Source organism: Achromobacter denitrificans NBRC 15125 (genome assembly GCF_001571365.1).
In the GTDB taxonomy this organism is placed as follows: domain Bacteria; phylum Pseudomonadota; class Gammaproteobacteria; order Burkholderiales; family Burkholderiaceae_B; genus Achromobacter; species Achromobacter denitrificans.
Genome location: NZ_BCTQ01000043.1, coordinates 1 through 48,823 on the forward strand (window position 1 = coordinate 1; position 48,823 = coordinate 48,823).

Annotated in this window: 50 protein-coding genes; 13 read left to right on the forward strand and 37 right to left on the reverse strand. The window is 66.8% G+C overall.

Annotation, left to right across the window (positions count from 1 at the left end):
- From ADE01S_RS26210 to mltG, 5 genes are all read right to left on the reverse strand, one after another.
- Positions 1-718, reverse strand: a 718-nt coding sequence (locus ADE01S_RS26210) for an ankyrin repeat domain-containing protein (protein WP_062684747.1), incomplete at its 3' end; no start/stop codon positions are given.
- A 38-nt stretch (positions 719-756) separates the two neighbouring features.
- A complete protein-coding gene (locus ADE01S_RS26215) occupies positions 757-1,527 on the reverse strand; it encodes a TatD family hydrolase (RefSeq protein WP_062684691.1) in 771 nt (256 codons plus the stop codon).
- Positions 1,528-1,593: 66 nt separating this feature from the next.
- Positions 1,594-2,691 carry a DNA polymerase III subunit delta' gene (holB, locus tag ADE01S_RS26220; protein ID WP_062684693.1) on the reverse strand — a complete coding sequence of 366 codons (1,098 nt, stop codon included), beginning with the start codon at positions 2,689-2,691 and terminating at the stop codon, positions 1,594-1,596.
- Positions 2,688-3,311: a dTMP kinase gene (gene tmk / locus ADE01S_RS26225; RefSeq protein ID WP_062684695.1), complete on the reverse strand. Its 624-nt coding sequence runs from the start codon at positions 3,309-3,311 to the stop codon at positions 2,688-2,690. The genes holB and tmk overlap by 4 nt, the downstream gene beginning before the upstream one ends.
- The gene (gene mltG, locus ADE01S_RS26230) at positions 3,308-4,444 is read right to left on the reverse strand and encodes an endolytic transglycosylase MltG (RefSeq protein ID WP_062684697.1); all 1,137 of its coding nucleotides are present in this window, start codon (positions 4,442-4,444) and stop codon (positions 3,308-3,310) included. Before mltG ends, tmk begins: the two co-directional genes overlap by 4 nt.
- A 153-nt stretch (positions 4,445-4,597) precedes the next feature.
- On the opposite strand from mltG, the gene ygfZ reads away from it, so the two are divergent.
- A complete protein-coding gene (gene ygfZ, locus ADE01S_RS26235; RefSeq protein ID WP_062684699.1) occupies positions 4,598-5,599 on the forward strand; it encodes a CAF17-like 4Fe-4S cluster assembly/insertion protein YgfZ in 1,002 nt (333 codons plus the stop codon).
- 6 nt (positions 5,600-5,605) lie between these two features.
- Here the strand turns inward: ygfZ and ADE01S_RS26240 are convergent, their stop codons facing one another.
- The 7 genes from ADE01S_RS26240 to ADE01S_RS26270 all read right to left on the reverse strand — a co-directional run bounded on the left by ADE01S_RS26240 (position 5,606) and on the right by ADE01S_RS26270 (position 11,076).
- Positions 5,606-6,295, reverse strand: coding sequence for a VIT1/CCC1 transporter family protein (locus tag ADE01S_RS26240; protein WP_062684701.1), 690 nt, complete (start codon positions 6,293-6,295; stop codon positions 5,606-5,608).
- Positions 6,296-6,372: 77 nt separating this feature from the next.
- The gene (locus ADE01S_RS26245; protein ID WP_062684703.1) at positions 6,373-6,810 is read right to left on the reverse strand and encodes a PaaI family thioesterase; all 438 of its coding nucleotides are present in this window, start codon (positions 6,808-6,810) and stop codon (positions 6,373-6,375) included.
- Between the two features lies 1 nt (position 6,811).
- On the reverse strand, positions 6,812-7,702 hold the full coding sequence (mmsB, locus tag ADE01S_RS26250) for a 3-hydroxyisobutyrate dehydrogenase (RefSeq protein ID WP_062684705.1): 891 nt from the start codon (positions 7,700-7,702) through the stop codon (positions 6,812-6,814).
- 84 nt (positions 7,703-7,786) lie between these two features.
- Positions 7,787-8,962: an enoyl-CoA hydratase/isomerase family protein gene (locus ADE01S_RS26255; protein ID WP_062684707.1), complete on the reverse strand. Its 1,176-nt coding sequence runs from the start codon at positions 8,960-8,962 to the stop codon at positions 7,787-7,789.
- A complete protein-coding gene (locus ADE01S_RS26260) occupies positions 8,959-10,113 on the reverse strand; it encodes an acyl-CoA dehydrogenase family protein (protein ID WP_062684709.1) in 1,155 nt (384 codons plus the stop codon). Before ADE01S_RS26260 ends, ADE01S_RS26255 begins: the two co-directional genes overlap by 4 nt.
- Positions 10,114-10,304: 191 nt before the next feature.
- The gene (locus ADE01S_RS26265; protein ID WP_062684711.1) at positions 10,305-10,652 is read right to left on the reverse strand and encodes an RnfH family protein; all 348 of its coding nucleotides are present in this window, start codon (positions 10,650-10,652) and stop codon (positions 10,305-10,307) included.
- A complete protein-coding gene (locus tag ADE01S_RS26270) occupies positions 10,642-11,076 on the reverse strand; it encodes a type II toxin-antitoxin system RatA family toxin (RefSeq protein ID WP_062684713.1) in 435 nt (144 codons plus the stop codon). The genes ADE01S_RS26265 and ADE01S_RS26270 overlap by 11 nt, the downstream gene beginning before the upstream one ends.
- A 289-nt stretch (positions 11,077-11,365) precedes the next feature.
- On the opposite strand from ADE01S_RS26270, the gene smpB reads away from it, so the two are divergent.
- The gene (gene smpB, locus ADE01S_RS26275; RefSeq protein ID WP_042793334.1) at positions 11,366-11,839 is read left to right on the forward strand and encodes an SsrA-binding protein SmpB; all 474 of its coding nucleotides are present in this window, start codon (positions 11,366-11,368) and stop codon (positions 11,837-11,839) included.
- Between the two features lies 1 nt (position 11,840).
- On the opposite strand, the gene ADE01S_RS26280 is transcribed toward smpB, so the two are convergent.
- From ADE01S_RS26280 to ADE01S_RS26290, 3 genes are all read right to left on the reverse strand, one after another.
- Positions 11,841-13,034 (reverse strand): GGDEF domain-containing protein, encoded by a 1,194-nt coding sequence (locus tag ADE01S_RS26280; protein ID WP_062684715.1) that lies wholly within the window; start codon positions 13,032-13,034, stop codon positions 11,841-11,843.
- A 26-nt stretch (positions 13,035-13,060) separates the two neighbouring features.
- Complete coding sequence (locus ADE01S_RS26285) at positions 13,061-13,987, reverse strand: SPFH domain-containing protein (protein WP_062684716.1); 927 nt, start codon at positions 13,985-13,987, stop codon at positions 13,061-13,063.
- A 94-nt stretch (positions 13,988-14,081) separates the two neighbouring features.
- A complete protein-coding gene (locus ADE01S_RS26290; RefSeq protein ID WP_062684717.1) occupies positions 14,082-14,516 on the reverse strand; it encodes an NfeD family protein in 435 nt (144 codons plus the stop codon).
- Positions 14,517-14,684: 168 nt separating this feature from the next.
- Between ADE01S_RS26290 and ADE01S_RS26295 the strand changes: the two genes are divergently transcribed.
- Positions 14,685-15,422 (forward strand): glutamine amidotransferase, encoded by a 738-nt coding sequence (locus ADE01S_RS26295; RefSeq protein WP_062684718.1) that lies wholly within the window; start codon positions 14,685-14,687, stop codon positions 15,420-15,422.
- A gap of 103 nt (positions 15,423-15,525) precedes the next feature.
- On the forward strand, positions 15,526-16,371 hold the full coding sequence (locus tag ADE01S_RS26300; protein WP_062684719.1) for a bifunctional transcriptional activator/DNA repair enzyme AdaA: 846 nt from the start codon (positions 15,526-15,528) through the stop codon (positions 16,369-16,371).
- Between the two features lie 33 nt (positions 16,372-16,404).
- Here the strand turns inward: ADE01S_RS26300 and ADE01S_RS26305 are convergent, their stop codons facing one another.
- Both ADE01S_RS26305 and ppsA read right to left on the reverse strand, forming a co-directional pair.
- Positions 16,405-17,466 carry a hypothetical protein gene (locus ADE01S_RS26305; protein ID WP_062684720.1) on the reverse strand — a complete coding sequence of 354 codons (1,062 nt, stop codon included), beginning with the start codon at positions 17,464-17,466 and terminating at the stop codon, positions 16,405-16,407.
- Positions 17,467-17,658: 192 nt separating this feature from the next.
- Entirely contained in the window at positions 17,659-20,025 is a 2,367-nt protein-coding gene (gene ppsA, locus ADE01S_RS26310) for a phosphoenolpyruvate synthase (protein ID WP_062684721.1), read from the reverse strand.
- A 182-nt stretch (positions 20,026-20,207) separates the two neighbouring features.
- On the opposite strand from ppsA, the gene ppsR reads away from it, so the two are divergent.
- Positions 20,208-21,035, forward strand: a complete 828-nt coding sequence (gene ppsR / locus ADE01S_RS26315) for a posphoenolpyruvate synthetase regulatory kinase/phosphorylase PpsR (RefSeq protein WP_062684722.1) — start codon at positions 20,208-20,210, stop codon at positions 21,033-21,035.
- A gap of 7 nt (positions 21,036-21,042) precedes the next feature.
- Here the strand turns inward: ppsR and ADE01S_RS26320 are convergent, their stop codons facing one another.
- The 17 genes from ADE01S_RS26320 to rpsB form a co-directional block, all read right to left on the reverse strand.
- Entirely contained in the window at positions 21,043-21,426 is a 384-nt protein-coding gene (locus tag ADE01S_RS26320; protein WP_075873418.1) for a hypothetical protein, read from the reverse strand.
- Between the two features lie 5 nt (positions 21,427-21,431).
- Positions 21,432-22,214, reverse strand: coding sequence for a TrmH family RNA methyltransferase (locus ADE01S_RS26325; protein WP_062684724.1), 783 nt, complete (start codon positions 22,212-22,214; stop codon positions 21,432-21,434).
- Positions 22,211-22,813, reverse strand: coding sequence for a ribonuclease HII (rnhB, locus tag ADE01S_RS26330; protein WP_062684725.1), 603 nt, complete (start codon positions 22,811-22,813; stop codon positions 22,211-22,213). Before rnhB ends, ADE01S_RS26325 begins: the two co-directional genes overlap by 4 nt.
- Positions 22,800-23,996, reverse strand: a complete 1,197-nt coding sequence (gene lpxB, locus ADE01S_RS26335; protein ID WP_062684726.1) for a lipid-A-disaccharide synthase — start codon at positions 23,994-23,996, stop codon at positions 22,800-22,802. Before lpxB ends, rnhB begins: the two co-directional genes overlap by 14 nt.
- Positions 23,993-24,787 (reverse strand): acyl-ACP--UDP-N-acetylglucosamine O-acyltransferase, encoded by a 795-nt coding sequence (gene lpxA, locus ADE01S_RS26340; protein WP_062684727.1) that lies wholly within the window; start codon positions 24,785-24,787, stop codon positions 23,993-23,995. The genes lpxB and lpxA overlap by 4 nt, the downstream gene beginning before the upstream one ends.
- Positions 24,788-25,243 (reverse strand): 3-hydroxyacyl-ACP dehydratase FabZ, encoded by a 456-nt coding sequence (gene fabZ / locus ADE01S_RS26345; RefSeq protein ID WP_008167730.1) that lies wholly within the window; start codon positions 25,241-25,243, stop codon positions 24,788-24,790.
- A gap of 67 nt (positions 25,244-25,310) precedes the next feature.
- Positions 25,311-26,405 (reverse strand): UDP-3-O-(3-hydroxymyristoyl)glucosamine N-acyltransferase, encoded by a 1,095-nt coding sequence (lpxD, locus tag ADE01S_RS26350; RefSeq protein WP_062684728.1) that lies wholly within the window; start codon positions 26,403-26,405, stop codon positions 25,311-25,313.
- A gap of 17 nt (positions 26,406-26,422) precedes the next feature.
- The gene (locus tag ADE01S_RS26355) at positions 26,423-26,983 is read right to left on the reverse strand and encodes an OmpH/Skp family outer membrane protein (protein ID WP_062684729.1); all 561 of its coding nucleotides are present in this window, start codon (positions 26,981-26,983) and stop codon (positions 26,423-26,425) included.
- Positions 26,984-27,090: 107 nt separating this feature from the next.
- Complete coding sequence (gene bamA / locus ADE01S_RS26360) at positions 27,091-29,427, reverse strand: outer membrane protein assembly factor BamA (protein ID WP_062684730.1); 2,337 nt, start codon at positions 29,425-29,427, stop codon at positions 27,091-27,093.
- A 53-nt stretch (positions 29,428-29,480) separates the two neighbouring features.
- Positions 29,481-30,812 (reverse strand): RIP metalloprotease RseP, encoded by a 1,332-nt coding sequence (gene rseP / locus ADE01S_RS26365; protein WP_062684731.1) that lies wholly within the window; start codon positions 30,810-30,812, stop codon positions 29,481-29,483.
- Positions 30,813-30,866: 54 nt separating this feature from the next.
- Positions 30,867-32,066, reverse strand: coding sequence for a 1-deoxy-D-xylulose-5-phosphate reductoisomerase (locus ADE01S_RS26370; protein WP_062684732.1), 1,200 nt, complete (start codon positions 32,064-32,066; stop codon positions 30,867-30,869).
- Positions 32,063-32,920 carry a phosphatidate cytidylyltransferase gene (locus tag ADE01S_RS26375; protein ID WP_062684733.1) on the reverse strand — a complete coding sequence of 286 codons (858 nt, stop codon included), beginning with the start codon at positions 32,918-32,920 and terminating at the stop codon, positions 32,063-32,065. The genes ADE01S_RS26370 and ADE01S_RS26375 overlap by 4 nt, the downstream gene beginning before the upstream one ends.
- A gap of 56 nt (positions 32,921-32,976) precedes the next feature.
- Positions 32,977-33,741: a polyprenyl diphosphate synthase gene (gene uppS, locus ADE01S_RS26380; protein ID WP_062684734.1), complete on the reverse strand. Its 765-nt coding sequence runs from the start codon at positions 33,739-33,741 to the stop codon at positions 32,977-32,979.
- A 171-nt stretch (positions 33,742-33,912) separates the two neighbouring features.
- On the reverse strand, positions 33,913-34,473 hold the full coding sequence (gene frr, locus ADE01S_RS26385) for a ribosome recycling factor (RefSeq protein WP_062684735.1): 561 nt from the start codon (positions 34,471-34,473) through the stop codon (positions 33,913-33,915).
- Positions 34,474-34,488: 15 nt separating this feature from the next.
- Positions 34,489-35,205: a UMP kinase gene (gene pyrH, locus ADE01S_RS26390; protein WP_043542852.1), complete on the reverse strand. Its 717-nt coding sequence runs from the start codon at positions 35,203-35,205 to the stop codon at positions 34,489-34,491.
- 94 nt (positions 35,206-35,299) lie between these two features.
- A complete protein-coding gene (gene tsf, locus ADE01S_RS26395; RefSeq protein ID WP_062684736.1) occupies positions 35,300-36,178 on the reverse strand; it encodes a translation elongation factor Ts in 879 nt (292 codons plus the stop codon).
- Between the two features lie 181 nt (positions 36,179-36,359).
- A complete protein-coding gene (gene rpsB / locus ADE01S_RS26400) occupies positions 36,360-37,109 on the reverse strand; it encodes a 30S ribosomal protein S2 (RefSeq protein WP_062684737.1) in 750 nt (249 codons plus the stop codon).
- An 885-nt stretch (positions 37,110-37,994) separates the two neighbouring features.
- Between rpsB and map the strand changes: the two genes are divergently transcribed.
- From map to ADE01S_RS26440, 8 genes are all read left to right on the forward strand, one after another.
- Complete coding sequence (gene map / locus ADE01S_RS26405; RefSeq protein WP_062684738.1) at positions 37,995-38,816, forward strand: type I methionyl aminopeptidase; 822 nt, start codon at positions 37,995-37,997, stop codon at positions 38,814-38,816.
- Between the two features lie 19 nt (positions 38,817-38,835).
- Positions 38,836-41,439 carry a [protein-PII] uridylyltransferase gene (locus tag ADE01S_RS26410; protein ID WP_062684739.1) on the forward strand — a complete coding sequence of 868 codons (2,604 nt, stop codon included), beginning with the start codon at positions 38,836-38,838 and terminating at the stop codon, positions 41,437-41,439.
- Positions 41,440-41,518: 79 nt separating this feature from the next.
- A complete protein-coding gene (locus ADE01S_RS26415; RefSeq protein WP_062684740.1) occupies positions 41,519-42,232 on the forward strand; it encodes a MarC family protein in 714 nt (237 codons plus the stop codon).
- 66 nt (positions 42,233-42,298) lie between these two features.
- Entirely contained in the window at positions 42,299-42,784 is a 486-nt protein-coding gene (locus ADE01S_RS26420) for a disulfide bond formation protein B (RefSeq protein WP_062684741.1), read from the forward strand.
- Positions 42,785-42,789: 5 nt separating this feature from the next.
- A complete protein-coding gene (locus tag ADE01S_RS26425; protein WP_232482008.1) occupies positions 42,790-43,404 on the forward strand; it encodes a nucleotidyltransferase family protein in 615 nt (204 codons plus the stop codon).
- A complete protein-coding gene (locus tag ADE01S_RS26430) occupies positions 43,392-43,955 on the forward strand; it encodes a M48 metallopeptidase family protein (protein ID WP_062684742.1) in 564 nt (187 codons plus the stop codon). The genes ADE01S_RS26425 and ADE01S_RS26430 overlap by 13 nt, the downstream gene beginning before the upstream one ends.
- A 343-nt stretch (positions 43,956-44,298) precedes the next feature.
- On the forward strand, positions 44,299-44,721 hold the full coding sequence (locus tag ADE01S_RS26435) for a tripartite tricarboxylate transporter TctB family protein (RefSeq protein WP_062684743.1): 423 nt from the start codon (positions 44,299-44,301) through the stop codon (positions 44,719-44,721).
- 12 nt (positions 44,722-44,733) lie between these two features.
- Positions 44,734-46,242, forward strand: coding sequence for a tripartite tricarboxylate transporter permease (locus ADE01S_RS26440; RefSeq protein WP_062684744.1), 1,509 nt, complete (start codon positions 44,734-44,736; stop codon positions 46,240-46,242).
- A gap of 109 nt (positions 46,243-46,351) precedes the next feature.
- Here the strand turns inward: ADE01S_RS26440 and purF are convergent, their stop codons facing one another.
- The 3 genes from purF to ADE01S_RS26455 all read right to left on the reverse strand — a co-directional run.
- Entirely contained in the window at positions 46,352-47,872 is a 1,521-nt protein-coding gene (purF, locus tag ADE01S_RS26445) for an amidophosphoribosyltransferase (RefSeq protein ID WP_062684745.1), read from the reverse strand.
- 30 nt (positions 47,873-47,902) lie between these two features.
- Positions 47,903-48,391, reverse strand: a complete 489-nt coding sequence (locus tag ADE01S_RS26450; RefSeq protein WP_062684746.1) for a CvpA family protein — start codon at positions 48,389-48,391, stop codon at positions 47,903-47,905.
- Positions 48,391-48,823, reverse strand: a 433-nt coding sequence (locus tag ADE01S_RS26455) for an SPOR domain-containing protein (protein WP_174544500.1), incomplete at its 5' end; no start/stop codon positions are given. The genes ADE01S_RS26455 and ADE01S_RS26450, both read right to left, overlap by 1 nt.

A 48,823-nucleotide genomic window follows, 5' to 3' on the forward strand; every position in this document is an offset into this window, starting at 1 on the left:
CATCGACGGGGCCGCCGGCGCGGCGCTTGCGGCGCGCCTCGTCCTGCTGCGCGATCAGCGTGTCGAGTTGCGTTGCCAGCGCGGTCGACTTGCCGGTGCGCGCCCAATCGGCGGCGGTCTGGCCCTTCGTATCGCGCGTGCCCACGTCCGCGCCGGATTTCAGCAGCAGGTCCACCATGGGCTTGCGGCCCGACAGCGCCGCCATCATCAGGGGCGTTTCGCCGTTGGGCGCGGGCGCGTTAGGCATGGCGTGCTGCGCCAGCAGCAGGCGCGCCATCTCCATCTGCCCTTTCGAGGCCGCGTAGTGCAGCGGCGTCCAGCCCAGCCGGTTGACCTGCGCGCCGCGCGCGATCAGCTTTTTCGCCCTTTCGGTCTGCCCCGCGATCGCCAGGTACATCAGCGGCGTCTCGCCAGCGGGATTCTCCGCGTTCACGTCGGTGCGCTTGTCGGCCGCGATCACGTCGAACACGTTCCAGGCGCCGTCGACCACCGCCCGCATCAGCGCCGGCTGGCCGTTCTTGTAGCGCACATTGGGATCCGCGCCCTGCTTGAGCAGGTCCCGGATGTCGTCCGGGTAGTCGTTGGCGACGTACACCCACCAATCGGCGGGATTGGCGGCCTGGGCCGCCGGCACGGCCATCCCGAGCGCCAGCGCCAGCAGCGCCCCCCGGCAGCCTGACAGCAGGGCCCGATGGGCGGAAGCGACATTGATAGGCATGGGCATCCTAGAATTTACTTTAACTAAAATGGATTGGATTATTTCTTTATCTTATTGAAAAGACGGAAGAAATTGTCCGTGGAGGCACGCGCCACCTCCGCCACCGGGATCCCGCGCAGGTCGGCGATCTTCTCCGCCACGTGTATCACCTTGGACGGGTCGTTCAGCTTGCCGCGGTACGGCACCGGCGCCAGGTAAGGCGAATCGGTTTCGATCAGCAGCCGGTCCAGCGGCACCTTCGCGGCCACTTGATGCACCAGCTGCGCGTTCTTGAACGTGACGATGCCGGACAGCGAAATGTAGAAATTCTGGTCCAGTGCCGCCTGCGCGACCTCCCAGCTCTCGGTGAAGCAGTGCATCACGCCGCCCACCTCGGCCGCCTTCTCTTCGCGCAGCATGCGCACCGTGTCTTCGGCGGAGGCGCGCGTATGCACGATCAGCGGCAGGCCAGTATCGCGGGCCACGCGGATATGGCGGCGGAAGCGCTCGCGCTGCCAATCCAGCGGCTCCGACAGCCGGTAGTAGTCCAGGCCGGTCTCGCCGATGGCCACGACCTTCGGATGCGCGGACAGGCGCGCCAGTTCTTCCACCGAGGGATCGGGGGTGTCTTCGTAGTCGGGATGCACGCCCACCGAGGCCCACAGGTTGCCCTGCGGCTCGACCAGCGACATAAGGCCGGGCCATTCCGGCATATTGACGCTGACGACCAGCGCGTGCGTCACCTGGTTGGCGGCCATCCGTTCGAGGATGGCGGGCAGGTCGGCGGCAAGCTCCGGGAAATTCAAATGGCAGTGGGAATCGACGTACATGGTGAATCGGGATGAAAGTGCCGGCGCCCCGCCCCAGGCCGGGCAAAGCGCCGTCGGATCAAGGGCTTACGCCTGGCAGGATAGCACCACGCGCTGAAGGGTGGCGTGGGCGAACAGCTTGGCGTTGAGGGGGTGCGTGGCCAGCGCGCGCTGCCGCGTGAGCCAGCGGGCGGATTCGGCCACCCGGGCCGGATTCATGCGCGCCGCGACCTGCGCCACGCTGCCCGCCAGGGCGGGGAAATAGCGCGCGGGCGCGCCCGCGCCGGCCAGCATCAGGTCGGTATAGAGCCGTTGCAAGGCGTCGATCCATTCGCTGGCGGCCACCTTCTCCAGGGCCTCGGCCAGGGTGCCGACGTCGGGCGCCTGCCCATTGGCCAGCGGCCCCACCAGTTGCGTCAGCCAGGGCGGGCACGCGGCCTCGCCCGACTGCGCCAGGCGCAGCGCGGCCAACGGAGCGCCGCCGGCGGCGGCCAGCCATTCGCGCGCGGGCTCGACGTTCTGCTCCCGCAGCCACCGCAGCGCGGTCTCCGGGTCGGGCGCCGGCAGCGGCAGGCGCCGGCACCGCGACACCAAGGTCGGCAACAGGCGGTCCGGCGCGTCCGCCACCAGCAGGAAAACGGTGTGCGGCGGCGGCTCCTCCAGCACCTTGAGCAGGGCGTTGGACGACACCACGTTCAGCGCGTGGGCGGGATACAGCAGCGCCACCCGCCAGCCGCCGCGGTGCGTGGCGGTGTTGAACCAGGACTCCAGCGAGCGGATCTGGTCGATGCGGATTTCCTTGGACGGAGCGCGTTTGCTCGCGCCGGTGGCCGGTTCGGCATCCTCCGCGGGCTCGGCGGCGTCGGCCCCCTCTTCCAGCGCCACGGCCTCGGGCCGGATGCGGCGCAGGTCGGGATGGTTGCCGCTGGCGAACCAGCCGCAGGCGGCGCAGCGCCCGCAGGCCAGGCCGTTCTCCGGCGTTTCGCACAGCAGGCTGGCCGCCGCGGCGACCGCGAAGTCCAGCTTGCCGATGCCGGCCAGGCCATGCACCAGCCAGGCGTGCGCGAAGCGGTCGCGGTTGCCCAGCCAGGCGCGCGCGGTTTCCATCTGCCACGGCAGGAATTGCGGCGCGCCGGGGGAACCGCCGTCGGCAGGCGCTGCGGTGGAGGAACGGGCCGCGCTCATGCGGCCTGCCCCAGGAGTTCGCGCAGCCCCGCCTCCAGCCCGGCGCGGACCTCGGCGATGGTGCGCGTGGAATCGACGATGCGGATGCGGCCCGGGTCGGCGGCGGCGCGCGCATGGTAGGCCGCGCGGGTGCGCTCGAAGAAAGCCGCGCCTTCGCGCTCGAAGCGGTCGGGCTCGCGGGCGTCGGCCAGCCGCGCCCTGGCCACTTCCAGCGGCACGTCGAAGAGCCAGGTGCGGTCGGGCTGGCCCGCCCGCATCCAGTCCTCCAGGACCGCCACGCGCTCGGCGCCCAGGCCGCGCCCCCCGCCCTGGTAGGCGTAGGTGGCGTCCGTGTAGCGGTCGCACACGACCCAGGCGCCGCGCGCCAGCGCCGGTTCGATCACTTGCCGGACGTGCTCGCAGCGGGCGGCGAACATCAGCAGGGTTTCGGTATCCAGGCCCATCGGGTCGGCCAGCAGCAAGGCGCGCAGCTTTTCGCCCAGCGGCGTGCCGCCGGGCTCTCGGGTGGACACCACGTCCAGCCCCTGCGCGCGCAGGAAATCGGCGATCCAGTCGGTGTGCGTGCTCTTGCCCGCGCCGTCGACGCCCTCCAGCGTAATGAAGCGTCCACGCGAGGTCATTGGTCTTGTCCTTGTTGTACTTGCGGCGAGTCGGGTTCGTCGGCCGGCTCCGGGCTGGCCGGCGAGACCGGGGCTGCGGCGGGCGCCGGACTCGGCGCGGCGTTGCGGCTCGGAGCCGTGTTCTGCCCCTGTCCCAGGATGTAGCGGGACACGTTGCGATTGTGCTCGGACAGGTTGACCGAGAATTCGCTGGTGCCGTTGCCGCGCGAAACGAAGAAGAGAAATTTGTGCTGCTCGGGCTGCACCGCCGCGAGCAGCGACGCCCGGCCTGCCGCCGCGATCGGCGTGGGCGGCAGGCCCGGCCGCGTGTAGGTGTTCCAGGGCGTGTCCGTCTGCAGGTCGCGCTTGCGGATCCGCCCCTGGTAGGCCTCGCCCATGCCGTAGATCACGGTGGGGTCGGTCTGCAGCAGCATGCCGATCTTCAGGCGGTTGGTGAACACGCCGGACACGCGCCGGCGGTCGGGGCCGTGGCCCGTTTCCTTTTCGATGATGGAGGCCAGCACCAGGGCTTCGTACGGCGTGCTGACGGGCAGGTCGGACTGGCGCTGGTCCCAGGTGCTTTGCAGGATGCGCTGGCCTTCCTGGTAGGCGCGGCGCAGCAGGTCGAAATCGGTGCTGCCCGGCGTGAAGATATAGGTGTCCGGAAAGAACATCCCTTCGGGATGCTTGATGTCGGACCCCAGGCGTTCCATCAGGGCTTCGTCCGACACGTCGCCCAGCGTCTGCTTGACGTCCGGATGCGAACGCAGCGCCTGGCGGATCTGCCGGAAAGTCCAGCCTTCCAGGAAGGTGATCTGCCGCTGCGTCATGTCGCCGCGGGCCAGCCGTTCGAGCAGCAGCCACGGCGTATCGCCGTTGATCGCCTGGTAGCCGCCGGCCTTCATCTGCTTGTCGAGCTCGGACAGGCGCGCCATCCAGACGAAACCGGGCTCCCACATCGGGACGCCGGCCTCGTTCAGCACGCGCGCAACCGTGCGCGGGCTGCTGCCCGGGTCCACCACGAAATCGATCTTGTCGGCCGACAGCTGCATGGGCCTGTGCATCCAATGCCAGGCGGCGCCCACCGCGGCGGCGGCGGCCAGCACGAGGAGCAGGAAAGACCACAAGACGTAAAAACGGAGTCGCTTCTTCATAAGTCCCGGAAGTTTAATTGATCGCGCGGGCCTGTCGGGCCAAAAGAGGGGCCGGAGCGCGCCGTCCGCCCCTTTGCCCGGCGGGGACATGGCCCTGCCGAGCGGGGAACGCGGCTATCATCTGCGTTTTGATGTCGCGATACCCCCGCCGCCATGCATGCTTTCCATTCTTCGATTCCCGCCAGCGCCGAAGGTTGCGCGCAATGCGCGCCGCTCGATGATTTCCTGGTCTTCTCCGCCGCCGGCGCCGACGCCCTGACCTTCCTGCACGGCCAGCTGACGCAGGACGTCACCGGCCTGCCCGCCGACGCCGCCCGCCTGGCCGGCTACTGCACCGCCAAGGGCCGCCTGCTGGCCACGCTGGTGATGTGGCGCGCGCCCGCCTCGGACGCGGATGACGCGCCCCGGCTCTACGGCCTGGTGCGCCAGGATCTCGCCCAGGCCCTGATCAAGCGCCTGTCGATGTTCGTGCTGCGCGCCAAGGCCAGGCTGGCGGCCACGCCGCTGCGCGTGGCGGGCGTGCTGGCCACGGAAGAACAGGCCGCCAGGCTGGAAGCCGCCGCGGGCGCCCTGCCGCGCGCGCCCTGGCAGCGCGCCGACCTGCCCTCGGGCACCTGGATCGCCGCGCCGTCCGCCGACGCGCGCCTGCGCTGGTGGTGGATCGCCTCGGACGAGCAGCTCGCCCAGGCGTCCGCCCTGGCCGGCGCGCTCCAACGGATTCCCGCCGCGCAGTGGCATGCCGCCGACCTCGCCGCCGGCATCCCCTGGATCACGGCCGCCACCCAGGACGTCTTCATCCCGCAAACCGTCAACCTGGACCTGATCCAGGGCGTCAGCTTCACCAAGGGCTGTTATCCGGGCCAGGAAGTGGTGGCGCGCAGCCACTATCGCGGCACGGTCAAGCGCCGCATGGCCTACGGCACCATCGCCGGCGCCGAGGCGCAAGGCGCGGCGCTGGCCGGCGTGGACGTCTACGACGCCGCCCAGCCCGGCGAGCCCACCGGCCGCATCGTGGATGCCGCCAGCGAGGACGGCGTGGTGTCGGTGCTGTTCGAGACCGCGCTGGCCGCGCTGCCCGACGGCGACCTGCGCCTGGGCGCGGCCGACGGCCCGCGCATCGCGGCCGCTCCGCTGCCCTACTCCATCGCGCCCTGAGGCCCGCTAGACCGCCACGCCGAACAGCGCGCCCACGGCGGCGGTCGCGGCCATCGCCAGGGCGCCCAGGATCGTCACCCGCAGCGCGGCCGGTCCCTTGGGCGCGCCCCCGGCCCGAGCGGCCAGGGCGCCCAGCCCCGCCAGACAGGCCACCGACGCGCCAATGACCCAGCCGATCAGCTGCGGCATCGGCGCCAGCGTCGCCACCAGCAACGGCAAGGCCGCGCCACCGGCGAACGACGCCGCCGACGCCACCGCGGCCTGCACCGGCCGGGCCCGGTTATGCACCGAAATGCCCAGTTCGTCGCGCGCGTGCGCATCGAGCGCGTCGTGGCTGGTCAGCTGGCGCGCCACCTGCGTGGCCAGGTCCCGGGTAAGCCCTCGTCCGACGTAGATATCGATGAGTTCGGCCAGCTCCTCGCTGGAGTTGCGCTTGAGCGAACGCTGTTCCAGGCGCAGGTCCGCGGCCTCGGTATCCGCCTGCGACCGCACCGAGACGTATTCGCCCGCGGCCATCGACAGGGCCCCGGCGACCAGCCCGGCCAGGCCCGACGTGAGGATGGCGCCATGCGTGGCCTGCGCGGCCGCGACGCCGGTAATCAGGCTGGCCGTGGACACGATGCCGTCGTTCGCGCCCAGCACGGCGGCGCGCAGCCAGTTGCTGCGAAAAATCCGATGATGTTCTCTAGGAGGCATTGCCAGCTACCCATGCTACGCGCGACAAGCCGCGGGGCGGCCCCGCCTTCGTGGCCGGGACCGCCCCGCGCGGGAGTTCAGCGCGGCGTCACGCGCACCGCGGTTAGCAAGCCTATCACGCAAAGCGTGGCTTGCTCGCCCTCGTACGCATGGACTTCGACCTGGCAGATCGAGAGCCGCTTGCCGGGCTTGACCACCCGGCCGCTGGCGACGTAGCGGTCGCCCTTGGCGGGGGCCAGGAAGTTCATCTTGAACTCCGAGGTCAGCACGTCCTCGCCCGGCTCGAACAGCGTGTAGGCGGCATAGCCGCCAGCGCTGTCCGCGATCGTGGTGGAGATTCCGGCATGCAGGAAGCCGTTCTGCTGGCAGAGGTCGGCCCGGTAGGGCAGGACGATGTCCACCCGCCCGGGTTCCACCACGTCCAGCCCCGCGCCCAGCAGCGCCATGATGCTCTGCCGGTCGAAGCTGGACCGGACCCGGGAGGCCGGGTCCGAGGATGCCTGGAGCTGCGCCATTTCAGTCCTGCTCGCGCTTGACCAGATTGACGATGCTGGAGAAGTCGAGCCTGCCCGACCCGCCCGCGCTGTGCAGGGAATACAGATTGCGCGCCAGTTCGCCCAGGGGGATGGAGGCCCGCGCCGACAGGGCCGCCTCTGCCGCCAGGCCCAGGTCCTTGAGCATCAAATCCACGCCGAAACCGCCCGCGTAGCCCTTGGAGGCCGGCGCATGCTCCATCACGCCGGGCCATGGGTTGTAGAGTTCGGTCGCCCAGTTGCGGCCGGAGCTCTTGGCGATGATGTCGGACAGCACCTTGGGGTCCAGCCCGTTGGCCACGCCCAGCGCCAGCGCCTCGGAGGTGCCCGCCATCAGGATGCCGAGCAGCATGTTGTTGCAGATCTTGGCCACCTGGCCGGCGCCCGCGGGGCCGGCATGGAAGATGTTCTTGCCCATTTTCTCCAGCACCGGGCGCGCGCGATCCAGGGCCGCGGCCTGCCCGCCGACGATGAACGTCAGCGTGCCCGCCACCGCTCCCCCCGTGCCGCCCGAGACCGGGGCGTCGATCATGGCGATGCCGCGCACGTCGGCGGCCCTGGCCACCTTGCGGGCCGAGTCCGGCGCGATGGTGCTGCATTCGATGACCAGCGCGGAGGACGGGATCTTGCCCAGCAGGTCCTCGTCCAGGTACAGCCCCTCCACGTGCTTGCTGGCCGGGAGCATCGAGATCACCACCTCGGCGCCCTTGACGGCCTCGGCGGCCGAGGCGGCCGCCTTGGCGCCTGCGTCGGTCAGCCCTTTCACGGCCGCCGGCACCAGGTCGAAGACCGTGAGGCTATGGCCGGCCTTGACCAGGTTCAATGCCATGGGCGCGCCCATGTTGCCCAATCCGATAAACGCGATACTGCTCATGATGTCTTGTCTCCTGTTGCCATTGCTGTAGGTATGGAATCATCGTGTACTGCGTAAGGGGAACCGGCCCGGCCGCCGGATGGGCTAGCGTCCTTCCTTGCCCAGGTCCGCGAGCGGATGGGGCTCGCCTTCGGGCCAGGGTTCGTCGAAGAACTTCTGCACCCAGGCGTCGGTCGCCATGTCCATGACCGCCGGATTCCAGCGCGGCGTCTTGTCCTTGTCGATCAGCAGCGCGCGGATGCCTTCGGCGAAATCGCCATGCGCGGTGCAGGCCAGCGCCGCGATGTACTCGGCGCGGAACACGTCGTCCAGCGAGCGCAGGCGCATGCGCTGCTGCAACGCGAACGACAGGCGCACCGAACCCGGCGAGCCCGCCAGCATGGTCGACGCGGCGCGCGCCAGCCAGGGGTCTTCGTGGTCCTTCAGGGCCGCCAGTTCTTCGTAGATGTCGTCCAGACGGTTGCCGCTGCACAGGCTGTTGATCAGGAACGAGTGCTGGCGCAGATTGCCGCCTTCCAGCGGCGTCTTCGGCTCCAGCGCCGTGAGGGCGCGGCGCAGCAGGCCGTCGTTGATCGAACGCGGGGGAATGGCGTCGTCCGCCGCCCCCGCGGCCTGGCCGGCCCACGGTTGCTCCTGCAGCGAGGCCAGCAGCTTGGGCCAGTCCGCGTGGTTCAGGCGGAAATCCGCCAGGCCGGCGAAAAATGCGTCGGCCGTATTCATGTGCGCGCCGGTCAGCGCCAGGAACAGGCCGATGCGGCCCGGCATGCGGTTGAGCAGCCAGCTGCCGCCCACGTCCGGGAACAGGCCGATCGTGACTTCCGGCATCGCCAGCCGCGAGGTTTCGCTCACCACCCGGTGGCTGGCGCCCATCATCAGGCCGATGCCGCCGCCCATGACGATGCCGTGGCCCCAGCACAGCACTGGCTTGGGATAGCTGTGGATGCGGTAGTCCAGCCGGTACTCGTGCTCGAAGAAGCGCCGCGCGTACGCATTGCTCCAGCCGGACTTGCCCTCGTTCTCGCGCATGCTGCGGTAGAGCCCGTGCAGGTCTCCCCCGGCGCAGAACGCCTTCTCGCCCGCGCCCTGCAGCACCACCAGGGCCACCCCCGGATCGCTTGCCCAGACGTCGAGCTGCGCGGCCAGCAGGTCCACCATCTCCAGCGACAGGCCGTTCAGGGTCTGCGGCGAATTCAGCGTCGCGATCCCGAAGCGCATTCCATTGGCAGCGGCTTTTTCTTCGAACAGCACCGGTGCGTTCATCTTATGTCGGCTCCTTTTTCCAACAATTGGCGGGAAATGATCACACGCATGATCTCGTTGGTTCCCTCCAGAATCTGATGAACGCGAGTATCGCGCACCAGACGCTCCAAGGGATAGTCCCGCAAGTATCCATAGCCGCCGTGGATCTGCTGCGCGTCCAGGCAGATCTGGAACCCCATGTCGGTGGCGAAGCGCTTGGCCATCGCGCAGTAGGTCGCGGCGTCGGGCGCGCCGGCATCGAGCTTGCACGCCGCCAGGCGCACCATCTGGCGGGCCGCCACCAGGTGCGTGGCCATGTCGGCCAGCTTGAATTGCAGCGCCTGGAACTCGGCCAGGCGCCGGTTGAACTGCCTGCGCTCGTCCATGTAGCGCCGGGCCGCGTCCAGCGCTCCTTGCGCGGCGCCCACCGAGCAGGTGCCGATATTGATGCGCCCGCCGTCCAGGCCCTTCATGGCGATCTTGAAGCCTTCGCCCTCCTGGCCGAGCATATTGGCGGCCGGCACGCGGACGTTCTCGAACGTGATGGGGCGGGTGGACTGGCTGTTCCAGCCCATTTTCTCTTCCTTGCGCCCGTAGCCGATGCCCTCGCTATCGGCGGGGATGGCGAAGGCGCTGATGCCGGCGGCGCCCTCGCCCCCGGTGCGGGCCATGACCACCAGCAGGTCCGTGTCGCCGCCGCCAGAGATGAAGGCCTTGGCGCCGTTGACGATGTAGTGATCGCCGTCGCGCTGGGCGCGGGTGGACAGGGAGGCGGCGTCGGAGCCCGCTCCGGGCTCGGTCAGGCAATACGACGCCAGCTTCTGGCCGCTGGCCAGCAAGGGACCCCAGGCTTCGCGCAGCCCCGGCTGCCCCCACTTGCCCACCATCCAGGTGGCCATGTTGTGGATCGTGAGGAACGCCGTGGTGGACGGGTCGACCGCCGCCATTTCCTCGAATACCAGGGTGGCGTCCAGGCGCGGCAGCCCCAGGCCGCCGATGTCCTCGCTGGCGTAGATGGCGCAGAAGCCCATCTCGCCCGCCCGGGCGAAGGCCTCGCGCGGGAATATGCCTTCGGCGTCCCAGCGCGCGGCGTTGGGGGCCAGCTCGCCCTCCGCGTAGTCGCGCGCGGCTTGCGCGAAAGCCCGCTGCTCGTCGGTCAGTTCCAAGTCCACAGCCTGTCTCCTGTTGTAGTCGGTATTGTCTGTTGGCGTTGCTGCCGTCTCGTGAACGCCAGCACGTCGATTTTGACATGACGTTGACGTAAACGTAAGGGCGTACCGACGTTTATGTTACGCCTGAAGCGGCGGCGTGATTTGTCTCACCCGCGACAATGTGTTGCCCGGCCCCTTCGCCGGGTCCGGGACTACAGCAGGCCGGCCGGGCGCACGCGCCCGTTCCGGGCGGTCTTGGCGCGGCGGTGCTCCGCGCGACGCCGGCGCGATTCCATGGGATCGAAGCTCAGGCCGCGGTAGATCTCCACGCGGTCGCCGTCGGCCAGCGGGGCTTGCGGTTCGGTGGCTCGGCCGAAAATGCCCACGCCCCGCTCCCAGGGCCTTACCACCGGGAACGCGTCGCCGAAGCCGCTGGCCGCCAGCGCGTCCGCCACCGTGGCGCCCTCGGGCAGGCGCAGCTCCTTCATCCAGACGTGGCCCGGCAAGGCGTAGCAGACGCTGACGCTCAGAGGCCGCGCCCCGGACGGCTCATTCGCCATACTTGGCCTGCGCGCGCTTGGTGAAGGAATCGATGAAGCTGGTGGCAATGCGGTTGAACACCGGCCCCACCACCATTTCCAGCGCCCGGTTGGAGAACGCGTATTCCATGGTGAACAGCACCTTGCAGGCGTCTTCGGCCAGGGGCTGAAACTCCCAGTGTCCGACCAGGCTGGAGAACGGGCCGTCCACCAGCTCCAGGTCGATCCGGTCGGGATAGGCGTGCTTGTTGCGCGTGGTGAAGCGCTGCTTCATGCCCGCGAAACTGATCAGGATGGACGCCTGCATGCCGTGCTCGTCGCGGCTCTGCACCTCGGCGCCGCCGCACCACGGCATGAACTCGGGGTACTTCTCCACATCGGCGACCAGGTCGAACATCTGGGCGGCGCTGTAGGGCACCAAGACGGATCGTTGTACTTTGTGCATCGACTATCGCAAATGGCTAGAATGGCAGGATTTTACCAATAGGCATCGGCGGGCATGATGTAGGCATGGCCCACGGCCGAAGGTACCCCCCCGAAGCGCTGCGCGCTTTCCCCTCAAAGGGCGCCGCTGGCGGACCGGCCAAGCCGGATCCGCGCGGGGAGTTCACGCCGGGGCCCGCGCGGGGGCTCAATGTGGGGGAACCCTCTGCAAGCGACCGCGAGCCATGAACTGGAGCCCTTCCGATAACCTATCGGCGGCAGGCTCCGACGACACGTACAGAACAGGCTTTATGAGCATTATCGACAACCGCAAGGCCACGCACGACTACTTCATCGAAGACCGCTACGAAGCCGGCCTGGTGCTGCAAGGCTGGGAAGTCAAGGCGATCCGCGACGGCCGCGTGCAGCTCAAGGAAAGCTACGTCATCGTGCGCGATGGCGAACTCTATCTGCTGGGCATGCACGTCAGCCCTCTGCCCACGGCCTCCACGCACATCCACCCCGACGCCATGCGCACGCGCAAGCTGCTGCTCAAGGCCGAGGAAATCAGCAAGCTCATCGGCAAGGTCGAGCAGCGCGGCTACACGCTGGTGCCGCTGAACCTGCACTACAAGAACGGGCGCATTAAGCTGGACTTCGCGCTGGGCCGCGGCAAGAAGCTGTTCGACAAGCGCGACACCGCGCGCGAAAAGGACTGGCAGCGCGAGAAAGAGCGCATCATGAAGCACGACACCCGCGCTCCGCGCCGCGGCAAGGACGACTGAGTCACACGGCGGCGACCGCGGGCATGGGCTGGCGCTCGGCGTCGGCCGACGGCCCCACGATGCGGTTGCGCCCCGCCGCCTTGGCGGCATAGAGCTTGCGGTCCGCCCGCTCGAAGAACGATTGCAGGCTCTCTCCCGGCACCCAATTCGCCACCCCGGCGCTGAACGTATACGAGATGGTGCTGCCGCCGTGCGCGCAAGGCGTGCGCCGCACCGAATCCAGCAGCCGCCCCGCCACCTCCATCACCGCGTCGCCGCGCAGGTCCGGAAACAGCACGGCGAACTCCTCTCCCCCGACGCGCCCCACGTGGTCGCCGGTGCGCAGCGTGGCGGTGGCCAGCAGCCCGAAATGACGCAGCACGGCATCGCCGGCGGCATGGCCGTGGGTATCGTTGATGCGCTTGAAGTGATCGATGTCCAGCAGCAGCATCGCCAGCGGCCGGCGCGTGCGCAAGGCCTGCGCGCAAAAGCGCTCGGCCTGCAGCCACCACGCCTTGCGCGACATCAGGCCGGTCAGGAAATCGGTATTGGCTTCCTGCTCGCGGTCCGCCAGCATGCGGTCGTGGATGATCATGATGGTGCCCAGCGTCAGACAGGGCATGGTCAGCACGCCCAGCGTCATGAACGCGATGTTCCAGGCGGTCGGGAGCAAGAGCGCCTGCGGCTCCGCGATCTGGAGCAGGTAGACCACCGCGCGCGCCGCGCACACCACGGCCGAGATGATCGCCACCACGCGGACGAAATGGTAGCTGTAGCGCGACCGGTTCATGGGCATGCCGTGCCCCACGGTGACGGCCACGGCCACCATAAAGCCCGTCATCAGCACCGACATCGCCACCATGCGGGCCCCGACCTGCGGCTCGATATAGGTGTAGGCGGCCAGCACCAGCAGCGTGATGCCGGAGGCCAGCCCCATGAGATGCCTGGGCACCGGGCGGCCGACCAGCCGGCACAGACCCGCGTAGTAGGCGCAGAGCGCCAGGGCGACGGCGGTATTGGCCAGGATCACCGACAGGAACAGCGGCGCGTCGGTGGCCTGGAACGCGAACGCGCCGAAGGCCGCCAGTGTCAACAGATTGGCGCGTATCGCTTCCTTGATGCCCGCCATGCCGCTGCGGGCCAGGGACCCGAGCACGCACAGCGCAAGCACCCCCGCCAGCGCTGCTACCAAAAGCAAGTTAACGGGAGCGATCATCGTCCGTGCGCCCGCGGGCGCGGTTGTCAGGTGTTCCGGGTGGACTTCACGATGGTCATGGCGGAGGCGATCATCCCGCCCACGTCCGACAGGTTCGCCGGCAGGATCAGCGTATTGCCTTCCTTGGCCACGTTGCCGAACGCCTCGACGTAGCGCTCGGCCACCTTGAGGTTCACGGCTTCCATGCCACCCGGCTGGCGCACCGCGTCGGCCACCTGCGTGATGGCCTTGGCCGTGGCTTCGGCGATGGCCAGCACGGCGGCGGCCTCGCCCTGCGCCTGGTTGATCTGCGCCTGCTTTTCGCCTTCGGAGCGGGCGATCGCGGCTTCGCGCTCGCCGGTGGCGATATTGATCTGCTCCTGGCGGCGGCCTTCGGAGGCGGCGATCAGGGCGCGCTTCTCGCGCTCGGCCGTGATCTGCGCCTGCATCGAACGCAGGATCTCGTTGGGCGGCGTCAAATCCTTGATCTCGTAGCGCAGGACCTTCACGCCCCAATTCAACGCGGCCTCGTCCAGGGACGAAACGATGTTGCTGTTGATGGAGTCGCGCTCTTCGAAGGTGCGGTCGAGTTCCATCTTGCCGATGACGGAACGCAGCGTCGTCTGCGCGAGCTGCGTGATGGCCGAGATGTAGTTCGACGAACCGTAGGATGCGCGCATCGGGTCCGTGACCTGGAAGTACAGCACGCCGTCCACCTGCAGCTGCGTGTTGTCGCGCGTGATGCAGACCTGGCTGGGCACGTCCAGCGGGATTTCCTTGAGCGAGTGCTTGTACGACACGCGCTCGATGAACGGGATGACGAAGCCCGCGCCCGGCGACAGGACGCGGTCGAACTTGCCCAGGCGCTCGACCACCCAGGCATGCTGCTGGGGAACGATGGCGATCGCCTTGACGACGATCAGGATCGCCAACGCGACGACGACGAGCAGGACGATAGTGGAAGGATCGATCATGCGGAACCTCTTCTTCTGATAAATCTGTTCACAGGGCCCGCCGGATCGGCTCGGGCCTGCTGCCGGCCCCGCTCTCGGCGGGCCGGCGCTCTGCTCAGGCCGGGCCGGGCGTGCCCTTGGGGGTCAGCACCAGGATCGAGCCGCGCATTTCGGTAATGGTCTGTTCACCCGCCTGCGGCGCTTGCCCCGGAGCCAGCTCGGCCTGCCAATGCGCGCCGCGATACCAGACGCGCGCCGTGCCATTATCAGACCAAGCCTCGACCGAAACCGTCTGGCCGATGTCCAGGTTGACGTCGGCATTGCTGGCGGAATCGACCTCGCGCTTCTTCAGCACGCGGGTCTTGCGCAGGACCAGGAGGCCCAGCAGCAGCACCACGCCGCAAGCCACGAGCTGCCATTCGAGCCCGGCGCCGAACCAGGCGGCCACGCCGCCCGAAGCCAGTCCCAGCGCCACCAGCAGCAAATAGAAGGTACCCGTCGCCAGTTCGCCGATCAGGGCCAGCGCAGCCAGTCCCAGCCATATCCACATAGTCTTCGTTCGCCCGAAAGGATGAGTGCTTGTGCCGGATTGTACGTATTTCCGGGACGGAGCGGTGAAGGCGCCGCGCCTCAAGGACAATGGCCCTGGATTATGATGTGCGCTGGCGGTGGCGGTCCATCAGGATCCGGCGCCCGCACCCATTACGCAAAGTCCCCAATGACCGCAGCAATTCCTTCCGCCCTTCCCGTCCTGATCCTGCATACCGGCGATCCGGACGACACGCTCAAAAGCCAGTTCGGCGGCTATGCCGACCAACTCGCGCAGGCCGCGGGCCTGACCCCCGACGCCATGGAGATCGTGGCCGTGCACGAGGGCCGCAAGCCGCGCCCGCCCGCCAGCTATCGCGCCGCCCTGATTACCGGCTCGCCCGCCATGGTGACCGACAAGGAACCCTGGAGCGAAGACACCGCCGCCTGGCTGCGCGAAGCCGCCGCCGCCGGCCTGCCCATGTTCGGCGTCTGCTACGGCCACCAGCTGCTGGCCCATGCCCTGGGCGGCAAGGTGGGTTACAACCCGGCGGGCCGCGAAGTCGGCACCCAGACGGTGGAATTGCTGCCACCCGCCGCCGGCGACAAGCTGCTGGCCGGGCTGCCGCCCACGTTCCCGGCCCAGATGCTGCACGCCCAGACCGTGCTGCAGCCGCCGCCCGGCGCCGCCGTGCTGGCGCGCTCCGACCTGGACGAGCACCAGATGATCCGGATCGGCCGCAACGTGTTCTCCACCCAGTTCCACCCCGAATTCGGCCCCGACTTCATCCGCGCCCACCTGGAGCGTTTCGGCCGCCGCTACGCCGCCGAAAACCTGGACGTGCCCGGCCTGTCGGCCAATGTGCGCGCCACGCCCGTGGCGGGCGGCCTGCTGCGCCGCTTCCTGGACGCCTACGCCCCCGCCTAGGGCCCGGGCGCTGCGTCCGCGCAACAACCGGAGTGCGGCGGACGGCGTGGGTTGAGACGATATGGTCAAGCGCAGCCCTCTGCGCAACCCTCAGGAGTCCCTTATGAGCCACGCCGCAGCCTCGTTGAGCAAACAGCACGCCGCCGCCGTCGAGCGCGCCTGCCGCGCGCTGGAATCCGAGCAGCCGCCCGACCTGGCCACGCTGGCCGAGCAGGCCGGCATGAGCCGCTTCCATTTCCATCGCGTGTTCAAGGCGGCCACCGGCATCACGCCCAAGGCCTACGCCACCGCCCTGCGCGCCAACCGCGCCCGCGCCCGCCTCGAACAGAGCGCCAGCGTCACCGACGCCATGTACGACGCCGGCTTCAATTCCAGCGGGCGCTTCTACGAGGCCGCGCCCGCCATCCTGGGCATGACGCCCACCGCCTTTCGCAGGAACGGCGCCGGCGTGGACATCCGCTTCGCCGTCGCCCAATGCTCGCTGGGCGCCCTGCTGGTGGCCGCCAGCGACACCGGCATCTGCGAGATCGCCCTGCACGAAGACCCGGAGCAACTCGTGCGCGACCTGCAGGACCGCTTCAAGGCGGCGCGCCTGATCGGCGCCGACGCGCAGTTCGAGAACTGGGTGGCGGCCGTCGTGGGCTTCGTGGAAGACCCTTCCCGAGGCCTGGACCTGCCGCTGGACGTGCGCGGCACCGCCTTCCAGCGCCGGGTCTGGGAGGCGCTGCGCGAGATCCCCGTGGGCGCAACCGCCACCTACACCGACATCGCCGAACGCATCGGCTCGCCGCGGGCGGTGCGCGCCGTCGCCCGCGCCTGCGCCACCAACCACATCGCGCTGGCCATCCCCTGCCACCGCGTGGTGCGCACCGACGGCTCGCTCGCCGGCTACCGCTGGGGCATAGACCGCAAGCGCCAGTTGATCGCCCGGGAAGCCCTGGCAGCCTGAGATCCTTGCGTCCGGCCGCCTGAGCCTGGCGGATCAGAACCTGAAGGCCGACGCCGCCCGGATGTCGTTGAACTCCCGTATCGCGGATTCGAATTGGCCGTTCTCGGTCGATGTCAGCAAAACGGAGTCCGCCGTGTCCTGGCGCTTGAGGATTGCCGCCAGGTTGGGGGCCGGGATGCCTTGCTCCTTGGAAAAGGCGAGCGCGCTCTTTCCTTCAACCGACAGGCGCTCCAGCGTGTCCTTGGCTGAGGCCCACGATTTCCAGGGATCGGTGCTGGCAATGACCCGCACGATAATGTGATTGTTCTTGACGCGATTGCCGTCGTAAGTCAGGCCGACGATGTCGTCATAGACCAGGCTTTTGCCATTCAGTTTCTCCAGGGGCACCACGCCCGGCTCCTGGGCCTTGCCCGCGATCAGGATGGCATGAACGCCCGGCCTCTCCGTGTAGGCGGCCGCCCTGCCACCTTGCAGGAAGCGCAGGCCGAAACTCGCGAACGGCACTGTGTCCGCCCCCTCATTGATCGCCCGCTCGACGACCTGGCTGAACGAATCGCCGAAGACCGAGGCGTACTCCGCATAGGGATTGACGGGAATGGGGATCTTCCGACTGACTTCGATGACGGTTTCCAACGTCTTCGTGAATTCAGTCTTCTCTTTTCTCTTGCTGAGAAAAAGATCCATCACGATGCTGGTCACCAGATAGTCTTCTCCGCTCAGATTGAACGTGTCCAGCAAGGGTAAGCTCTTGATGGGAATCTCGACGCGGCCGTCGTCGTAGGTCTTAACGTCGAATTTGTAGACCCGGCTGATGGTGAGTGTCGTGGATGAACTGTTCCGCTTGCGTGAATTGATGCTCATCTTCGCCGTGATGGCCACCTCCTTGTCCTTGGTGAACCATCCGTTCTCCTTGAACAGGACGGCTCGCTCCAGGAAAATCGAGGCCGCATCGGTCTTGATATCGAACGTTCCCGACGGAAGATCGTTGGCGATCGGCACGATGGTCGCACCTCCCGAAACCTCGGACGCGCTGGCAGCGCCCCCCAGCAGCGAGGTGCCCAGGCACAGCGCTGCGATCACAGATGCCGTTTTCATGCTTTCCCCTTTCGTGGCGTTGCCACGGACGCTCTCGGCATTTACGGATCCGGCGGACTGCGCGAGCCGGCAATGGCACAGATTGTCCTACCGCGCCCTGGGGCTTGCCAAGCAATATGTGCGTTGTCGGCAATCCGACAAAAAAAAACCGCGCCCATCCGGGCGCGGCATTTTTTCAGACCGGCGGACCGATCAGTTCTTGGCCAGGCGCTGCCAGGTATCGACAACGGTGTCCGGGTTGAGCGACATCGACAGGATGCCCTCGTCCTTCAGCCATTGCGCGAAGTCCGGGTGGTCGCTGGGGCCTTGGCCGCAGATGCCCACGTACTTGTTGGCGGCCAGGCAAGCCTTGATCGCGCGGCGCAGCATGAACTTCACGGCCTCGTCGCGCTCGTCGAAGTCGGCGGCCAGCAACTCCATGCCGGAATCGCGGTCCAGGCCCAGCGTCAGCTGGGTCATGTCGTTCGAGCCGATGGAGAAGCCGTCGAAGTACTGCAGGAACTCGTCGGCCAGGATGGCGTTGGACGGCACTTCGCACATCATGATGAGCTTCAGGCCGTTCTCGCCGCGGGCGAGGCCGTGCTTGGCCAGCAGGTTCACCACCTTCTCGGCCTGGCCGAGGGTGCGCACGAAGGGCACCATGATCTCGACGTTGGTCAGGCCCATGTCGTCGCGCACCTTCTTCAGCGCCTCGCACTCCATGCGGAAGCACTCGGCGAAGTCGTCGGCGATGTAGCGCGACGCGCCGCGGAAGCCCAGCATGGGGTTCTCTTCCTCGGGCTCGTAGCGCGAACCGCCGACCAGCTTGCGGTACTCGTTGGACTTGAAGTCCGACATGCGCACGATGACGGGCTTGGGATAGAAGGCGGCGGCGATGGTGGCCACGCCTTCGGCCATCTTCTCGACGAAGAATGCGCGCGGGCTGGCGTGCCCGCGGGCCGCCGATTCCACGGCCTTCTTCAACTCGCCGTCCACGTTCGGATAATCCAGCACCGCCTTCGGGTGGATGCCGATGTTGTTGTTGATGATGAATTCCAGGCGCGCGAGGCCGACGCCGCCGTTGGGGATCTGGGCGAAGTCGAACGCCAGCTGGGGGTTGCCCACGTTCATCATGATCTTCAGATCGATGGCGGGCATCTCGCCGCGGCGCACTTCCTCGACCTCGGTTTCGATCAGGCCGTCATAGATGCGGCCTTCGTCGCCTTCGGCGCAGGACACGGTCACGGCCTGGCCTTCCTTCAGCACGTCGGTGGCGTTGCCGCAACCCACGACCGCCGGAATGCCCAGCTCGCGCGCGATGATGGCCGCGTGGCAGGTACGGCCGCCGCGGTTCGTCACGATCGCGGAAGCGCGCTTCATCACGGGCTCCCAGTTGGGGTCCGTCATGTCGGTGACCAGCACGTCGCCCGGCTGGACCTTGTCCATGTCGGAGATGTCGCCGACCACGCGCACCGGGCCCGAGCCGATCTTCTGGCCGATCGCGCGGCCGGTGATCAGGACCTGGCCGGTGGCCTTCAGGCGGTAGCGCTGCTGGACGTCGTTGGCGCCCTGCTGCGACTTCACCGTTTCGGGACGCGCCTGCAGGATGTAGATCTTGCCGTCGACGCCGTCGCGGCCCCACTCGATGTCCATCGGGCGGCCGTAGTGCTTTTCGATGATGACGGCGTAGCGGGCCAGTTCATTGACCTCGTCGTCGGTCAGCGAGTAGCGGTTGCGCTCGGACACGGGCACGTCCACCGTGCGCACGGCGCGGCCTTCCGGACGTTCCGGATCGAATTCCATCTTGATCAGCTTGGAGCCGATGCGGCGGCCGACGATCGGGTAGTGGCCCTGGGCCAGCGTGGGCTTGAAGACGTAGAACTCGTCGGGGTTGACCGCGCCCTGCACCACGGTTTCGCCCAGGCCGTAGGACGAGGTGATGAACACCACGTCCTGGAAGCCGGATTCGGTATCGATGGTGAACATGACGCCGGCGCTGCCCTTGTCGGAACGCACCATGCGCTGGATGCCGGCCGACAAGGCGACGTCGGCGTGGGCATAGCCCTTGTGCACGCGGTAGGAGATCGCGCGGTCGTTGTACAGGGAGGCGAACACGTGGCGGATCTTGTCCAGCACGTCGTCGATGCCGACCACGTTCAGGAAGGTTTCCTGCTGGCCGGCGAAGGAAGCGTCGGGCAAGTCTTCGGCCGTGGCGGACGAGCGCACGGCGAACGAGCCCTTGCCGTCGGCGTCGAGCTTGGCGAAGGCGTCGCGGATCTGCTTTTCGAAGTCGGCCGAGAACGGCTCGTCCACGATCCATTGGCGGATCTGCGCGCCGGCGTTGGCCAGCTCGCGGACGTCTTCGGGGTTCAGCGTGCTCAAGCGATCAGCGATGCGCTTGTCCAGGCCGGAGGCCTTGAGGAAGTCGCGGAAGGCTTCCGCGGTCGTGGCGAAGCCGCCCGGCACGCGGACACCCGCGCCAGACAGCTGGCTGATCATTTCGCCTAGTGATGCGTTCTTGCCTCCTACCGAGTCCACGTCCGTCATGCGGAGCTGCTCGAACAAAACAACATACGACATTGAAGTCACCTTTTACAATGGAATGAAAGCGAGTTTGGTCAATGCGTCAGGTGGCTGGATCACAGCCCCAACTCTACGCGCTGACCAAACTGGCCTTGGACCGCCCTTGGGGTGACTTATAGGGGCCTGATTGTACTCGGTGGAGTACGTCCGGCCATCCGCCTGGTTGGAATTTTTTACACATGACATCTACCCCGATCGTACGCACGGTATACATCGTTTCCGACAGCACCGGCATCACCGCAGAAACCTTCAGCCAGTCGGTGCTTTCCCAGTTCGAAGGCGTCGAATTCAAGCCGGTGCGGCTGCCTTTCGTCGACACCCTGGAAAAAGCCGCGGAAGTGGCCATGCGGATCGACCGGAGCGCCCTGGAAGCGGGCGTGCCCCCCATCGTGTTCAGCACCCTGGTCAATCCCGACATGCTGGCGCGTGTTCGCCAGGCGAACGGCGTGTTCCTCGACCTCTTCGGCACTTTCGTGAGCCACATCGAGCAGGCGCTGGGGCTGAAGTCCAGCCATTCCATCGGCCGCTCGCACATGCAGGCCAATTCGGAAAAGTACCGCAACCGGATCGATGCGATCAACTTCAGCCTGGCGCACGACGACGGCCAGTTCGTGAACCAGCTGGACCAGGCGGACGTGATCCTGGTGGGCGTTTCCCGCTGCGGCAAGACCCCGACCAGCCTGTACCTGGCCATGCAATACGCCATCAAGGCGGCCAATTTCCCCCTCACGCCCGACGATTTCGAGCGCGGCACCCTGCCCTCGACCATCGCCCCGCACCGCGGCAAGCTCTTCGGCCTGTCGATCCAGCCCGAGCGCCTGGCCGAGGTCCGCAACGAACGCCGGCCCAACAGCCGCTACGCCAAGCTGGAACAATGCCGCTACGAAGTGGCCGAGGCCGAGCGCATGATGCGCCGGGAAGGCATTTCCTGGCTCTCCAGCACCACGAAATCGATCGAGGAGATCGCGACCACGGTGCTGCAGGAAGTGGGCCTGGACCGGGGCTGATCGCCGCTCACTGCCGCTGCGAGAACGGCAGCGGCACCGGCTTGGAGAGGGGTTTGAACAGGCTGCCCGCGGGCAGGTAGAACCCCTGCAGCCGGCCCGAGGACACCACCAGGTAGGCCTCGGAGCCGCCGCCCCTGCCCGTTCGCAGCGGCTCGCCCAGCGGACGGTACACGTCTCCCTGCACCAGGGCGCCCACGCGGCGCCACCGCGAGCCTGCCGGCAGGGTATGGCTCTCTCCGTCCGAGAATGCCACCGTCACGTCGCGGGACAACTGCGAAAGGCCTTCGGCGTCCCCCGCGACCACGGGCACGTAGGTGGCCCGCTGCGGCGATTCGGAAGCGCAGCCGCCCAGGCCCGCGGCGACGCAGGCCAAGGCCGCCAGCGAGCGCATCGCCTTCACGGCGCGTCCGCCCTCGCCTGGCGCCGTTGCTCGAACAGGCAGATCGCGGCGGCCGCGCCCACGTTCAGGGATTCCACGGCGCCGGCCTCGTGCGGGATCCGCACCTTCATGCCGGCCGCCAGCAAGGCTGGCGCCACCCCCTGGCCTTCGTGCCCGAAAACCCAGGCGCAGCGCGCGGGCAGGCGCGCTTCGTAGAGGTCCCGGGCCCCTTCCAGGGCGGTAGCCACCAGCGGCACCCTGAGGCGGGGCAGCAAGGCTTCCAGATCGACGTGTTCATGGATGGCCAGCGCGAAATGGGCGCCCTGGCCGCTGCGCAGCACCTTGGGCGACCAGGCCGCCGCGGTGCCGGTGGCCAGGAAGACGCGCTTCACGCCGGCCGCCGCGCAGGTGCGCAGCAGCGTGCCAACGTTGCCCGGATCCTGGATGCGGTCGAACAGCACGCAGTTCTCGTCCACCTCGCGGGGCAGGTCGATCGCCGGCGGCGTGACCAGGAAGGCCACGCCCTGCCCGCTTTCCACGCTGGCCAGCGACTGCATCAGGCGCGCGTCCAGGGCCAGGCTGCGCGCGTCGGGCACGGCCGCGGCCAGGGCGGCGATGTCGGGTTGCGACAGGCGTTCCACGTCGAACACCGCCTGGTCCGGGGCGCCATGATGCTGCAGCCATGCCTGGCACAGGTGCACGCCGTCCAGCAGCACGGGCGCGCCGCGCTTGCCCGCCGTGCCGGCCAGCTTGGCCAGCGCCTTGACGGCGGGATTGTCGCGGGAGCTGATGTGTTTCATGGCAGCAGGGTCTTGATGGGCGCGAAGCTGCGGCGATGCTCGACGCAAGGGCCGTGCTCGCGCAGCATCTGCAGGTGCAGCGCCGTGCCATAGCCCTTGTGCTGGTCGAAAGCGTATTGCGGGTACACGGCATGCAGCCGCAGCAGGTCCGCGTCGCGGGCGGTCTTGGCCAGGATGGAGGCCGCGGAGATCGCGGGCACCAGCGCATCGCCCTTGATGACGGTCTGGACCGCGCAGCCGAGCTTGGGCGCCTGGTTGCCGTCCACCAGCGCCAACTGCGGCAGGACGGAAAGGCCCTGCACCGCGCGGCGCATGGCCAGCATGGTGGCCCGCAGGATGTTCAGGCTGTCGATTTCGGCCACGCTGGCGCTGGCGATGAACCAGGCGAGCGCGCGCTCCTGGATCTCCAGCGCCAGGGCCTCGCGCGTGGCGGCCTTGAGCACCTTGGAGTCCGCCAGCCCACCGATGGGCCGGGCCGGATCCAGGATCACGGCGGCCGCGTAGACCGCGCCCGCGAGCGGGCCGCGGCCGGCCTCGTCGACGCCGGCGGTAATCAGGGGGGGCTGCTCGGGCGCGGCGAAAAGTTCAGGCTGCTCCACCCGCCACCTCCAGGATCGCCTGGGCCGCCAGCGCCGGCGTATCGCGCAGCAATTCCTGGTGCAAGGCGGTGAAGCGGGCCTCGACGCGCGCGGTCAGCGCTTCGTCGGTCAGCGCGGCCCAGGTGGCCTCGGCCAGTTTCTCGGGGGTGGCGTCGTCCTGCAGCAGTTCCGGCACGGCGAAATCGCGCAGCAGCACGTTCGGCAGGCCGACCCACGGCAGGTAGGGCCGCTGCTGGCCCGACTTCCAGGCCATGATGCGGCGCATCCAGGGCGAGAGCACGTAGGAAATCACCATGGGCCGCTTGTACAGCGCCGTTTCCAGCGTGGCCGTGCCGCTGGCCACCAGGACGGCCGTGGCCGCCTCCATGACGGACCAGGCCACCGGCGCCTGGCGCTCGCCGCCCTCGCCGTGCAGGTCCTGCGCGGTCACACAGCGCAGCCCGGGCACGGGGTGCTGCGCCAGGATGGCCTGGAACTCGGCGCGCCGCTGGTCGTTGACCATGGGCACCACGCATTGGAGCGCCGGATCCTTCTTCTGGAGCAATTGCGCGGCCTGCAGGAAGCGAGGCGCCAGCAGGCGGATCTCGGACGAACGGCTACCCGGCAGGATCGCCAGCACGCGCGCGTCCTGGTCGATGCCCAGGCGGGCGCGCGCGGCCGCGCGGTCCGGCTGCATCGGCACCGCCCCGGCCAGCGGATGGCCCACGTAGGTGACGGGGATGCCTTCCTTGCGGTAGATCTCTTCCTCGAACGGGAACAGCACCAGCATGTGCGACACCGATTCGCGGATCTTGTGGATGCGCTCGTAGCGCCAGGCCCAGATCGAGGGGCCGACGAAATGCACGGTGGGCGTGCCGGCCTGCCGCAGCTGGTGCTCCAGCCGCAGGTTGAAATCCGGCGCGTCGATGCCGACGAAGACCGCGGGCGGCTCGGCCAGCCAGCGGCGCTTGACGTCGCGGTAGGTGCCCAGCAAGCTGGGCAGCCGCTTGAGCGCGTCGACGTAGCCGAACACGGTCAGGGCATGCATGGGATGCCAGGCGTCGAACTCGCGGGCCTGCATTTGCGGCCCGCCTATGCCTTCGCAGCGGACGCCGGCGTCGCGCGCTTGCAGACCGGCAATGATGCGCCCGGCCAGCAGGTCGCCCGAGGGCTCGCCGGCCACCATGCCGATCCGCGTGCTCATGGACGGATGATGCCGCGGCTGGCGACGTCGAGGAAATCGAGCAAGGTCTGCAGGCGGTCGGCCACGGCCGGCTCCTCCTGCTGGCGGGCGCGCAGTTCGGCCCGCGCCTCGTCCAGCGACAATCCGCGGCGATAGATGATCTTGTAGGCGTCGCGCAGCGCCGAAATCTCGGCCGGTGTGAATCCGCGCCGCTTCAGGCCTTCGACGTTGACGCCGACCGGACGGCAGGGGTTGCCCGCGGCCAGCACGTACGGCGGCGAGTCCTGCATCAGCGAGCTGTTGCCGCCCGTCATGGAGTGCGCGCCGATGCGCGCGAACTGGTGCACGCCGGTCAGGCCGCCGACGATGGCCCAATCGCCAACGTGGACGTGGCCGCCCAGCTGCACGGAATTGGCCAGGATCGTGTTGCTGCCGATGTGGCAGTCATGGGCGACGTGCACGTACGCCATGATCCAGTTGTCGTCGCCCAGCGTGGTGACGCCGCCGTCCTGCACGGTGCCCGTGTTCAGCGTGACGAACTCGCGCACGGTGTTGCGGTCGCCGATTTCGAGGCGCGTGGCTTCACCCTTGTACTTCTTGTCCTGCGGCATGCCGCCGATCGAGCAGTAGCGGTAGAAGCGGTTGTCGCGCCCGATGGTCGTCACCCCGTCCACCATGCAGTACGGGCCGATCTCGGTGCCCGCGCCGATGGTCACATTGGGACCGATGGTCGCGAAGGCGCCGACGACCACGGACGGGTCGAGTCTTGCCGCCGGATCGACGACAGCGGTGGGGTGAATGTTTCCTGCCATTTACTCTTCCAGGCTGCGGATCGCGCACATCAGCTTGGCCGAGGCGACTTCCTGGCCGTCCACCGTCGCGCGCGCTTGGTACTTACAGATGCTGCGGCTCAGACGCTCGGCTTCGACTTCGATGCGCAGCTGGTCGCCCGGGACCACGGGGCGGCGGAAGCGCGCGCCGTCGATGCCGACCAGATAGTAGGCCGTCTTGGAACCCTCGCACTTCAGCCCGCCATTCTCGTCGGTGAACGAGAACAGGGCCGAGGCCTGCGCCATGGCTTCCACGATGAGCACGCCAGGCATCACCGGGTGATGCGGAAAGTGGCCGTTGAAAAACGGTTCGTTGATCGAGACGTTCTTGATGGCCACGATGGACTTGCCGGGCACCATTTCGACGACGCGGTCGATCAGCAGCATCGGATAACGATGCGGCAACCTCTCCATGATCCCCTTGATGTCGAGTTCCATTTTTCTATGCTTTCCTGCAAAGTGAAATAATTTCGCGGCGCGGACGCGCCGGGGCGGCAACCGCGCCCTACTCTTTTTCCAGCGTCCGCACGCGGCGGCGCAATTGCGCCAACTGCTGTATCACGGCGGCGTTGCGCTGCCATTCGCCATGCTCGGCATACGGGAACACGCCCGTATAGCGGCCTGGCTTCGAAATATTGGACGTCACCGCGGTGCCGCCGGAGATGTGCACGTCGTCGCCGAGCGTCAGGTGGCCCGACAGCATGGCGGCGCCGCCGATGGTGCAGCGTTCGCCGATGGTGGTCGAACCGGCCACGCCGACGCAGGCCGCCATCGCGGTGTGCGCGCCGATGCGGCAGTTGTGGCCCACCATGATCTGGTTGTCCAGCTTCACGCCGTCGGACACGATGGTGTCTTCGAGCGCGCCGCGGTCGATCGTGGTGTTCGCGCCGATCTCGACGTCGTCGCCGATGGTCACGCCGCCCAGCTGGGGAATCTTGCCCCAGGCGCCCTTGCCCAGCGAGGGATCCGGCGCGAAGCCGAAGCCGTCCGCGCCCAGCACGGCGCCGCTATGGATGATGGCGCGGGCGCCCACGGTGACGCCTTCGTACAGCGTGACGTGCGCGTGCAGGCGGCTGCCCGGCCCCACCGAGGAACCTGCGCCGATCACGCAACCCGGCCCGAGCACGGTGCCGCGGCCGATCCGGGCGCCGGACTCCACCACGCACTGCGGGCCGATGCGCACGCCCTCTTCGATCGTGGCGTCGTCGGCCACCACCGCGGACGGGTGCGTGCTGGCGGGCAGCTCGGGCCGCCGGGCGGCGTCGAACCACTGCGCCACGCGGGCGTAAAGCAGGTAGGGATGCTTACAGACGACCAGGGCGAACGGCGGCAGGTTGCCTTCGGCCTCCAGGGCCTCGGCCACGTCGTTCGAGACGATGACCGCCGCGGCCCGGGTGGCGCCAAGCTGGCTCTGATAGCGGGGATTGGCCAGGAACGCGATTTCCTGGGGCCCCGCCGATGACAGGGTTCCGATGCCGCAGACCCGCAGCGGGTCTGCGCCCGGCGCCGCGCTGATGCGCCAGTCCAATCCCTGGGTATTGGCGGCGCTCAACAGTGCTTCAAGCGTCGGCGCGCGGACAAGATCCAGTAAAACCGGCATGACGTGACGGGTGTTACTTACTTGCCCAGGCTCTGGATCACCTTGTCGGTGATGTCGATGCGCGGGTTGACCGTCACGGCGTCCTGAATGATCAGGTCGTAGCTTTCCTGTTCGGCGATGCGCTTGATGGCGTCGTTGGCCTTCGTCACGATGCCCGAGAACTCTTCGTTGCGGCGGCGGTTGAAGTCTTCCTGGAACTCGCGGCGCTTGCGCTGCAGGTCGGTATCCAGGTTGGACAGTTCACGCTGGCGCTTGACGCGGTCGGATTCCGACAGGACGGGCGCGTCCTTGTCGAACTTCTCGGCCTGCGAACGCAGGTTGTTGTTCAGGCGCTGGAGCTCGTCGTCGCGCTTCTTGAATTCGGCTTCGATCTTGCTTTGGGCAGCCTTGGCCGGACCCGACTCGCGCAGGATCCTCTCGGTATTCACGAAACCGATCTTGGTGCCTTGTGCTTGCGCGGGGATCGCGGCAGCCGAACCGAGAATGAGCGCACCCACCAGGGCAATGGAGCCGCCCAGCTTGCCGCGGCGCTTGGCACCCAGCGAATTCGATGTTTTAAGTGCGGAATCAGACATCATGAAAATCTCACCTTCCAGTAAGGCAAAGCCAAAGTGTGTATTGTGCCACTAAACAGCAAGGGAGCCGGCGCGCCGGTCTCCTCCCTTGTTTTCAAGCGTAACGGCGCTTAGAAACCGGTCCCGATCTGGAACTGGAAGCTTTGCTTGTCGTCGCCCGGCTTCGAATTGAGCGGACGGGCATAGGACAGTTGCAGCGGCCCCATCGGGGACTGCCACGACAGGCCGATACCGGCCGAGAAACGCCAGCCGCAAGGATCTTCCACTTCGCTGCCGGGCTTGCCGTTGGTGCAAGACAGGCCGCTGCCCGCCGACACCTGGCCGGCATCCGAGAAAATGAACCAGCGCAGCGTGCGATCCTTGGACGCGCCCGGGAACGGCAGGTACAGCTGGGCGTTCGCCACGATGCGGCGCGTGCCGCCCAGGTAGTCGCCCGTCTTGGAGTCGCGCGGGCCCAGCGACGAGCCCTCGTAGCCGCGCACGGTGCCGATACCGCCGGCGTACACGTTCTTGATGACGGGGTAATCCTTGCTGCCGTAGCTCTGGCCCCAATCGACCATGCCGTTCAAGGCCAGCGTATAGGAGCCGCCCAGCGGCACGTAATACTGCTGCTGGGCCGTCAGCATCGTGTATTGCAGATCGATGGTCGACAGATCGGCCTTCAGGCGCGTGTACCCGCCCTTGGTCGGAGCCAGGGCGCTGTCGCGCGTGTCCTTGGTCCAGCCGGTGGAGAAGATGACCGAGTTGGTCGAATCGCCGTAGTCATTGACGAACTTCTCGTATGCGGCCGGCGAGTTGCTGAACAGATCGATCTGGTTACGTTCATAGTTCGCGCCCAGCATGATCCGGTCGTATTCCGAGATCGGCACGCCGAAGTTCATGCCCAGGCCCATGGCCTTGACGCGGTAGTCGCCGTCGTTGTTGTTCCAGGGCTCGGTCACGCGGTAGTAGGCCGACGAGGTGCGGCTGATGCCGTCCTTGGTCCAGTACGGATCGGTGTGCGACAGCACGATCGCGCGGTTGGTCTTGCTGGTGTTCAGTTGCAGGGTCAGGTTGGTGCCGCTGCCGAACACGTTGTCTTCGCTGATACCCGCCGAAAGGATGGCCTTTTCGGACGAGCCGTAGCCCACGCCAAGGTTGATCATGCCGGTGGGCTTTTCCTTCACGTCCACGTTCACGTCGACCTGGTCGGGCGAGCCCGGGACCGGATCGGTCTTGACGTTGACGTCGCTGAAGTAGCCCAGGCGGTCGACGCGGTCGCGCGAGGTCTTGATGTCCTTGGCGTCGTACCAGGCGGCTTCCTGCTGGCGCATTTCGCGGCGCACCACTTCATCGCGGGTGCGGGTGTTGCCGCCGATCTGGATGCGGCGCACGTAGACGCGGCGGCTCGGATCGACGTAGAACGTCAGGTCCGCTTCGTGCTTGGCGCGGTCGAGTTGCGGGTTGGGGTTCACGTTGGCGAACGCGTAGCCCAGCTCGCCCAGGTAGTCGGTGATGGCCTTGGCCGAATCGTTGGCCTTGGCGGCCGAGAAGGTCTCGTCGGGCTTGACCTGCAGCAGCGCGTTGATTTCCTTGTCCAGGCCCAGCAGGTTGCCCGCCAGCTTCACGCTGCGCACCTTGTAGGGCTCGCCCTCGTGCACGGTGATGGTGATGCGGATGTCCTTGCGGTCCGGCGAAATCGTGACCTGCGGCGGCTCGACCGAAAATTCGAGATAGCCCTGGTCCAGGTAGTACGAGCGCAGGCGCTCCAGGTCGCCCTCAAGCTTTTCGCGCGAGTACTTGTCGGTGTCGGTGTACCAGGTCAGCCAACCCGGCGTGGTCAGCTGGAACACGTCCAGCAGATCGCTTTCGGAGAAGGCCTTGTTGCCGACGAATCGGATTTCCTGGATCCGCGCGACCGAGCCTTCGAACACGTCGAAGCTCACGCCCACGCGGTTGCGCGGCAGCGGGGTCACGGTGGAGGTCACTTCGACGCCGTACTTGCCCTTGGACAGGTACTGCTGCTTCAGTTCGTATTCGGCGCGTTCGAGCATCGAGCGGTCGAAGATGCGGCCTTCGGCGAAGCCCACCTGCGCCAGCGACGTGGTGATGGCCTTGGAGTCGAACTCGCGCATGCCGTTGAAGTTCACGGAAGCGATCGTCGGGCGCTCCTGCACGACCACGACCACGACGTTGTTGTCGGTCTGGATCTGCACGTCGGAGAAGAAGCCCGTGCCGTACAGGCGGCGGATGGCTTCCGTCGCCTCTTCTTCAGTGAACTTCTCGCCGACCTTGACGGGCAGATACCCGAAGACGGTGCCGGCGTCGGTTCGCTGGATCCCTTCTACGCGGATATCCCGCACGACAAAAGGGTCGAAGGCGTGGGCGATGGCCGGTAGCAGTAATGCGGCGGCGATCAGACCCGGCAGTACACCCTTTTTGTGATGAAACATCCGGCGAAAAGACATCCTTGAGTATCCTCGGTCGTGCAAATGGCGGGGGATTTTATGCTAAATCGCGCTTAAGTAAACAAACGCGTGAAATCGTTGAACAGCGCAAGCCCCATCAGGCCTGCCAATAAACCTATGCCGGCGCGCTGTCCGATATCGATCCACCTCGCTGGCGGCGGGCTACCCCGCACAATTTCGACGAGATAGTACAGCAGATGGCCGCCATCCAGCATAGGAATGGGCAGCAAATTTAGAACACCCAGACTGATGCTGATCAAGGCGATATACGCGATGTACGCAACAATTCCGATTCTGGCGGTCTGTCCGGCGTAGTCGGCGATGGTCACGGGGCCGCTGACATTGCGCCAGGACACGTCGCCCGTCACCATGCGGCCCATCATGCGCAGCGAGAACCAGGCGGTGTCCCAGGTGCGGACGGCGCCGCGCCACAGGCTTTCGAACACCCCGTAGCGAACCGTCACCATGGGGACGTCGCCGCCCAACTGGACGCCCAGGCGGCCGATCTGCTGGCCGTTGACCAGTTCGGCGCGCGGGGTGACGTTCAGGGAAACCGGCGCCCCGTCGCGGGACAAGGTCAGCGCCAGGGTCTTGCCGGCGCTTTCCTGGATCTGCTTGACCAGCGCGCCGGTATCCGGGGTGGGCTGGCCGTTCACGGCCACGATCAGGTCGCCGGGGCGCAGGCCGGCGGCCTGCCCTTCCCCGCCGTCGTTCACGACCCGCACGGCGGGCCGGGGCTGGGCCAGGCGGATGCCGGCCGCGACCAGCGGGTCTCCGCCGGCCGGGTCCATGGTATTGGAGGGAAGCACCAGTTCGCGCCGATGCACGGCGCCGCCGGAGGTGCGGACCTCGACCTGGGCGTTGCCGCCCGTGGCCATCACGTCCATCAGACGCCAGCGCGCGTCGGACCAGGAAGCGACTTCCTCGCCGTCGATGGCCAGGATGCGGTCGCCCGATAGCAGGCCGGCGAGCGCGGCGGGCGTCTCGGCGGCGGGCTGGGCGAGCACGGCCACCGGCTCTTCGGTGCCGGCCATATTCAGCCCGGCATAAAGGAAGACCGCGAGGATCAGGTTGAAGATGGGGCCGGCCGCGACGATGGCGATGCGCTGGCCCACCGGCTTGCCGTTGAACGCGCCCGCCGCTTCCGCGGGGCTGGCGCCGGCAGGCGCGTCGTCCTGCATTTTTACGTAGCCGCCCAGCGGCAAGGCGGAGACGGCCCATTCGGTGCCGTGCTTGTCGGTGCGGCGCAGGATGACCTTGCCGAACCCCACCGAGAAGCGCAGGACCCTGACGCCGCACAGCCGAGCCACCCAATAGTGCCCCAGCTCATGGAAGATGATCAGGGTGCCAAGCGCAACCGCAAAGGCCAGCAGGGTGAAAAGCATCAGTGTCGGAAGATCTAGGGAATCGGTGGCGGACAGCCGCGGCGACGGGCGCCGTCAGGCGAGGCCCAGGTTGCCCGCGTAGGCGCGCGCGGCGGCGTCAAGCGCAAGTACGTCGTCAAGACTGTTGAGCGTAACAGAAGCTTGCCGCGCCTGCCACTCCAGGGAGGCCTCGATCACCCTCGGAATCCAGGTATATGGCAGGCGGCCGCTCAGGAAAGCCTCGACGGCCACCTCGTTGGCGGCGTTCAGGGCCACGCAGGCGCCCTGCCCGGCTCGCAGGGCCGCGAACGACAGGGCCAGGCAAGGGAAACGGGCCAGATCGGGCTTCTCGAAGTCCAGCCGCCCCAGGCGCGTCAGGTCCAGCGAATTCACGCCGCTTTCCAACCGCTCGGGGAAACCCAGGCCGTAGGCGATCGGCGTGCGCATGTCGGGCTGGCCCAGCTGGGCGAGCACCGAGCCGTCGTTGTACTCCACCATGGAATGCACCACGCTCTGCGGGTGCACCACGACCTCGATGCGGTCGGCGGGCATGGCGAAGAGCCAATGCGCCTCGATCACCTCCAGGCCCTTGTTGAGCATGGTGGCGGAATCCACCGAGATCTTGCGGCCCATGCTCCAGTTGGGATGGGCGCAGGCCTGGGCCGGGGTCACGTCGTGCAGGTCTTCCAGGTCGCGGCCGCGGAACGGGCCGCCGGAAGCGGTCAGCAGCAGGCGCCGCACGCCAGGCGCGGGCGCATCCGGCGCCACCGCCTTGCCGCTCTGCGGCATGCATTGGAAGATCGCGTTATGTTCGCTGTCGATAGGCAGGAGTTCGGCGCCGTTGTCGCGTATAGCCCGCATGAAGAACGAGCCGGCCGCGACCAGCGCTTCCTTGTTGGCCAGCAGCACGCGCTTGCCGCTGCGGGCCGCCGCCAGGGCGGCCGGCAAGCCCGCCGCGCCCACAATGGCGGCCATGACCGAATCGCACCGGGAATCGGCCGCCGTATCGGCCAGCGCCTGCGCGCCCACCCGGATCTCCGGCATGGGCTGGGGGCCCGCCCAGGCCGCGGCGAATTTCCGGCGCGCGGCGTCGTCGGGCACCACCACGACGGCGGCGCGGCTGGCCAGGGCCTGCTCCGCCAGGCGCTCCATGCGGCTGTAGGCGGACAGGGCAAAAACCGCCAACCGATCAGGGTGGCGGGCAATCACATCCAGCGTGCTTTCACCGATCGAACCGGTCGATCCCAGCACCACGACGCGTTGAAAAGCCGTCAAAACAACACTCCAGACAAAAGTAGCGCGAACGGCGCGACGGGGAGGATCGCGTCGATGCGGTCATAGACGCCGCCATGGCCGGGCAGCAACGTGCTGGAATCCTTGCGGCCGGCGCGACGCTTGAGCAGCGATTCGAACAGGTCGCCCACGATGGACAGCACGCCCAGCAGCGCCGCGATGGGCAACGCCAGCCAGAACGTCCAGCGCTCGACCAGGGCGTGGCCGAACGTGCCGGCCCACAAACTGGACAGGCCGATCCAGACCACCGCGCCCAACACGCCGGCGATGGCGCCTTCTATCGTCTTTCCCGGGCTGACCCGCGGGGCCAGTTTACGCCTGCCGAACGCGCGGCCGGCAAAATACGCGGCGATATCGGCCACCCAGACGAGCGCCAGCAGCGACACGACGAAGCCGGCCCCATGCGCCACGAACATCTGCGCCAGCACGGCCCACGCGGCGAAGGCCGCGGGAATGGAAAACAGGGACCAGCCCAGGCTGGCCGGGGGTGCGTCGGAACGGCCGCGCACGACCGCCGCCACGCCGAAGAACAGCCAGACGGCGGCCACGGCGGGCACCAGGTAGCGCAGCACCCAGGCCGGATCGGCGACGCCGCCGCGGTCGCCGGCCAGCCAGGCGGAAGCCAGGGCCAGCATGCCGGCGAACAGCAGCGCGGCGACGCCGACGGAAATCAGGGGGGAAGGCGGTTGCGGCAGCGTCAGGCGCAGCCACTCCCAATTGGCGCAGGCGGCCGCCAGGGCCAGCAAGGCGACGAACCACCAGGGATTGGCGCTCATCATCGCGGCGGCCAGGACGGCCAACAGAATGACGGCGGTAACGATACGCTGGCCCAACATGTGACGGTCTCCTCGTGTACGGCTCTGGAAAGACGCGCTTGTCGCCGTCCGCTTGCTCAGCGCGCGCCGTCTTCGGTGAGTTGCGCGCTGGTGCGGCCGAAACGGCGCTCGCGGGTGCGGTACCAGTCGAAAGCGGCCTGGAGTTCGGCCGCGCCGAAATCCGGCCAGTAGCGGTCCGTGAAGTAGAACTCCGCGTAGGCCATCTGCCAGATCAGGAAATTGGAAATGCGCTGCTCGCCGCCCGTCCGGATGAACAGGTCGGGTTCCGGCGCCCAGGCCATGGACAGGTGCCGGGACAGGCGCTCTTCGTCCACCAGCTGCGGCTGCGTCGCCAGCGCGGGCTCGGCGGCCAGCATGGCGCGGGTGGCCTGCAGGATGTCCCAGCGCCCGCCGTAATTGGCGGCCACGGTCAGGTGCAGGCGGTCGTTGTGGGCGGTGCGTTGCTGGGCGGCGAAGATGAGTTCCTGCAGCCGGGGCTCGAACGCGCTCAGGTCGCCGATGACGTGCAGGCGCACGCCCTGCTCGTCGAGCTTGCCGACTTCGCGCTCCAGGGCCTGCACGAACAGGCGCATGAGCAACGACACTTCCTCGGCGGGACGGCGCCAGTTCTCGGAACTGAAGGCGAAGAGCGTCAGGTAGCGCACGCCGGCGCGGCCGCAGGCCTCGACCACGCGCCGCACCGCCTGCACGCCCTTGGCATGCCCCGCCGTGCGGGGCAACAGCCTCCGCGTCGCCCACCGGCCATTGCCATCCATGATGATGGCCACATGCTCGGGAACATCGCGAGTAGCGGGAACCGCCTGGGTCGAACTGGTTGCCATGGGTCTGGTGCTGCGCGCGGAAAAGCGGCGAAAAACGGGAATACGGGGAAAAGCCGGCGCCGTCGTTCCATCGCTACGAGATACTGCGAAACAATGGAAAGGACGGCGCGCAGGCAAGAAATTCCTGGCCCTGGACCCGACCGACTAGGCCGCGCCCGGGGCGTGCAGGAATTATACGGTCATGATTTCCGCTTCTTTCTGGGAAACCATCTTGTCGATGTCGGCCACGCTGCGATCGGTCAACTTCTGGACTTCGTCCTGCGAACGGCGTTCGTCGTCTTCGGAGATTTCCTTATCCTTGACCAGGCGCTTGAGCGCTTCGTTGGCTTCGCGGCGCAGGTTGCGCACGGCCACCTTGGCGTCTTCGCCTTCGCTGCGGACCACCTTGGTCAGGTCGCGGCGACGCTCTTCGGTCAGGGCGGGCATGGGCACGCGGATGGTGTCGCCCATCGAGATGGGGTTCAGGCCCAGGTCCGATTCGCGGATGGCCTTTTCGATCGGGCCGGCCATTTGCTTCTCGTAAGGCTGCACGCTGATGGTACGGGCGTCCACGAGGTTCACGTTGCCGACCTGGCTGATCGGCACGGGCGAACCGTAGTACTCGACCTGAACGTGGTCCAGGATGCCGGTATGGGCGCGGCCCGTACGGATCTTGGCCAGGTTGGTCTTGAGCGTGTCAAGCGACTTGGCCATCCTGGCTTCGGCGGATTTGCGGATTTCTGCGGCGCTCATGGAATTTCCTTTTCTTTAAACGTGTACCAAGGTGCCTTCGTCTTCGCCGCTGACCACCCGTTTCAGGGCGCCGGACTTATTGATCGAAAACACTTTGATCGGCAGTTTCTGGTCACGGCACAGCGCGAACGCGGTGGCGTCCATGACTTCCAGACGGCGGACGATCGCTTCGTCGAAGCTGATGCGCGCATAACGCGTAGCGGTGGGATCCTTGTTGGGGTCCGCGCTATAGATGCCGTCCACCTTGGTGGCCTTCAACACGATCTCCGCGCCGATCTCGGCGCCACGCAGGGCGGCGGCGGTGTCGGTGGTGAAGAAGGGGTTGCCGGTGCCCGCCGCGAAGATGACGACCTTGCCCTCTTCGAGGTAGCGCAGGGCCTTCGGACGGATGTAGGGCTCGACGACCTGATCGATATTCAGGGCCGATTGTACGCGGGTGTCGATTCCCTTGTGCTTGAGCGCGTCCTGCAGCGCAAGCGCGTTCATGATGGTGGCCATCATGCCCATGTAGTCGGCCGTCGCGCGGTCCATGCCCTGCGCGCCCGGGGCGACGCCACGGAAGATGTTGCCACCGCCGATGACGATAGCCAGTTCCACGCCGGTGGCGGCAACTTCGGCGATCTCATCGGTCATGCGGACGATGGTGGAACGATTGATGCCGAAAGCATCTTCGCCCATCAGCGCCTCGCCGGAAAGCTTGAGAAGAACCCGTTTGTATGATCTGCTGCTCATAGGTGATATCCCGAGGAACAATCCGACGAAAGTGTAAGACAAGAAATAGGCCGGCCTGATTTTAGTCAGTGCCGGCCTGTAAGCAAACTACCGTTTAGGCGCGGCCAGCGGCGGCGGCGGCAACCTCAGCGGCGAAATCGCTGGTCTTCTTCTCGATACCTTCGCCGACGACGAACAGCACGAACTTGGTGATCGAAGCGCCCTTGGCCTTCAGCATCTGCTCGACCGTGGACTTGTCGTCCTTGACGAACGGCTGCGACAGCAGGGTGACTTCCTTCAGGAACTTCGCGACCGAACCTTCGACCATCTTGGCGACGATTTCAGCCGGCTTGCCCGATTCGGCGGCCTTCTGCTCGGCGACCGAGCGCTCGGCGGCGATGTCGGCGGGGTTCACGCCGTCGGCGTTCAGGGCCTTCGGCTTCGTCGCGGCGATGTGCATCGCCAGGTCCTTGCCCACTTCCTCGGCGCCCGAGTACTCGACCAGCACGCCGATGCGGCCGCCGTGCACGTAGCTGGCCAGCGCGTTGGGGGTCTCGATGCGCTCGAAGCGGCGGATCGCCATGTTTTCGCCGATCTTGCCGATCAGGGCGGTACGGGTGGATTCAACCGTGCCGTCGCCGTAGGGCAGCGCCGACAGAGCGGCCACGTCGGCCGGGTTCTGCGTGGCAACCAGTTCGGCCAGCTTGTTCACGAAAGCCACGAAGTCGTCGTTCTTGGCGACGAAGTCGGTTTCGCAATTGATTTCGATGACGGCGCCTTGCTTGGCGTCGGCGGAGATGAACAGACCGATCAGGCCTTCGGCGGTGACGCGGGCGGCAGCCTTGCTGGCCTTGTTGCCCAGCTTGACGCGCAGGATTTCCTCGGCGCGGACCAGATCGCCTTCGGCTTCCGTCAAGGCCTTCTTGCACTCCATCATGGGCGCGTCGGTCTTTTCGCGCAGTTCCTTGACCAGGGCAGCGGTAATTTCAGCCATGTTTGCTCCAATTTTGCTAGAGACATGCCCCGGCGGGCCGGGACAGTGGTGTGATTCGATGGGACATCCGCCTATCGCGGATCGGGAAGATGGGAGCCCACCTTCGCTGTGCCGGCGAGGCGGGAGCGGACCGGAATTCCGAGCCGCTCCCAGACGCTAACCGCCGGACATGACAACAGGCTTAGGCCTGGTTGTCCTGCACTTCGACGAACTCTTCCTGACCTTCGCCCAGCTCTTCGACCAGACCGTTCAGGTTCTGCTCGCGGCCTTCCAGCACGGCGTCGGCGATGCCCTTGGCGTACAGGGCGATGGCCTTGGCCGAGTCGTCGTTGCCGGGGATGACGTAGTCGATGCCGTCGGGCGAGTGGTTGGTGTCAACCACGGCCACGACCGGGATGCCCAGCGTCTTGGCTTCGGCGATGGCGATCTTGTGGTAGCCGACGTCGATCACGAACATGGCATCGGGCAGGCCGTTCATGTCCTTGATGCCGCCGATCGACTTGTTCAGCTTGTCCAGTTCGCGTTGGAACAGCAGGCCTTCCTTCTTGATCATGCGCTCGGCGCCGCCTTCGGCGACCACGGCTTCCATGTCCTTCAGGCGCTTGACCGAGGTCTTGACCGTCTTGAAGTTGGTCAGCATGCCGCCGAGCCAGCGGGCGTCGACGAAGGGCATGCCGCAACGGGCGGCTTCGGCGGCGACCAGCTCGCGCGCAGCGCGCTTGGTGCCGACGAACAGGATGTTGCCGCCGCGAGCAGCCAGCTGCTTCACGAACTTGGTGGCTTCCTGGTACTTATCAACCGTCTTTTCGAGGTTGATGATGTGAATCTTGTTGCGATGGCCGAAGATATAGGGGGCCATCTTGGGGTTCCAGTAACGGGTCTGGTGACCGAAGTGGACACCCGCTTCCAGCATTTCGCGCATCAAAGACATAACTTTCTCCAAGGGTTGATTTCTTGCGCCGCACCTGCATCAGCCTCTGGCTGACACCCTGGGTGGTGTTGCGCGCGATTTCCCGCAAGTGCGGGATGACAAAATTCTAACCGGGCCGGCCGATCACTGCCGCAATAACTCCGACGCCTTCGGACGGATTCGTCCTGGACGCCTCTCTTTACTACGCTGCCGCGATAAACCCAGACGGCCGCCACGACGAAAAGCCCAACGCCGCACGCTTGCTACGCGTCTCCCGACCCGCCAGGAGTTTCCTGGAAGTTTCTTCGAGACGCACCCGGACCTGTTTTGTTGGCGGCGAAATCCAGCTCTGGAAAATCCAGCTCTTCGCGTTCGGGCACGGGACCGAAATCCAGCCCCACTCGACCGCGCATCAGACCATCGGGGCATTTCTTAAGAAAACACGAGTGTTTTCAAGAACTTAATCCGACATCCATACCGAGCGCAGATCCTGAACCTGCATCGCCGCTCAAAAACATGACCAGGCTTGCAAGCACGCCGCGCCCCGGTTCGTGCCAGCCATGGAACCGCCGCCGCCCGTGCCCTACCGGCCTGCACCCGCTGCGCGCTTCCCGCCCCCGGCACCCGCGGCCTGCCCGATTTCGCTCCACAACCTTCGCTTGCGGTGAAACTTCGGGGCCTGCCGCCGATCCCAATGACTGGATCCGCACAACTGGAATACCTGCCGGGCTTGCAACAGACTGGCGCCAACGCCACCCGCCAGCACCCGCCGGGATCGGCTCTTGCCGTTACCCAGTAGTTGTACTGCTCACTACCTACTACTGCATCCCCAAAAATTTAGGGAAGCCTATAATTCTACTATTCTTTCAAGCAGACATTCAAGCGACAGATAGCTAAAGCCAATCCATGGGCACCATTACCAATCAGGCCGACCTGGCCAAGATGCGCGCGGCCTGCCAGGACGCCGCCAAAGTCCTCGATTTCATCACGCCTCACGTCAAGCCGGGCGTCACGACGGGGGAACTCGACCGCCTCTGTCTGGAATACCTGACCGACGAGCTGCGCGTGGAGTCCGCCACGGTGGGCTACGCCCCTCCCGGCTACCCGCCCTTCCCTGGCGCCATCTGCACCTCGGTGAATCACCAGGTCTGCCACGGCATTCCCGGCGACAAGGTGCTGAAAAATGGGGACTCATTGAATATCGACGTCACCATCATCAAGGACGGTTGGTTCGGCGACACCAGCCGCATGTACGCCGTGGGCGAGCAGTCGATCCTGTCGCGCCGCCTGACCGACATCACCTTCGAGTGCATGTGGAAAGGCATCCAGCAGGTGAAGAACGGCGCCACGCTGGGCGACGTCGGCAACGCGATCCAGAAACACGCCGAGGCCAACGGCTTTTCGGTGGTGCGCGAATTCTGCGGCCACGGCATCGGCCAGCGCTTCCATGAAGATCCCCAGGTGCTGCACTACGGCAAGCCGGGCACGGGCGTGAAGCTGACCACGGGCATGCTGTTCACCATCGAGCCGATGATCAACGCCGGCCGCCGCGAAATCCGGCAGTTGTCCGACGGCTGGACGGTGGTCACCCGCGACCACAGCCTGTCCGCCCAATGGGAGCATGCTGTCTGCGTGACCGACACCGGTTACGAAGTCCTGACCCTGTCGCCGGGCATGCCCCAGCCGCCCGCGTTCATCACCGAACCCATCGTCATCCCCGCCGTCTGACCCTCCGCCGACCGCCGCCATGACCGCCGAACACCTCAGCGCCCTGCGCGAACGCATCCAGGAATCCCGGCGAGCGGCGGTTGCCCAGTTCCGCGGACACGAACGGCCGGACACGCTGTTGTCCGAACTGCGCCGCATCGTGGACGCCGCGCTGCGCGACCTGGTCAAGCTCTGCCCCCTGCCCGCCGGCGCCACGCTGGCGGCCGTGGGAGGCTACGGCCGCGGCGAACTCTACCCCCATTCCGACGTCGACCTGCTGATCCTGCTTCCGAACGCCCCTACGCGCGAAGACGAGGCGGCCATCGAGAAACTGGTGGCATCGCTCTGGGACCTGGGGCTGGAACCCGGGCACAGCGTGCGCACCATCGAAGACTGCGAGCGCGAGGCCGACGCCGACATCACCGTGGAAACGGCCTTGCTGGAGTCCCGCTGGCTGGCGGGCAGCCGCACGCTGATGAAGAAATTCGAGGCCGCCACCCGCTCGCGGCTGGATCCGCGCGCCTTCTTCCGCGCCAAACGCGTCGAAATGCAGCAGCGCCATGCGCGCTACCACGACACGCCCTATGCCCTGGAGCCCAACTGCAAGGAATCGCCCGGCGGGCTGCGCGACCTGCAGGTCATCCTGTGGATGGCCCGCGCGGCGGGCTTCGGCGACAGTTGGCGTTCGGTGGCGCAGGCCGGGCTGCTGACCTCCTCGGAAGCGCGCGACCTGCGCCGCGCCGAACAGGCCTTCAAGCGGCTGCGCATCGAGCTGCACCTGCTGGCGAACCGCCGCGAGGACCGCGTCCTGTTCGATCTCCAGCCCGCGCTGGCCGAGGTCTACGGCATCCATGCCACCGCCACGCGGCGCGGCAGCGAACTGCTGATGCAGCGCTACTACTGGGCCGCGCGGCTGGTCACGCAGTTGAACGGCATCCTGGTGCAGAACATCGAGGAACGGCTGTTTCCGCGCCCCGACAGCGACGCCCACGACATCGACGACGATTTCCGCAACCTGCGCGACCGCCTGGACATCATTCGCGACGACGGCTTCGAGCGCAACCCCACCCTGCTGCTGCGCGCCTTCCTGGTCATGCAGCAGCACCCGGAACTGACCGGCATGTCGGCCCGCACGCTGCGAGCCATCTGGCATTCGCGGCATCGCATCGATGCGCAGTTCCGCCGCAATCCGGTCAACCGCAAGCTGTTCCTGCAGATCCTGCAGCAGCCGCGCGGCATCGTCCACGAACTGCGGCGCATGACCATGCTGAACATCCTGCCGCGCTACCTGCCGGTGTTCCGCCGCATCGTGGGCCAGATGCAGCACGACCTGTTCCATGCCTATACCGTGGACCAGCACACGCTGGCGGTGGTGCGCAACCTGCGCCGCTTCACCATGCCCGAGCACGCCCAGGAGTATCCGCTGGCCAGCCAGCTGATCGCCGGCCTGGACCGGCACTGGCTGCTGTACGTGGCGGCGCTGTTCCATGACATCGCCAAGGGCCGCGGCGGCGACCACTCCGAGCTGGGCGCCCGCGAAGTCCGCAAGTTCGCCCAGGACCACGGCATGGAACCCGAGGATACGGCCCTGGTCGAGTTCCTGGTTCGCCAGCATCTGCTGATGTCCGCCGTGGCGCAGAAGCGCGACCTCTCCGACCCGGCCGTGGTGCAGGACTTCGCGGCCACCGTGAAAGACGAGCGCCACCTCACCGCCCTGTACCTGCTGACGGTGGCCGACATCCGCGGCACCAGCCCCAAGGTCTGGAACGCCTGGAAGGGCAAGCTGCTCGAAGACCTGTACAAGCTCACCCTGGCCGCGCTGGGCGGCGCGCATGCCGACGCGCACACCGTGCTGACCGAACGCAAGGAGGAAGCCGCGCGCCTGACCCGCCTGGCGGGGTTGCGCGACGACGCCCGCGAGGCGTTCTGGAACCAGCTGGACGTGGCCTATTTCCTGCGCCACGACGCCTCGGACATCGCCTGGCACACGCGCCACCTGTACCACCAGGTCGCGCCGGCGCAGGCGGTGGTCAAGGCCCGCCCCACCGAGCACGGCGAAGGCCTGCAGATCATGGTGTACACCCGCGACGCGCCCGACCTGTTCGTGGCCATCTGCGGCTACTTCGACGCCAAGTGCCTGTCCATCCAGGACGCCCGCATCCACACTACCCGCCACGGCTGGGCGCTGGACAGCTTCATCGTGCTGCTGCCGGAAGGCGCCAGCGACCTCCGCGCCCAGGCCACGCTGGTCGAGCACGAACTGGCCGAGCGGCTGAAGGATCCGCAGGCCGCGGCGCAACCCCAGCCCGCCCGCGGCTATTACGGCCGCGGCCGCCAGTCCCGCGTGTCGCGGGTGTTCCCCATCATGCCGCAGGCGGAACTGCAGCCCGACGAGCGCAGCACGTCCTGGCGCCTGTCCGTCACCGCCACCGACCGACCCGGCCTGCTGCACGCCCTGGCGCGCGTGTTCGCCCGGCACGAGGTGAACCTGGTGATGGCCAAGATCATGACGCTGGGCGACCGGGTGGAAGACGTGTTCATCGTGGACGGCTCGGCGCTGGCCCGGCCGCGCAGCCAGATGCAATTCGAACGCGACGTCCTGGACGCCCTGGCGGGCGAGGAAGCCGGCCGCCGCGCCGCCTGAGCGCGGGCGGCTTTCCGCCATCGCCAGCGCCGCCCGGACGGCATACAATCCCGGTTTTCGGCCACGCGGCGTCCGTTCTATGCAGCTCAATGACTATCTGCGCGTTTTCGGGGGCAGCTTTTTCTTCGCGCTGGCCACCCTGCTGCCCTTTCTGAACCCGCCCGCGATCGCGCCGATCTTCCTGTCGCTGACCGAAGGCGCGTCGTCCTCGACGCGGATGGTGCTGGCCAAGCGCGTCGCCATCAACGTCTGCCTGATGCTGATCGTGGCCATGGTCGCCGGCAACGTGCTGCTCAGCTTCTTCGGCATTTCGCTGTCCATCGTGCGGGTCGGCGGCGGCATGCTGGTGATCGCCAGCGCCTGGCGGCTGGTGAATTCGCCCGACGCCGACACCGAGCGCGTCGCGCGCATGGCGGAATCCTTCACGCCCGAGATGGCGAAGGCCCGCGCCTTTTATCCCCTGACCTTCCCCATCAGCTGCGGCCCCGGCTCCATCGCCGCGGCCATCACGGTCGGCGTCTCGCTGCGCGACCAGAACCACGTGCTGAGCCTGGTGCGGCTGGGCGGCTCGATCCCGGGCATCATCGTCGTCTCCGCGACCCTCTACATCTGCCTGCGCTTCGCCGCCCAGATGCTGCACCGGCTGGGCGATAATGGCACCGCCGTATTCATGCGCCTGTCGGCCTTCATCATGCTGTGCCTGGGCGTGCAGATCTTCTGGGAAGGCTCGCGCGAACTGCTGCTGGGCGTCCTGCAGCAGGTCATGCAACCAATTCCGGTTCCCTCGGTCTAGGAGTTTCCTGGCCTGCCGCCGGGCCCGGCGCCCGGACCGGCTTTCCGCAACCCTACTCGCAGAACAATGACTTCACGCTCCGAACGCCTGCTCCGCCTGATCGCCCTTTTCTGCTTCGGCGCCGTCGGCATCGCCCTGATCTCCCAGCACGTCTTCGATATGCCGCCCTGCGCCTGGTGCGTCATGCAACGCCTGATCTACCTGGTGATCGGCGTCGTGGCCCTGGTGGGCGGATACGGCGGCGGCCGCGGCCTGACCCGCTTCTGCGGCGTCCTGGCCGCCCTGCTGTCGGTAGCCGGCGTGGTCGCCGCCTGGTATCAATACAGCGTGGCGGCCAAGATGCTGTCCTGCGACCAGACCTTCGCCGACCGCTTCATGACCGGCATCGGGCTGGACGGCGGCGTGCCGTGGCTCTTCGGCATCTACGCCACCTGCATGGATGCCATGGTGTCGGTGCTGGGCATCGAGTATGCCCTCTGGAGCCTGGCGCTTTTCGTCATCCTGTTCTTCATGGCGCTGCCCGTCGTCTTCAGGCGCGGCCAGGCGCGCTGAGCGCGGTGCCGGCCACGGCCGAGGCGTCGCACGCCGAGCGCTTGCGCGCGCTGGTTCTGGCGCATGCGCCGCTGATGCGCTGGCTGCGCGCGGCGCGCGACCACGGCCCGGCCGGCGGCTGCATCGCGGCCGGCGCGGTCCGGTCGCTGGTGTGGAACCACCTGCACGGCTACCCCGCCGGCAGCCACCCGCCGGCGGACCTCGATTTCGTCTATCACGACCCCACGGACCTGTCGGCCGGCCATGAGGACGGCGTCGCCCGCCGCCTGCGGGCCGCGGCGCCCGACGCGCCCTGGGAAGTGGTGAACCAGGCGCGCGTGCACCTGTGGCGCCGTGACAGCCGGGGAGCGCCCCCGCCCCCGGCCGCGTCGCTCGCGGCGGGCATCGCCGCCTGGCCCGAAACCGCCACCTGCGTGGGCGTGGCCCTGGAAGGCGACGACGAGCTGCGCATCGTCGCGCCGCACGGTCTGGCCGACCTGTTCGCGCTCGTGCTGCGGCCCAGCCCCGGCGCCGATCCCCGCGCCTATGCCCAGCGGCTGGCCGACAAGCGCCATGCCGACACCTGGCCCCGCCTCACCGTCATCCCTCCCGCCCTTTCCCGACCGCCGTGCCGCCCCTGAAATACCTCACCGGATATCCGGAATCGCTGATCCTCCAGGCCCGCAAGCTGCTCGACCAGGGCAAACTGGGCGCCGCCCTGCTGTCCCGCTACTCCGCGGGCGCGCACGGCGTGCGTACCGACCGCGCGCTCTACCAGTACGTGACGGACCTGAAGAACACCTATATGCGCAACGGCGACCAGATCAACAAGGTCGCCTTCGACAGCAAGATCCACGTGATCCAGCACGCGCTGGGCCAGCACACCTATATCTCGCGCGTGCAGGGCGGCAAGCTCAAGGCCAAGCACGAGATCCGGGTGGCCACGCTGTTCAAGACCGTGCCGGCCGAGTTCCTGAAGATGATCGCGGTGCATGAACTGGCCCACCTGAAGGAAAAGGACCACAACAAGGCCTTCTACAGCATGTGCCTGCGTATGGAACCGAACTATCACCAGTACGAGTTCGACCTGCGCCTCTACCTCACGCACCTGGAAGCGACGCGGCAACCCCTGTGGGATCCGAAGGCGAATGCCGACGCGACGGATATGGCACCGGCCGGAAAAACCGATTAATTGTCGGGCGCATTCAAAATAGAAATCCTGAATGAATTCTGAACACAATCTGACTTCATTCTGAATGATTTCTTAAATACATCTGACGATATTCTTAACGACAGCTGAATAATCCATTTCAGCGGTGCAAACATGTTGCGGCCCTAGGGTTAGCGAGCATGAAAATCCGGATTTATCGCCGCGCGCCGAAAGCGGACTGAAAGTGCCCGTTATTAGACTCTCTCAGGCTTTTGTAAGGGGCTGGAATCGCCCTTTCTTGCAAACGCATTCTAATAACGAGGAGAGCATGGTGCTTCAAGAAAGCAGCAGCAATATAAATACGGGAAGGGGTTTTCATAGGCATATGAATAACCAGAATTTCGTCCGCGGCGCATTCATGATGGCGTTCGCCCTTATATTCGGAGTCACATCACTCAAATATCAAGTCGGGACCTTCTCCCGCGGCGGGCCGGGCCTGTTTCCGCTGATGGCAAGCTCGGCGCTGTTCGCCATCGGCCTGATCACGGTAATCGCCTCGCTCTTCACCGAGCCGGTGCCGATGAGCCACAGCATCAAGAACATTTCCATCATCATGCTGAGCCTGGTGGGCTGCGCCGCGATATCGGGCGCGGTGAATATGGTCGTCGGGATCATATTCCTGGTTTTCTGCGCCTCGTTGGCGGCCACTTCGTATTCGACCCTGAGAAACTTGAAGATATCAGGAGGGCTGATTGCCGTCGCCTTTGCGTTCAAGAGCTTTCTCGGCCTTAACCTGCCTTTACTCTGACGAGCATACGCGATGGATATCCTGAATAATCTGATGCTCGGCTTCGAGCATGCCCTGACCTGGCAAAACCTGCTGTATTGCGCGATGGGCTGCGTTATCGGCACCCTGGTCGGGCTGCTGCCCGGACTGGGCCCCCTGTCCACGATCAGCCTGCTGCTGCCGCTGACCTATTCCATTCCCACCGGCGGCGCACTGATCATGCTTGCCGGCATTTATTACGGCGCGCAGTATGGCGATAGCGTGAGCGCCATCACCATGAAGATTCCGCATGCAAGCAGTATCGTCGCTTGCATAGACGGCTACCAGATGAACCTGAACGGCAAGACCGGTCTCGCGCTGTTCACGGCGGGCGTCTCCAGCTTCATCGGGGGCACGGTGGCCATCGTGGTGCTGTCGACCATGACGCCCATCCTGGGCGAAGCGGCCTTCCTGTTCGGGCCGGCGGACTATACCGCGTTAATGCTGATGGGCTTTTTCTGCGTCAGTTTCGTCAGCAGCGGCAATATGCTGACCGGCCTGGCAATGGCGATCGTGGGCGTGCTTCTCGCGTCGATCGGCACCGACGTCAATAGCGGCACCGCGCGTTTCACCATGGATTTCGCCTTCCTGCAGGACGGGATCGGCCTGATCAGTATCGCGCTGGGCTGCTTCGGCATCGCGGAAATCGTGAAGAACCTGGATAATCGCAACGAACTCACTCCCTTCAACGGCAAAATCAAACTGATGCCGACCTGGGCCGAGTTCAAGCGCATTATTCCCAGCGCCCTGCGCGGCAGCGCGATCGGCGCGGCACTGGGCATCCTGCCCGGCGGCGGCCCCACGATTGCGCAGTTCGCCGCCTATGCGGCCGACAAGCGCTTCAGCAAATACAAGCATGAGATGGGCCATGGCGCGATCGAAGGCGTGGCCGGGCAAGCCGCCGCCGACGAAGCCGCGGCCCGCACCAGCTTCATTCCGCTGATGGCCATCGGCATCCCCGAGAACGCGGTGATGGCCCTGATGCTGGCGGCCTTCATTATCAAGGGCATCCAGCCCGGCCCCAATATGATCGGCACCCACCCGGACCTGTTCTGGGGCCTGGTGGCCAGTATGTGGGTAGGCAACTGCTTCCTCCTGCTGCTGAACGTGCCGCTGGTGCGCTATTGGCTGTCCGTATTCAAGATTCCCTACACGGTATTATTTCCGTCGATTTTGTTTTTCTGCATTATCGGCACGTTCAGCATCAATAACAGCCTGGACGATATTTACATTACCGCGGTATTCGGACTGATCGGTTATGCATTCCTGCGATTGGGCATGGGCGCCGCGCCCTTGATGCTGGGTTTCATCCTGGGCCCCATGCTCGAAGAGAATTTCCGCCGGGCGATGCTGCTCAGCCGAGGCTCCTTCGATGTCTTCATCACGCGGCCGATCAGCGCCACCCTGCTGGGCGTGATCGGACTGGTGATCGTCTGGAAACTGGTCGTGTTCGTCCGGACGCTCAGGCAACCCAAGATGGCGGCCGCCACGCAGCAGCCCTGACCGCCGGGGCCGGCGCCCCCTCCTTCCTGGAGCGGGCGCGCCCGGAAACGCCGGCCAAAAAAATGCCGTCCTCGCGGACGGCATGTTCACTCTCCCCGCGGAGACGAGCTCAGGCGTCGTTGGCGGCGTAGCCCATGTTGAACTGCAGGCCGCTGGCGCCGCCTTCCTGGCCGGGTTCGCTGCGCGACTGGCCCAGGCGCGCCAGGTACTCGGCGGTGATGTCGCCCGTGACGTACTCGCCGTCGAAGCAGGACGCCTCGAAGCGCGAGAGCTTCGGGTTGATGTCGCGGACCGACTGCTGCATGTCGTGCAGATCCTGGTAGACCAGGTTGTCGGCGCCGATCGCGCGGGCGATTTCCTCGTCGCTGCGGCCGGTGGCGATCAACTCGCTCTGCGTGGGCATGTCGATGCCGTACACGTTGGGGAAACGGACCGGAGGCGCGGCGGAGGCGAAGTACACCTTGTTGGCGCCGGCGGCGCGGGCCATGTCCACGATCTCGCGGCTGGTGGTGCCGCGCACGATGGAGTCGTCGACCAGCAGCACGTTCTTGCCCTTGAACTCCATGCCGATGGCATTGAGCTTCTGGCGCACGGACTTGCGGCGCACAGCCTGGCCCGGCATGATGAACGTGCGGCCCACGTAGCGGTTCTTGATCAGGCCTTCGCGGTAATCCAGGTTCAGGCGCGCGGCCAGCTGCATGGCGGCCGGACGCGAGGAATCGGGAATCGGCATGACCACGTCGATGTCGCCCAGGCGCATGTTGCGCGCCACCTTGTCGGCCAGGTACTCGCCCATGCGCAGGCGCGCGTCGTAGACCGACACGCCGTCGATCAGCGAATCCGGGCGCGCGAAGTACACGTACTCGAAAATGCAGGGCACCAGCTGGGGATTCTCGGCGCACTGGCGGCTGACGAAACGGCCGTCCAGGTCGATGAACACGGCCTCGCCCGGCTCGACGTCGCGCACGAAGGCGAAGCCGCTGCCTTCCAGCGCCACCGATTCGGAAGCGACCATCCACTCCACGCCCTCTTCGGTTTCCTGGCGGCCGATGCACAGCGGGCGAATGCCGTTGGGATCGCGGAAGGCCAGCAGGCCGTAACCGGAAATCTGGGCCACCACGGCGTAGGCGCCGCGCACGCGCTTGTGCAGGGCCGACACGGCGCGGAAGATCGCGTCGTCATCCAGCGAGACGCCGCTGGCCGCCGATTGCAGCTCGTGCGCCAGCACGTTCAGCAGCACTTCCGAGTCGGAATTGGTGTTGATGTGGCGACGGTCCACGCGGTACAGGGATTCACGCAGCTCGCGCCAGTTGGTCAGGTTGCCGTTGTGGGCGAACATGATGCCGAACGGCGCGTTGACGTAGAACGGTTGGGCCTCTTCCTCGCTGGCGCTGGAGCCCGCGGTGGGATAGCGGACCTGGCCGACGCCGGACGTACCCGGCAGCGCGCGCATGTTGCGCGTACGGAAGACGTCGCGCACCAGGCCGTGAGCCTTGTACATATTGAATTGGTTGCCTTGCGACGTCGCGATGCCCGCGGCGTCCTGCCCGCGGTGCTGCAACAGCAGCAAGCTGTCATAGAGCAGCTGGTTGACCGGCCCGCGCCCGATGACCCCTACGATTCCACACATGGTGAGATTTCCTGGTTGATTTGAAGCTAATCAATACGGCAGCCACGTCGCCAGGGACGGCGGCAGCCACGTCTTGATATGTTTGATGGCCTCGATGGCCGAATGCGAAAACATGGCGTCCTTCCACCACGGCTCTTCCGGCAGCGGCGTGTAGCCCGCGGCGGCGACCAGCGCCAGCACGATCAGCAGGCCTCGCGCCAACCCGAACATGCCGCCCAGTCCGTGGTCGGCGGGGCTCAGGCCGGTACTGCGGATCAAGGCGGCAAGCGTCATGTTGACCAACCCCACGCCAAGCAGCACGATGATGAATACCGCCGCGTACGAAACTCCCATGCGCAGCAGCGTCGTTTCAATATAGGGCTCCAGCCAGGCATAGACCGTGGGGCCCCACCATATCGCGGCCACGAAGGCCAGCAGATAGGCGACCAGCGACAGCACCTCTTTGAGCAGGCCGCGCACCAGGCCCAGCACACCCGATACCGCCAGGATGGCCAGCACGACGAAGTCGAAGCCGGTCACTATTGGGCGGCAATGAAACCATTGTCATAGCCCAGGGTGCGCAAACGCGCCTGGGCCGCCTGCGCCGCCTCGCGCGAAGGGAACGGCCCCACGCGCAGACGGTACTGCTGCTTGCCACCGATCGTGGCCTGCTCTACGAATGCATTCGTCACCCCGGCCTGGTGCAGCTTGCTGCGACGCGACTGCGCGTCTTCCGAGGTCGTGTAGGCGGCGATCTGAAGCACGAAGTTGCCCTTGGCGGCCGGCTTGGGCGCGGGCGCCGGCGTGGCGGCGGGCGCGGCGCGCCCTTCCAGCAGCGCCAGCGCGCGGGCGCCGTCGTCGGAGCGCGTGTCCGGCTTGGGCGGCGTCGCGGGCTTGGGGTCGGGCTTGGCCGGCGGCGTGGCCGGCTTGGGCGCGGTGGCGGGCGGCGTCGTCGGCTGCGCGGCCGGCGGC

What these genes read in the sequence shown, in the direction of transcription:
- ADE01S_RS26215 (WP_062684691.1), bottom strand. Translation starts at nt 1,527, where the DNA reads ATGTACGTCGATTCCCACTGCCATTTGAATTTCCCGGAGCTTGCCGCC.
- holB (WP_062684693.1), bottom strand. Translation starts at nt 2,691, where the DNA reads ATGAGCGCGGCCCGTTCCTCCACCGCAGCGCCTGCCGACGGCGGTTCC.
- tmk (WP_062684695.1), bottom strand. Translation starts at nt 3,311, where the DNA reads ATGACCTCGCGTGGACGCTTCATTACGCTGGAGGGCGTCGACGGCGCG.
- mltG (WP_062684697.1), bottom strand. Translation starts at nt 4,444, where the DNA reads ATGAAGAAGCGACTCCGTTTTTACGTCTTGTGGTCTTTCCTGCTCCTC.
- ygfZ (WP_062684699.1), top strand. Translation starts at nt 4,598, where the DNA reads ATGCATGCTTTCCATTCTTCGATTCCCGCCAGCGCCGAAGGTTGCGCG.
- ADE01S_RS26240 (WP_062684701.1), bottom strand. Translation starts at nt 6,295, where the DNA reads ATGCCTCCTAGAGAACATCATCGGATTTTTCGCAGCAACTGGCTGCGC.
- ADE01S_RS26245 (WP_062684703.1), bottom strand. Translation starts at nt 6,810, where the DNA reads ATGGCGCAGCTCCAGGCATCCTCGGACCCGGCCTCCCGGGTCCGGTCC.
- mmsB (WP_062684705.1), bottom strand. Translation starts at nt 7,702, where the DNA reads ATGAGCAGTATCGCGTTTATCGGATTGGGCAACATGGGCGCGCCCATG.
- ADE01S_RS26255 (WP_062684707.1), bottom strand. Translation starts at nt 8,962, where the DNA reads ATGAACGCACCGGTGCTGTTCGAAGAAAAAGCCGCTGCCAATGGAATG.
- ADE01S_RS26265 (WP_062684711.1), bottom strand. Translation starts at nt 10,652, where the DNA reads ATGGCGAATGAGCCGTCCGGGGCGCGGCCTCTGAGCGTCAGCGTCTGC.
- ADE01S_RS26270 (WP_062684713.1), bottom strand. Translation starts at nt 11,076, where the DNA reads ATGCACAAAGTACAACGATCCGTCTTGGTGCCCTACAGCGCCGCCCAG.
- smpB (WP_042793334.1), top strand. Translation starts at nt 11,366, where the DNA reads ATGAGCATTATCGACAACCGCAAGGCCACGCACGACTACTTCATCGAA.
- ADE01S_RS26280 (WP_062684715.1), bottom strand. Translation starts at nt 13,034, where the DNA reads ATGATCGCTCCCGTTAACTTGCTTTTGGTAGCAGCGCTGGCGGGGGTG.
- ADE01S_RS26285 (WP_062684716.1), bottom strand. Translation starts at nt 13,987, where the DNA reads ATGATCGATCCTTCCACTATCGTCCTGCTCGTCGTCGTCGCGTTGGCG.
- ADE01S_RS26290 (WP_062684717.1), bottom strand. Translation starts at nt 14,516, where the DNA reads ATGTGGATATGGCTGGGACTGGCTGCGCTGGCCCTGATCGGCGAACTG.
- ADE01S_RS26295 (WP_062684718.1), top strand. Translation starts at nt 14,685, where the DNA reads ATGACCGCAGCAATTCCTTCCGCCCTTCCCGTCCTGATCCTGCATACC.
- ADE01S_RS26300 (WP_062684719.1), top strand. Translation starts at nt 15,526, where the DNA reads ATGAGCCACGCCGCAGCCTCGTTGAGCAAACAGCACGCCGCCGCCGTC.
- ADE01S_RS26305 (WP_062684720.1), bottom strand. Translation starts at nt 17,466, where the DNA reads ATGAAAACGGCATCTGTGATCGCAGCGCTGTGCCTGGGCACCTCGCTG.
- ppsA (WP_062684721.1), bottom strand. Translation starts at nt 20,025, where the DNA reads ATGTCGTATGTTGTTTTGTTCGAGCAGCTCCGCATGACGGACGTGGAC.
- ppsR (WP_062684722.1), top strand. Translation starts at nt 20,208, where the DNA reads ATGACATCTACCCCGATCGTACGCACGGTATACATCGTTTCCGACAGC.
- ADE01S_RS26320 (WP_075873418.1), bottom strand. Translation starts at nt 21,426, where the DNA reads ATGCGCTCGCTGGCGGCCTTGGCCTGCGTCGCCGCGGGCCTGGGCGGC.
- ADE01S_RS26325 (WP_062684724.1), bottom strand. Translation starts at nt 22,214, where the DNA reads ATGAAACACATCAGCTCCCGCGACAATCCCGCCGTCAAGGCGCTGGCC.
- lpxB (WP_062684726.1), bottom strand. Translation starts at nt 23,996, where the DNA reads ATGAGCACGCGGATCGGCATGGTGGCCGGCGAGCCCTCGGGCGACCTG.
- lpxA (WP_062684727.1), bottom strand. Translation starts at nt 24,787, where the DNA reads ATGGCAGGAAACATTCACCCCACCGCTGTCGTCGATCCGGCGGCAAGA.
- fabZ (WP_008167730.1), bottom strand. Translation starts at nt 25,243, where the DNA reads ATGGAACTCGACATCAAGGGGATCATGGAGAGGTTGCCGCATCGTTAT.
- lpxD (WP_062684728.1), bottom strand. Translation starts at nt 26,405, where the DNA reads ATGCCGGTTTTACTGGATCTTGTCCGCGCGCCGACGCTTGAAGCACTG.
- ADE01S_RS26355 (WP_062684729.1), bottom strand. Translation starts at nt 26,983, where the DNA reads ATGATGTCTGATTCCGCACTTAAAACATCGAATTCGCTGGGTGCCAAG.
- bamA (WP_062684730.1), bottom strand. Translation starts at nt 29,427, where the DNA reads ATGTCTTTTCGCCGGATGTTTCATCACAAAAAGGGTGTACTGCCGGGT.
- rseP (WP_062684731.1), bottom strand. Translation starts at nt 30,812, where the DNA reads ATGCTTTTCACCCTGCTGGCCTTTGCGGTTGCGCTTGGCACCCTGATC.
- ADE01S_RS26375 (WP_062684733.1), bottom strand. Translation starts at nt 32,920, where the DNA reads ATGTTGGGCCAGCGTATCGTTACCGCCGTCATTCTGTTGGCCGTCCTG.
- uppS (WP_062684734.1), bottom strand. Translation starts at nt 33,741, where the DNA reads ATGGCAACCAGTTCGACCCAGGCGGTTCCCGCTACTCGCGATGTTCCC.
- frr (WP_062684735.1), bottom strand. Translation starts at nt 34,473, where the DNA reads ATGAGCGCCGCAGAAATCCGCAAATCCGCCGAAGCCAGGATGGCCAAG.
- pyrH (WP_043542852.1), bottom strand. Translation starts at nt 35,205, where the DNA reads ATGAGCAGCAGATCATACAAACGGGTTCTTCTCAAGCTTTCCGGCGAG.
- tsf (WP_062684736.1), bottom strand. Translation starts at nt 36,178, where the DNA reads ATGGCTGAAATTACCGCTGCCCTGGTCAAGGAACTGCGCGAAAAGACC.
- rpsB (WP_062684737.1), bottom strand. Translation starts at nt 37,109, where the DNA reads ATGTCTTTGATGCGCGAAATGCTGGAAGCGGGTGTCCACTTCGGTCAC.
- map (WP_062684738.1), top strand. Translation starts at nt 37,995, where the DNA reads ATGGGCACCATTACCAATCAGGCCGACCTGGCCAAGATGCGCGCGGCC.
- ADE01S_RS26410 (WP_062684739.1), top strand. Translation starts at nt 38,836, where the DNA reads ATGACCGCCGAACACCTCAGCGCCCTGCGCGAACGCATCCAGGAATCC.
- ADE01S_RS26415 (WP_062684740.1), top strand. Translation starts at nt 41,519, where the DNA reads ATGCAGCTCAATGACTATCTGCGCGTTTTCGGGGGCAGCTTTTTCTTC.
- ADE01S_RS26420 (WP_062684741.1), top strand. Translation starts at nt 42,299, where the DNA reads ATGACTTCACGCTCCGAACGCCTGCTCCGCCTGATCGCCCTTTTCTGC.
- ADE01S_RS26435 (WP_062684743.1), top strand. Translation starts at nt 44,299, where the DNA reads ATGAATAACCAGAATTTCGTCCGCGGCGCATTCATGATGGCGTTCGCC.
- ADE01S_RS26440 (WP_062684744.1), top strand. Translation starts at nt 44,734, where the DNA reads ATGGATATCCTGAATAATCTGATGCTCGGCTTCGAGCATGCCCTGACC.
- purF (WP_062684745.1), bottom strand. Translation starts at nt 47,872, where the DNA reads ATGTGTGGAATCGTAGGGGTCATCGGGCGCGGGCCGGTCAACCAGCTG.